We start from the raw sequence: 45333 nt of genomic DNA, 5'->3' as shown, positions 1-45333 counted from the left end.
CTGAAAACCCCCGCCCATCCGCCCTGAAAGGGGCGGGTGGGCGGGGAAGGATCAGCCCGTCCGGCGTTTGAGGACGAGCGCGCCAGCGCGATGGAAGGGCGGGCGGGTGGGGGAATCAGCCGTACGGCGTGTGAGGGGCGCGGCCCCGAGGCCGGTGGGGGCTGGGGCCGCGGGGTGGCCTCAGGACTGTTGCGACCTGGCCTTGAAGGCCGCCTTGCGGGCCTCCTTGGCCACCTTCTTGTCCGGATGCAGCCGCCCCATCGCTTCGAGGACGTCCGCCGTCGCGGGGTGCTCCACCCGCCACGCCGCCGCGAAGAACCCGCTGTGCTGCGCGGCAAGCCCCTCCACGAGGCCCTGCAGCTCCTCGGAGTTGCCCTCGGCGGCGAGCTGCGCCGCGATCGTGTCGATGGTGAGCCAGAAGACCATGCCCTCGGACGGCGCGGGCACATCCGCGGCGCCCTGCTCGGCGAGCCACACCCGCGCGAGCCCGCCGAGCTCCGCGTCGTCGAGGACCTCGCGGAGCGCGGGTTCGGCGGCGCCCCCGACGAGCGACAGCGCCTGCTGACACCGAAGGCGCCGCACCGGCGCGCCCTCGTCGCCGCCGCGCGCCGCGGACAACAGCTCCCGCGCCGCGTCGAGCGGCGCGCGCCGCGCGAGCCACTGCTCGATCTCGGCCTGCGCGGCGGCCTGCGGGAACGTGGCGGTGGCGTCGAGGAGCGTGTCGGCGCCCTTGTCGGCGAGGTCCCCGACGGCGGGCGCGTCGACACCGGCCTCCAGCATCCGCGCCCGGATCCCGTACAGGCCGAGCGGCGTCAGCTTGACCATGCCGTACCGCGTGACGTCCTCGTCGTCGACGGGCGGCAGCGGCTCCTCGCTGTCGATGTCGGCCATCAGCGCCTCGTCGACGGGCTGGTACTCGACGAGCCCGACGGGCTCCAGGAGGCGGAACTGGTCGTCGAGCCGCATCATCGCGTCCGACACCTGCTCCAGGATGTCGTCGGTGGGCTCGCCCATGTCGTCGGGCACGATCATCGACGCGGCGAGCGCGGGCAGCGGCACCGCCCCGTCCTCCGCGGCGCCGTCGCTGACGGTGAGGAGGTACAGGTTCCCGAGGACGCCTTCGAGGAAGTCGGCCTCGGCCTGCGGGTCCCAGCCGAGCTCCGAGAAGTCGATCTCGCCGCCCTCCTGGACGGCGTCCACGAGGTCGTCCAGGTCGGGCACCGTGGCGTCCGCGAAGGCCGTCTCCAGGGCACCCAGCCAGATGCCGAGGACGTCCTGCGGGCTGCCGGACGTGAGCAGCGCCAGGTCCTCGCTCGCCGTCACCGTGCCGTCGGCGTCCTCGTCCTCGCCGTCCTCGACCTCCACGAGCCCCGTGTCGACGGCGACCCGCCAGGCCTCGCTCGCGTACGCCGCCGCGTCCCCGGCCTCCAGGCCATCGGCCCCGTCGACGAGCCCGAGCTCGGCCGCCGCCGCGGGCAGCTGCTCGTCGACGAGCTCGCCGCCCGCGCCGACGCGCGTGTCGGGCCCGGCCCAGCGGGCGAGCCGCACGGCACGGGCGAGCAGGGGTGTGGCGAGCGCGTCCCGCGCGAGCTCCGCTTCGGAGTGCAGCAGCACCGGCGGCAGGGTGGCGGGGCTTTGGGACATCGGCTGGTTCTCCTGACGGGGCACACGGGGGTACGGGTCTGCTGTGTGAAGCCTAGACGGGTTTGACCGGCCGCCGCCCGCCGCTCGGCCCTGGTCGCCGCCGCCCCCGGGCGCTCCGGGCTTGCCCCTCTTTGCCTGAGTTCATGTCCCTGTCAGAAAACGTACAGCCGCGGAACACCGGCACAACCTTGACAACTTCCCTGCTCACACCGGAGATTGACGCGCGTAGAGCGCCACTCCCCCGGGCCGCGAAACCGCCTGTGCTGTCCGCTACCCCTCATCCACCCCTCATCCCCGAATCCCCGGAGCCGTTGATGTCCCCCATATCCCGCGCCCCCAGATCCGCCGCCGTCGGCGCCGCCGTCGCCACGGCTCTCGCGGCCGGACTGCTCGCCGCCACCGCGTCGCCCGCGTCGGCCGACCAGGTGCGCGTCCACGACATCCAGGGCACGACGCGCCTGTCACCGCTGGCGGGCCGGCAGGTCACGGACGTGCCGGGGATCGTGACCGGCGTCCGCGCGTACGGCTCGAAGGGCTTCTGGATCCAGGACCCGCAGGCCGACGACGACCGCGCGACCAGCGAGGGCGTCTTCGTCTACACCGGCTCGGCGCCGACCGTGAAGACGGGCGACGCGGTCCGGGTCTCGGGCACCGTCACCGAGTACGTCCCCGGCGGCGCGAACTCCGGCAACCAGTCGCTGACCCAGCTCACCAAGCCGACGGTCACGGTCGAGTCGTCCGGCAACGCGCTGCCCGCGCCGGTCACGATCAGCGCCAAGTCGGTGCCGTCCGCGTACGCGCCCGCCGGTGACCCGGCAGCCGGGAACAGCGTCAACGCCCTGCCGCTGCGTCCCCGCTCCTACGCCCTGGACCTGTACGAGTCCCTGGAGGGCATGAACGTCGCCGTCGGCACCTCGCGCGTCGTCGGCGCCACCGACCCGTACAACGAGCTCTGGGTGACGGTGAAGCCGCACGAGAACCGGAGCGAGCGCGGGGGCGCGCTGTACCGCTCGTACGCCGCGCAGAACACCGGGCGCCTGCAGATCCAGCAGCTGGCGCCGGTCTCCGAGAGCCCCTTCCCGAAGGCGGACGTCGGGGACGTGCTGTCCGGCACGACCGAGGGCCCCCTCGACTTCAACCAGTTCGGCGGGTACACGCTGACCGCGCGCACACTCGGGAAGGTCGTCCCCAAGGGCCTTCAGCGGGAGCGGACCCGGCCGCAGCGCGAGCGCGAGCTCGCCGTGGCGACGTACAACGTGGAGAACCTCGACCCCGGCGACCCGCAGGAGAAGTTCGACGCGCTCGCGCGCGCCGTCGTCACCCACCTCGCGTCGCCGGACATCGTCGCCCTGGAGGAGATCCAGGACAACAGCGGCGCGAAGAACGACGGCACGGTGGCCGCCGACCAGACCCTGAAGAAGTTCACGGACGCCGTCGCCGCGGCGGGCGGCCCGCGCTACTCCTGGCGGTCCGTCGACCCCGAGAACAACAAGGACGGCGGCGAGCCCGGCGGCAACATCCGCCAGGTGTTCCTCTACAACCCCGAGCGGGTGTCGTTCACCGACCGCGCGGGCGGCGACGCGACCACGCCCACGGACGTCGTGCGCGCGGGCAAGCGGGCCGCGCTCACCCGCTCGCCCGGCCGGATCGACCCGGCGAACGCGGCGTGGACCAACAGCCGCAAGCCCCTCGCGGGCGAGTTCACCTTCCGCGGCAGGACCGTCTTCGTCGTCGCCAACCACTTCGCGTCCAAGGGCGGCGACGAGTCCCTGACCTCGCACCACCAGCCGCCGTCCCGGCCCTCGGAGGTCCAGCGGGTCAAGCAGGCCGAGGCGGTCAACGCCTTCGTACGCAAGATCCGCGCGGCCGAGAAGAATGCGGACGTCGTCGTCGCCGGTGACATCAACGACTTCGAGTTCTCGCCGACGACCAAGGCCCTGGAGGCGGGCGGCGCCCTGCGCGCGGGCGTGAAGTCGCTGCCGCGCGCCGAGCGCTACTCGTACGTCTTCCAGGGCAACTCCCAGGTGCTCGACCAGATCCTGGTCAGCCCCGGTGTCGGCCGGTTCGCGTACGACAGCGTGCATGTGAACGCGGAGTTCGCCGAGCAGAACAGCGACCACGACCCGCAGGTGGTGCGCTTCAAGCCGTAGCGCACCCCCTGCCGGCTCAGCCGTAGAGGCGCGTCAGCCAGTCGCGCCAGGCGAGCTCGGTGCGCTTGGCGTCCGCGTGCGGCGCGAAGTCGTGGACGGTGAGGCCCACGGGCGCGCCGAGCAGGCGGTACAGGGCGTCGTCGGTCCGCAGACCCACGTAGCGCCGCGTGCGGAAGCCGATGACCGCGTCGAGTTCGGCGCCCGGGGCCACGAGCCGGACCCGGGCGCCCTCGCGGGCGTCGGCGGGCAGCCCGAGCGCGCGGGTGAGCCGGGTGAACGCGGCGCCCGCGCCGACCGGGCCGAGGACGGTGCAGACGGCGGGGCGGCCCGCGAAGTACGTCAGGTACTGGCGCAGGGTGTGCAGGCAGAAGTCGGTGTACTCGGTGACCGCCGCGGCCTCCGCCTCGTCCGCCTCCGCCTCGTCCGCGAGGGGTCCTGCGCGCAGATACCGGACCCAGGAGCGGCGGCCGCCGTCGCACGGCTCGATGACGTGGTCGAGCAGGCGCGCGCCCCGGTGCGGAGCGAGGCCGCCGGGGCCCTCCACGGTGAGGCGGCGCGGCGGGTCCCAGCGGGCGACGACACCGCCGCAGGGGGCGGCGCCGCCCTCGCGGGGCTCGTACTCCACGGGGCACAGCCAGCCGCCGGTACCGGTGGTGAGCGCGGCCCACACCACCTCGGGCGGGCGGCCGACCTCGAACTCCCGGACGACCTCGAACGCCTCGCCGTGCCCGCCGCCGCTGCCTGCCATGGAGACTCCTCGGGTGCGCGGGGCCGGTCCCCCACGGCCCCCGCCCCCACGGTCCCACCCCGGCGCCGGCCGGTCAGCGGGGCGCCACTCCGTACGCGAACCGGTACCGCTTCACCTTGGAGTCCTGGACCACGCCGGGGAACTCCCGCACCTTCTGCCACTGCGGGGACGGCGAGCCGACGCCGTCGCCCGGTGCCGCGAGGGCGTCGATGTGGGCCTGCTGGCTCTGCCACTCCGCGTAGTTGACCATCCGTCGGCCGTCGGTGCTGAGGTGGAAGTGCGCCGCGACGAGCCCGGGGGCGGGCACGGGGTCGGACGCGAGTGCCGTCGCGACCGTGTCGACCCAGGCGCGCTGGCGCTCGGCGTCGGGGCCCTCGAAGTCGACCTCGACGGTCACGAAGGCCTCGGGCGTCCCGGTGCCGCCGCCCGCCACGGTCCGGTAGTGGCGGGTCTTCGTCAGGCCGAGGCGTTCGATGCCCGGCACGGCCGCGTCGATCTCGGCGTTCCGCTGGTCCCGGCCGTTGGCGAAGAAGTCCTGGTAGGCCTCGTCGTCCCGCCACTGCGAGTGGTGCATCAGGGTCTGCCCGTCGGAGCCCGTGTACACGTTGTACGAGAGGAGTCCCTCGTGCGGCCACACCCGGCTCTCCCAGGCGTGGGCGATCGCGTCGACCGTGGCCCGCTGCCGCTCCGGGGTGCCGACGTGCCAGGTGCTGAAGAAGGTGAGGCCCACGTCGGAGCGGGTCGGGTCGGCGGGGGTCGTGGTGCGCTGCGGCATGGGGTTCTCCCTGGTCATCGGTGATTCGCGCCGCCCTCTTGGGGCGCCGTGCACGACCTACGTTCCAACGTGAACCTTGGTTCAGGTCAAGCCGCTTCGGACGGCGTCACGGCCGGGTCCGTGCGGGTGGCCGGGGGGCTCGCGGTCAGGCCCGTGCGGGCGGCGTCACGGCCGGGCCCCCTCCGGCAGCGTCACCGCGTCGAGCACCGGCCGCTTCGCGCTCCGTCCGGCGCCGCCCACCACGGGCAGCCGCATCCGGCGCCGCACCCACGGACCCACCGCGCCCGCGAGCCACCGCACTTCCTGCGCCGCCTCGCCGAGCGTCGTCACCGGGGCGAGCGGCGGCAGCGGGCGCGCCCAGTCCGCGTGCCCGGCGATGCCGAGCGCGTCGGCCACGGCCGCGGCGATCCGGGCGTGCCCGACGGGGCTCGCGTGCATCCGGTCCCGGCACCACAGGCGCGGGTCGGCCGTGATCCGCAGCGGGAACAGGTCGAGGACGACGACGCCGTGGCGGTCCGCGGCGGCCCGGACGCGGGCGTTCAGGTCGACGACGCGCGCCTTGGCGCTGCGGGCGAGGGGCGCGATCCTGCCGATGTCGGGGAAGGTCACGGTGACGACGCGGGCGCCCGCCCCGGTGAGCTCGGCGAACATCTCCTCCATGGCGCGGGCGGTGCGGGCCGCGTCGTAGCCGGGGCCCACCAGGTCGTCGACGCCCGCCACGACGGTCACGAGGTCCGGCTTCAGGGCCAGGGCGGGGCCCAGCTGCTCGTCCTTGACCTGCTCCGTGAGGCGGCCGCGCACCGCGAGGTTGGCGTACGCGAAGTCCGGGCGTCCGGCGGCGAGGATCTCCGCGAGGCGGTCGGCCCAGCCGCGGTAGCCGCGCCGTTCGTCGCCGTCGCCGAGCCCTTCGGTCCTGCTGTCTCCGACCGCGACATACCGCGCATACGGATGCGAGCTCATGGCCCGAGGGTCCTGCGCGCGCCAGGGCCCGTCAACGCGGCGGCGTCGGCACGTGCCGGACCGCGGCACCGGGTCCCCCGTCTACCCCGGCCCCCGCAGCCGCCCCAACTCGCTCTGGAACCAGTCGAGTCTGGCCTGCAGGAGCGCCACCTCCGCGGTGAGCTCCGGCAGCCCGAGGCCCCCGGGCACGGAGCCGGGAGCGGCCGGTGCGCCGGACACCGCGGGGGCCGCCGTCACCCGCAGCCCCTCGCCCGCCACGCCGGCGAACCGCCCGAGCGGCACCGCGACGCGCCCGCTCCCCCGCCCGCACCCGCCGCACACCCCTTCCAGGGCGCGCCAGCCCGGCCTGCCCCACCCGGCGTCGGCGAGCCGGGTCGCGGCGGCGCCGCAGCCACAGGGCCCCACGGTCGCCGTCCGCACGCGCTGGCGGGCGTACCGGAAGCCCCGTTCGAAGCGGATGTACGCGCCGAGCACCGCCACTTCGAGGAGCGCCGCCGCCCGGTGCTCCGCGGTGCACAGCAGGCCCTCGGCGTCGGCGCGCGCGTGCACGCAGTGGAAGCCGCAGTCGCAGCGCCGGTGCGGGGCGCGGTGCCGCCGGCCGTAGGCGCAGCGGGCCTCGTCGAGCGCGCCGTACGGCAGGGAGCCGCCGAGCGAGATGCCGGTGAACCCGGCCCGGGTGCCGTCCTGGGACAGCACCGGGTGGGCGACCTTGTACCCCGTCGGCGGCTGCTGCGGGCGCTCCGTGGGAAGCCGGAGCCTCATCGGCCCGCGGGCACCTCGACCGGGGCGGCGGGCGCCAACTCATCGATGTCCGGGGCGACTTCCTGTGCCGCGTCCGCGATCGCCGCGACGGTCGCGTCCTCGCGGGGCTCTTCCTCGGCGATTCCGGTGGCGAGTGCCTTGCCCAGCCTCATGGTGCCTCCTGTACGCGTTGAAGTGTCCACTGCCGCGTTCACCGGCTTCCGCCATGGTGACGTATTCCGGGGCAAGTTGGCACCGGTGCCTCACACCTCGAAGAAGCACTTCGAAGCAGCACTCGGGGGCACACCTCGAAGCAGTACTGCGCAGTACCTCGTAGAAGATTTAAGTGGAGCTTCACAGCCGCCACGCCGAGACTGGCTCTATGATCCAGTTTCCCGCTCCACGCTCCCCCTTCGGCCGCGTTCTGTGCGCGATGGTCACCCCGTTCACGGAGGACGGCGGGCTCGACCTCGACGGTGCGCAGCGGCTCGCCGACCACCTGGTCGCGGAGGGCTGCGAGGGGCTCGTCCTCTCCGGCACCACGGGCGAGTCCCCGACCACGTCCGACGCGGAGAAGTCGGCGCTCGTGCGCGCCGTGCGCGAGGCGGTCGAGGGCCGCGCCAAGGTCGTCGCGGGCGTCGGCAGCAACGACACACGGCACGCGGTCGAGCTCGCCCTCCAGGCCCGGAAGGCGGGCGCGGACGGCCTGCTGACCGTCACGCCGTACTACAGCAAGCCGCCGCAGGACGCGGTCGAGGAGCACTTCCGCGCGGTCGCCGACGCCTGCGGCCTGCCCGTGATGCTGTACGACATCCCGGGCCGCACGGGCACCCGCATCGAGCCGGAGACGATGCTGCGGCTCGCGGAGCACCCGCGGATCGTGGCGGTGAAGGACTGCGCGTACGACATGCTCGGCACCGCGAAGGTGATGGCGGGCACGCACCTCGCGTACTACGCGGGCTGCGACGAGTACGCGCTTCCGCTGTACGCCCTCGGCGGCGCGGGCTGCGTCAGCACGGTCGCGAACGTCGTGCCGCGCCGGTTCCGGGCGATGCTCGACGCGTTCGACGCGGGCGACACCGAGGGGGCCGCCGACGAGCAGCTGCATGTCACGCCGCTCATCGAGCTGATGATGGCCTCCGGCCTGCCCGGCACGGTGACCGCGAAGGCCCTGCTCAACGCGGCCGGGCTGCCCGCGGGCCCGGTCCGCGCACCGCTGCGGCCCGCCGACCGGGAGGCAGTCGACGGGCTGCTCACCGCCTACGACGGGCTCGTGGGCGGCGAGTTCGAGGGCAGCGGGACGGGCGTGCTCAGCGCGCGGTGAGCAGCGGCGTCCAGCGGCGGGGGGAGTCGGCGGACGGCTTGAGATGGCCGCTCAGGGGCACGACCTTGTCGCTGTTCAGGCTGACCAGGATGAGCTGGCTACCGAACTCGCTCTTGCACTTGGTGGCGCAGCCCCAGGCGATCAGCCGCTTGTTGTCGGCCCAGGCGAGCTGCTCCATGCCGGGGACCCTGGCGATCACCCTGCCGGTCTTCGGGTCGAGGATCACCGAACCCTCGGAGTCCTCGTCGGCGGCGATGTGAACGCCGTCGGGCGAGAGCCCGGCCTGGGGCCAGCCCGCAAACTGCCATTCCGCGGGCGTCTTGGTCTTCTTGCCGTCGAGGGTGTACCAGTAGCGGCTCTGGCCGGCCGGCTCCGAGGCGTCCTCCGTGTCCCTGACGTCGCCGTCCGGGACCGCCTTGCCGTCCGTGATGCCGCGTTCCCGGGCGTACGTGACCTCGGTCCCGCCCTCCGCGTCCCCGTCCGTGTAGATCTTCGTGCCGTCAGGGGACCAGTCGAGGTCCTCACGCGAATTTCCTTGGAAGTAGTGCCCCTTCTTGGGCTGCGGCTGCCGCAGGTCGCGGAAGGGGCCGACCTCGCCGGAGCCCGCGTCGATGATGTAGAACCCGGTGCGGCTGCCGTGGTGGAGCGTCGGGCCCTTGGGGTAGTTCTTGGGCGGCGCCAGGAAGCGGTCCGGGTCCTTGCTGTACGCGGTCGCCACGAGCCGCTTGCCGTCGGGTGACCACTCGACGCCCGCCACCGGCTTCTGCACCGTGATCCAGCGCTCCACCTCGCCGGTCATGAGGTCGAGGAGGCCGATGCGCCGGGCGGGCAGTTCGCCCTCCAGGACGGCGGCGGTGCGCATGCCGGGGGCGACGTCGACCCAGGCCCACTTCGCGTCGGCCTTCTCGTACTTCCCGGTCTTCTGGTCCAGGAGCGTGTAGCGGCGCTTGAGGACCTCGTCGCCGTTGGACTGCTTCTCGGTCCTGATCGTGAAGTACCCGGACATCGCGGTGTTTCCGGCGGCGATCAGGTCGCGCGGCGGCGACTGGTCCGGGTGGCCGATGACGTCGCTGGTCAGCGACTCGCTGGCCGGGGTCGCCGTCTCCTGCCCGGCGTCGCCGGGCACGACCACCAGGGCGAGGGCGACCGCGGCGGCCGTCGCCACCGCGCCGCCCGCGAGGGCGCCCACCGTACGGCGCCGCCGCGCGGCGAGGACGCGGTCGGCGAGGTCTGCCCGCGCCGGGCCGCCTTCCGCGGCTTCTTCCTGGAGCGCATCGCGCACCAATTGCTCAACATTCACGGACGTACCTCCACAGGCGAGATGTCACGGGACGGCGGGGCCTCGGCGAAGGCCGGGCCGAGCGCCGCGAGCTCCGGCGCGAGCGCGCGCAGCCGGGCGAGCGAGCGGTGCGTGGTGCTGCGGACCGTGCCGACGGTGCAGCCGAGGATCCGGGCCACGTCGGCCTCGGGAAGATCCTCGAAGTACCGGAGCACGAGCACGGAGCGCTGGCGCGGCGTGAGGCGGGCGAGCGCGCCCCGCATCACGATCCGCAGTTCGGCCCCGCCCACGCCGTCGTCACCGGGCCGCTCGGGCGGCTCGGCGACGGCGACCTCGCGCCGCGGCCACTTCAGCCGCCACCTGCTGACCTGCTGCCGATAGAGCACCTGCCGGACGTACGCCTCCGGGTCCTCGATCCTGCTCCACCGTCCCGCGGCCTTGACCAGGGCGTTCTGCAGCAGGTCCTCGCCCGCGTGCCGGTCTCCGCCGCTGAGCAGGACGGCGGTCCTCAACAGCGCCGACGACCGGCTCTCCACGAACTCCCGGAAGCGTTCCTGGCTCTCGGCATCCATCGTCACCTTCTCTTCTCCGGCGGCCCTGCTGCCCCCTCTGCCGTGGATGACGTGCGTGGACCCGCGTCGCTATGCCTGTGGCGCGACGCGGGTCCTGAGAAAAAATGCGACTGAGGTGATCAGCCCTTGCGGGGGAAGCCGTGGGCCTTGGTCCACTTCAGGCGGTCCGCGTGGTGCTTGAACGTGACCGTCTTCCCGGACGCGGAGATGTCGGCCTTCGTCCAGCCGTCGAAGCCCTTGGTGAGGTGGCGGTCCCACTTGGTCAGGCGCCCGGTGGCGACCGCGGCGATCGACTCCTGCGGGGGCTCGCCGTCGTAGCAGTAGACGCCCCAGTCGGCGATCGCCGCGACGGTGCCGTTCCTGGCCTTGAGCGTGATGCCCTGGCAGACGTCGGTCTTGGTGCGGTAGACGGCCTTGGGCTTGGACCAGCCGCGCGCCTTGGGGCTGTAGTCCTGGACGTAGAGCCCCTTCTTCTTCAGGTAGTGCATGGCCACGCGACGGCCGTCCGCCAGCTTCACCTGGGACTCGTAAGGAGTCGGCGACCCACTCCAGTGGATGTCGGAGTGCTGAAGCTTGTAGTGATGCCCACCCGTCGCCTCACGGGCTTCGGCACCCCCGCCTCCGAACCCCACGAGCAACGCGACGGCCATCGCCCCCACTGCTGCCTTGCGCATGTCACCCTCCCTGATCACTTCTGCGACCCGGGCAGCATACGTGCGCGCCCCGAAGGGGCGCGGGGAACTGCGCGCCCAGCCACAACGGACCCGCAGTTCCACTCCGCACCCCATGAACCACTCAGTTGTGACTGTGCAACACGTCGTTCAGTCCACCCCACACCGCATTGTTCGGCCGCGCCTCAACCGCCCCGGTAACAGAATTACGCCGGAACAGAATGTTCGACGCCCCGGACAGCTCACGCGCCTTGACGATCTGCCCGTCGGGCATCGTCACCCGCGTACCGGCCGTGACGTACAGCCCCGCCTCGACGACGCACTCGTCGCCGAGGGCGATGCCGACACCGGCCTCGGCGCCGATGAGGCAGCGCTCACCGATGACGATGCGGACGTTGCCGCCGCCGGACAGCGTGCCCATGGTGGACGCGCCGCCGCCGATGTCGGAGCCGTCGCCGACGACGACACCGGCGGAGATCCGGCCCTCGACCATCGAGGTGCCCAAGGTGCCGGCGTTGAAGTTCACGAAGCCCTCGTGCATGACGGTCGTGCCCTCGGCGAGGTGCGCGCCGAGGCGCACGCGGTCGGCGTCGCCGATGCGTACGCCCTTGGGGGCGACGTAGTCCGTCATGCGCGGGAACTTGTCGACGGAGGTCACCGCCAGGTGCAGGCCCTCCGCGCGGGCGTTGAGGCGCACCGTCTCCAGGTCGTCGACGGCGACCGGGCCGAGCGAGGTCCAGGCGACGTTGGCGAGGAAGCCGAACATGCCGTCGAGGTTCGCGCCGTGCGGCTTGACCAGGCGGTGGCTGAGCAGGTGCAGGCGCAGGTAGACGTCGTGCGCGTCCAGCGGCTTCTCGTCGAGGGCCGCGATGACCGTGCGGACGGCGACGACCTCCACGCCGCGGCGGGCGTCCGGGCCGATCGCCTTGGCGGCGCCCGCACCGAGCAGCTCCACGGCACGCTCGGCGCTCAGCCGCTCGCTCCCCGAGGGCCCCGGCTCGGCGACGAGCTCGGGCGCGGGGAACCAGGTGTCGAGAACGGTGCCGTCGGCGGCGAGGGTGGCAAGGCCGGAGGCCACGGCTCCGGTGGTGCGGGAAGCAGTCGTATCGGTCATGGGTGAAAACCTAACCGGGGCGGGGGCGCGGAGGCTAACCGGTGGGGGTGGACGTCTCGTGTGCCGGGCGCCGGACCGCCGCCCCGGCACCGGGCTCCCCTGGTCGGGACGCCCGCCCCGCCCCCAGGAGCAGCACCCCGGCCGCGCCCGCGAGCACCGCGCACACCGGCCACAGCGCCCCCGGCGCCACGGTGTACAGCGCACCGCCCAGCGGGGCGGAGAGCACGACGCCGCTCACCGAGACCCCCGAGTACAGGCTCTGGAACCGCCCCTGGGCGTGGGCGGGCGCGCTGTCGGCCACGTACGCCGTGGCAGGCGTCTTGTAGAGCACCTCCCCGGCGGTGAGCAGCAGCATCATGGCGACGGCGGTGCCGAGGCCCGTCCCGAGGGCGAGCACCCCGTACCCGGCCCCGACGAGCAGCACGCCCCCGCCGACGATCCGCAGCGGCGCCCGCCCCCGCAGCGCCACGGTCACCGGCAGTTCGAGCAGCAGGATGAGCCCGCCGTTGATCGCGAGGAGCCAGCCGTAGACGCCGGTGCCGAGGCCGTGCCGGTCGAGGTCCGCGGGCAGCGTCGAGTACTGCTGCCGGTAGACGAGGTCGGTGACGAGGATCGCGGCGAGCAGCAGCACGACGGTGGGCCGCTGCCGCAGGCACGCGAGCACCCCGGGCCCGTCCGGGGCGCCGCCCTCGGTGGTGCGTCCGGCCGCGTGCGCGGGCAGCACGCGCGCGGCGTACGCGGCGAAGACGAGCGTGCCGATCCCGTCGACGACGAACAGGACGCCGTACGAGAAGTGGGCGATGAGCAGCGCGCCCAGGGGCGGGCCCGCGGTGAAGCCCGCGTTGGCCGCGAACCGCATCACCGCGAAGCCCTGGCGCCGGGCCCCGTCCGGCACCGTCACCGCGACGAGCGCGCCGTTGGCGGCGCGCACGCAGCCGCCCGCGTACTGGCTCAGGACCGGCACGACGTACAGCAGCGCGACCGGCAGGACCGGCAGGGCCAGCACGCCCGCCCCGCTGACCAGCGAGCCGATGAGCAGCACGCGGCGGTGGCCAATGGGGCCTCCCCTGCTCGAGCGAAGCCGAGAGCTTGGGGAATTGTCGCCGAACCAGCCGCCCGTGAAGTTCCCCGCGACCTGCCCCGCGCCCCCGATGCCGCTGATCAGCCCCGCCTGCGCGACGGACAGACCGCGCTCGTCCGTCAGGTACACGAAGAAGTACACGAAGGTGAAGGCCACCACCATGTTGAAGAACTGGCCGGCGGCGAGCAGCCGCACGGTCCTCGGTACGTCGCGCAGCCCGCGCAGCATGCCACCCCCGCAAGACCCGGTGAGTTTCCGAGTTCCTGAGTTTCTGATTTCCGAGTGAGTTCCTTTTGGGAACGGACTATGGCAGCATGCGAAGCTCCGGGTCAACGCCCCATCGACCCGGGGAGAGTGTGAGGGACATGCCACGCCGGACGAGCCTCGGCGACGCCCACTGCGCCATCGCGCAGGCCCTGGACGTCGTCGGCGACTGGTGGACCCTGCTGATCGTGCGCGACGCGGCCCGCGGGGTGCACCGCTTCGACGAGCTCCAGCACGAACTCGGCCTGTCCCGGAAGGTGTTGGCGGAGCGCCTGCGCCTCCTCGTGGACGCGGACGTGCTGGCCCGGGTGCCGTACCAGGACCGCCCGCCGCGCCACGAGTACCGGCTCACGGCGCGCGGCCGCGCCCTGCTGCCGGTCCTGATCGCTCTCCAGGACTGGGGGGACACCTGGGTGTTGGGAGACGGAGAGATGACGGCGACGGCGACGACTCAGGCCTCGCGGGAGGCACAGCGGGTCCATGAGCTCCTGGGCACGCGCGTGCCGGAGCTGCGGCTGCTCGCGGACGACGGCACGTCGAGCGACCCGGTGGCGGACGCGGCGTACACGGTCCTGTACTGCTTCCCGGGCGCGTACGCCCGCAAGGACGCCTATCCGCCCGGCTGGGCGACGATCCCGGGCGCACCGGGCTGCACGCTGGAGTCGTGCACGTACCGCGACCGGCTCGCCGAGTTCACCGCGGCGGGCGCGGCCGTGCGCGGCGTGTCCACCCAACGCCCGGACGAGCAGCGGGCGTTCGCCGCCAAGGAGGGGCTCCGCTTCCCGCTCCTGTCGGACGCGGACCTGGCCCTGGCGGCGGCGCTTCGCCTGCCGACGTTCCGCGCGGCGGGCGTGAGCCGGCTCAAGCGGCTGACGCTCGTCGTGGACGCCGAGCGCGTGGTGCGGCACGTGCAGTACCCCGTCACCGACATCACCGCCGCCGTCGACGAGGCCCTGGACGTGGTCGAGCGCCTGTCGGGCGCGGGGAGTTGATCAGCCGCGCGCGGCGTCGACGAGCCGCGCGAACATCTCCCGCGCGTAGTGGGGGTCGTACGCGTCCCCGTGGAGCAGCACCTGCAGGCAGATGCCGTCCATCAGCGCGCTGATCCCGCGCGCGGTGGCGGCGTCGGTGTGCTGACGGAGCAGCGCCATGAGGCCCTCGCACCACTCGGCCGCGACCGGCCGCAGCGCGGGCCTGCGCAGGGCGGCCAGATACAGCTCGTACTCCAGCTCCACGCTCTGGCGCCGCCCGACGAGCCACTCCCCGAGCAGCGCGGCGAGCTCCTCGGCGAGGTCGGCGTCGGGGTCCCGCAGCAGGCCGCTGTCGTCGGCCGACTTCGCGTACGCCTCGTTGGCCTGCCGCAGGGCGGCGATCATCAGCTCGTCGAGGGTCTTGAAGTGGTACGTCATGGACCCGAGCGGCACATCGGCCTCGGCGGCGACGGACCGGTGACTGAGCCCCGCGATGCCCTTCGCGCCCACCACCCGGATCGCCGCGTCGATGATCCGCTGCCGCCGCTCGGGGTCGTACCGCCGCACCATCAGTGGGCCCCGCCCAGATTCAGCACGACGACGCCCGCGATGACGAGCACGATCCCCGAGACCTTGACCAGGCTCGCCGACTCCCCCAGGAACACCATCCCGATGGCGGCCACGGCGGCCGTCCCGATGCCCGCCCAGATCGCGTACGCGGTCCCCACGGACAAGGTCTTGAGCGTCTGCGCGAGCAGCGCGAAGGCCAGCAGATACCCGGTGACGGTGATCAGCGAGGGCCACAGCTTGCTGAACCCGTCGCTGTACTTCATGGCCGTCGTCCCGGCCACCTCCGCCGCGATGGCCGCGGCCAGCAGTCCGTATCCCATACGTACGAGTGTACACATCGTTGCGTACGCGCGTACACAACGAGGGCCCGACGGATTCGGGGCTCAGTCGAGCAGCGTCGGTCTGCGCTAACGGAAGGCGATGAGCGACCTCTTCGGCCGCAGCACGCAGAACTCGTTCCCCTCGGGGTCGGCCAGGACCACCCACCCCGCGTCGGCCCGCTGCCCCACGTCCACGCGGCGCGCCCCGAGCGCGAGCAGCCGCGCCACCTCGGCGTCCTGGTCGTCGGGGGCGAGGTCGAGGTGCAGGCGGTTCTTCACGGTCTTCCCGTCGGGGCTCGGCATGAAGCAGATGCCCGTCGGCGCGAACTCGTCGGTCCCGATGACGACTTCACGCTCGCGCTCGGACAGCACCCGCCAGTCGAGCACCCGGCACCAGAAGCGGGCGAGGCCGGACAGGTCGTGGGCGTCGATGACGATGTGGTGCAGCGAAACGGCCATGCGCGCCAGTGTGCCTGGCGGGCATGGCCGTCGCGACGGAATATGTGTCCCGGAGGTCCCGGAGGTCCCGGGCCGGTCAGAGGCTTCCCGGACCGCTCGGACGTCGGGTCAGACGTTGAACCCGAGCGCCCGCAGCTGCTCCCGGCCGTCGTCCGTGATCTTGTCGGGGCCCCACGGCGGCATCCAGACCCAGTTGATCCGGAGCTCGTTGACGATGCCGTCCGTGGCGGACTTCGCCTGGTCCTCGATGACGTCGGTCAGCGGGCAGGCCGCCGAGGTGAGCGTCATGTCGATCGTGGCGATGTTGGCGTCGTCGATGTGGATGCCGTAGATCAGGCCGAGGTTGACGACGTCGATGCCCAGCTCGGGGTCGACGACGTCGTACAGCGCCTCGCGGACCTCTTCCTCGGACGCGGGCTTCGTCGTCAGGCCCTCTCCAGAAGTCACAGTGTTCTCGCTCATGCCGTCTTCCTTTCCGCGTCGACGTCGGCACCCAGTGCCTGCGCCGTCGCGTCCTTCCACGCCATCCAGCTCAGCAGAGCACACTTCACGCGGGCGGGGTACTTGGAGACACCGGCGAACGCGACCGCGTCCTCCAGGACCTCCTCCATCGCGTCGTCCGGCTCCAGCCTGCCCTTGGACTGCATCAGCTCCAGGAACACGGCCTGGATCTTCTGCGCCTCGGCGAGGTCCTTGCCGACGAGCAGGTCGTTGAGGACGGACGCGCTGGCCTGGCTGATGGAGCAGCCCTGGCCCTCGTAGCTGACGTCCTCGATGCGCGAGCCGTCGTACTTCACGCGCAGCGTGATCTCGTCGCCGCACGTCGGATTGACGTGGTGCACCTCGGCATCGCCGTCGCGCAGACCGCGCCCGTGCGGATGCTTGTAGTGGTCCAGGATCACGTCCTGGTACATCGAATCCAGCTTCACGATTCCCAGCCAGCCCCTCAGCCGAAGAAGTTCCGTACGTGCTCCAGGCCGTCGACGAGGGCGTCGATCTCGCCGGGCGTGGAGTACAGATAGAACGACGCTCGCGTGGTCGCGGGAATTCCGTACCGCAGGCACACGGGGCGGGCGCAGTGGTGGCCCACCCGGACCGCGATGCCCTGCTCGTCGAGGACCTGGCCCACGTCGTGCGGGTGGATGTCGCCGAGCGTGAAGGAGATCGCGGCGCCCCGGTCCTCGGCCGTGGACGGGCCGATGATCTTCAGGTCCGGGACCTCGAGCAGGCGCTTCACCGCGTACTCGGTGATCGCGTGCTCGTGCCGCTCGATCTTGTCCATGCCGATGGCCGTGAGGTAGTCCACGGCCGCGCCGAGGCCGACGGCCTGCGCGATCGGGGGCGTACCCGCCTCGAACTTGTGCGGCGCGGGGGCGTAGGTCGAGGAGTGCATGGACACCGTCTCGATCATCTCGCCGCCGCCGAGGAACGGAGGCAGGTCCTCCAGGAGCTCCTGGCGGCCCCACAGCACGCCGATGCCCGTCGGACCGCACATCTTGTGGCCGGTGAAGGCCACGAAGTCGGCCTGGAGGGCCTGTACGTCCAGCGGCATGTGCGGCGCGGCCTGGGAGGCGTCGATCAGGACGAGCGCGCCGACCTCCTGGGCGCGGCGCACGATCGCCTCGACCGGGTTGACCGTGCCCAGGATGTTGGAGACCAGGACGAAGGAGACGATCTTCGTCTTCTCCGTGATGACCTCTTCGATGTTCGACAGGTCGAGCCGGCCGTCGTCGGTGAGGCCGAACCACTTCAGCTTCGCGCCCGTGCGCTGCGAGAGCAGCTGCCACGGCACGATGTTGGAGTGGTGCTCCATCTCCGTGATGACGATCTCGGTGTCGTGGTCCACGCGGTAGGGCTCGTCGGCCCAGCCGAGCATGTTGGCCACGAGGTTGAGCGACTCCGAGGCGTTCTTGGTGAAGATCACCTCGTCGCGGCTCGGCGCGTTGATGAACGCGGCGACCTTGTCACGGGCGCCCTCGTACAGCGCCGTGGCCTCCTCGGCGAGGACGTGCACGCCGCGGTGGACGTTGGCGTTGTGCTGCTCGTAGTACTCGCTGAGTACGTCGATGACCTGGCGCGGGGTCTGGGACGTGGCCGCGTTGTCCAGATAGACGAGCTTCTTGCCGTCGTGGAGCGAGCGCTCCAGGATCGGGAAGTCCTTGCGGAGCGCCTCGGTGTCGAGGAGGCCCGGCAGCTGTGTCACGCGGACGCGCCTCCCTTCACGTACGCCTCGTAGCCCTCGTTCTCCAGCTTGTCGGCGAGCTCGGGGCCGCCGGACTCGGCGATGCGCCCGTTGGCGAACACGTGGACGAAGTCGGGCTTGATGTAGCGCAGGATGCGCGTGTAGTGCGTGATGAGCAGGGTGCCCACCTCGCCCGTGTCACGGACGCGGTTGACGCCCTCGGAGACGACGCGCAGCGCGTCGACGTCCAGGCCGGAGTCGGTCTCGTCGAGGATCGCGATCTTCGGCTTGAGGAGCTCCATCTGCAGGATCTCGTGGCGCTTCTTCTCACCGCCGGAGAAGCCCTCGTTCACGTTGCGCTCGGCGAAGGACGGGTCCATCTGGAGCCCGGCCATCGACTCCTTGACCTCCTTCACCCACGTGCGCAGCTTGGGGGCCTCGCCGCGGATCGCCGTCGCCGACGTACGCAGGAAGTTGGAGACGGAGACGCCGGGGACCTCGACGGGGTACTGCATGGCGAGGAACATGCCCGCACGGGCACGCTCGTCGACCTCCATCGCCAGGACGTCCTCGCCGTCGAGGGTGACGGTGCCCTGCGTGATCGTGTACTTCGGGTGGCCCGCGATGGAGTAGGCGAGGGTCGACTTGCCGGAGCCGTTCGGGCCCATGATGGCGTGCGTCTCGCCCTGCTTCACGGTCAGGTCGACACCCTTGAGGATTTCCTTGGTGCCGTTCTCGACCTCGACGGTCACGTGCAGGTCGCGGATTTCAAGCGTTGCCATGGGTGCCTCAGGACTCCTGGGAGAGGGAGACGAGCACGTCGTCCCCTTCGATCTTTACGGGGTAAACGGGGACGGGGCGCGTCGCGGGAAGGCCGGACGGCTTGCCGGTGCGGAGGTCGAAGCTGGAGCCGTGCAGCCAGCACTCGATCTGGCAGTCCTCCACCTCGCCCTCGGAGAGGGAGACGTTCGCGTGCGAGCAGATGTCGTAAATCGCGTACACCTCGCCCTCGGTGTGGACGACCGAGACCGGCGTGCCGTCGAGTTCCACCCGCTTCGGGGTGTCCTCCTCCAGCTCGCTCAGCCCACAGGCGCGTACGTACGTCATGCGACGGACGCCTCCAGCTCCTCTTCGATCTTCGCGATGAGCCGCTCCTCGATGTCCGGGACACCGATCTGCTGGACCAGCTCGGCGAAGAAGCCGCGGACCACCAGGCGGCGCGCCTCGTGCTGCGGGATGCCGCGGGCCATCAGGTAGAACAGCTGCTCGTCGTCGAAGCGGCCGGTCGCGGACGCGTGACCGGCGCCGACGATCTCGCCGGTCTCGATCTCCAGGTTCGGCACGGAGTCGACGCGGGCGCCGTCCGTCAGGACCAGGTTGCGGTTCATCTCGTACGTGTCCGTGCCCTCGGCCTTGGCCTCGATGAGGACGTCGCCGATCCACACGGCGTGCGCGGCCTCGCCCTGGAGCGCGCCCTTGTAGACGACGTTGGACTTGCAGTGCGGGACGTTGTGGTCGACCAGGAGGCGGTGCTCCTGGTGCTGGCCCGCGTCCGTGAAGTACAGGCCGAACAGCTCGGCCTCGCCGCCGGTGCCCGCGTACTGCACGCGCGGGTGGATGCGGACGACGTCGCCGCCGAAGGTCACGACGACGGACTTGAACGAGGCGTCCCGGCCGACGAGCGCGTTGTGCTGCGCGACGTGCACGGCCTTGTCGTCCCAGTCCTGGACGGAGACGACGGTCAGCTTGGCGCCGTCACCGAGGACGTAGTCGACGTTGGCGGCCAGGACGGCGTCGCCGGAGTGGTCGATGACGACGACGGCCTCGGCGAACGCGCCCAGCTCGATGACCTGGTGGCCGAAGGCGGTGCCGCCCTCGCCGTGCACGGTGATGCGGATCGGGTCGCTGAGGACCGTCTCCTTGGGGACGGTCACGACCGAGGCCTTCTCGAAGGCGGAGTACGCCTGCGCGGCGACGCGGTCCACCGGGGTGCCCGCCTTGCCGAGCCGCGCGTCGTCACGGCCGACGGTCTCGACGGTGACGCCCTCGGGGGCCTCCACCTGGACCTGCACGCCCTCACCGGTGGCGGCCGCCGTGCCGTCGTGCAGCCCGCGCAGGCGCTCCAGCGGAGTGAACCGCCACTCCTCCTCGCGGCCGTGCGGCACCGGGAAGTCCGCCACGTCGAAGGACGGGGGCGCGCTCATGCGGGTGGCGACGGTGGACTCGGCGGCCACCGCGATGGATCCGGCGGTGGTCGACCCCACCGGGATGTTCTGAGCCTCAGCCATGGCTGTCGTCGTGCTCTCTCTCTGCGTAAGAAGTGGTGGCTGCGGAAGTGGCCCGGCCTTAGCCGACGGCCCCCTCCATCTGCAGCTCGATCAGCCGGTTGAGCTCCAGGGCGTACTCCATGGGCAGCTCCTTGGCGATCGGCTCGACGAAGCCGCGCACGATCATGGCCATCGCCTCGAACTCGGTGAGGCCGCGGCTCATCAGGTAGAAGAGCTGGTCCTCGGAGACCTTGGAGACGGTGGCCTCGTGGCCCATGGACACGTCGTCCTCGCGGACGTCCACGTAGGGGTACGTGTCCGAGCGGGAGATCGTGTCGACGAGCAGGGCGTCACAGAGGACGTTCGACTTCGCGCCCGGGGCGCCCTCGCCGATCTCGATCAGGCCGCGGTACGACGTGCGGCCGCCGCCGCGCGCCACCGACTTGGAGACGATGTTGGAGGACGTGTTGGGCGCCATGTGGACCATCTTGGCGCCGGCGTCCTGGTGCTGGCCCTCGCCCGCGAAGGCGATGGACAGGGTCTCGCCCTTGGCGTGCTCGCCCATCAGGTAGACGGCCGGGTACTTCATCGTCACCTTGGAGCCGATGTTGCCGTCGATCCACTCCATGGTCGCGCCCTCGTAGGCCACGGCGCGCTTGGTGACCAGGTTGTAGACGTTGTTCGACCAGTTCTGGATCGTCGTGTAGCGGCAGCGGCCGCCCTTCTTGACGATGATCTCGACGACGGCGGAGTGCAGCGAGTCCGACTTGTAGATCGGGGCCGTGCAGCCCTCGACGTAGTGGACGTAGGCGTCCTCGTCGACGATGATCAGCGTCCGCTCGAACTGGCCCATGTTCTCCGTGTTGATGCGGAAGTAGGCCTGGAGCGGGATCTCGACGTGCACGCCCTTGGGGACGTAGATGAACGATCCGCCGGACCACACGGCCGTGTTCAGCGCGGCGAACTTGTTGTCGCCGGCCGGGATGACCGTGCCGAAGTACTCCTTGAAGAGCTCCGGGTGCTCCTTCAGGGCCGTGTCGGTGTCCAGGAAGATGACGCCCTGCTCCTCCAGGTCCTCACGGATCTGGTGGTAGACGACCTCGGACTCGTACTGCGCGGCGACGCCGGCGACCAGGCGCTGCTTCTCCGCCTCGGGGATGCCGAGCTTGTCGTACGTGTTCTTGATGTCCTCCGGCAGGTCCTCCCAGGACTCGGCCTGCTTCTCGGTGGACCGCACGAAGTACTTGATGTTGTCGAAGTCGATGCCCGACAGGTCCGAGCCCCAGTTCGGCATGGGCTTCTTCTCGAAGAGCTTCAGGCCCTTCAGGCGGAGCTTGGTCATCCACTCCGGCTCGGACTTCTTGTCCGAGATGTCGCGGACGACGTCCTCGTTCAGACCGCGCTTGGCAGCGGCACCGGCCTCGTCGGAGTCGGCCCAGCCGTACTCGTAGTTGCCCAGGCCCTCGAGCTCAGGGTGGGCAGTCTCCGTGGGGAGAGTCATGCGGGGTTCCTCCCGGCCGTGCTTGCTGATGCGTGGTTGGTGGTCTGTGGGGTGCTGTGCGGGATGTCGCCGCGCGGGATGAACGTCGTGCAGACGCCGTCACCATGGGCGATGGTGGCGAGCCGCTGGACGTGCGTCCCGAGCAGCCTGGAGAAGATCTCCGTCTCCGCCTCGCACAGCTGTGGATACTGCTCGGCGACGTGGGCGACCGGGCAGTGGTGCTGACAGAGCTGCTCGCCCTTGCCGGGGCGGGGCGCGCTGCGCGCCGTAGCAGCGTACCCGTCCGCGGTCAATGCCTTCGCCAGCGCCTGTGTGCGCTGCTCCGGGGGGGCCGCGTCGATCGCCGCGCGGTACGCCTTGGCCTGCTCGGCGATGCGGGCGCGGGCGAATTCGGCGACCGCCTCCTCGCCGTGCCGCTCGGCGATCCAGCGCAGGGCGTCGGCGGCGAGGGCGTCGTACGACTGGTCGAAGGCGTCCCGGCCGCAGTCGGTGAGCGCGAAGACCTTCGCGGGGCGGCCGCGGGAGCGGGCGCCGTAGACGCGCTGCTCGCGCGGCTCGACCACGTTCTCGTGGACCAGGGCGTCCAGGTGGCGGCGGACGGCGGCCTGGGTCAGGCCGAGGCGGCCCGCGAGGTCGGCGACGGTGGACGGGCCGTGGTCCAGGATGGAGCGCGCGACTCGGTTCCGCGTGGAACGCTCACCGGTCGCGAGCTCGTCCTGGGGGGTCCCCGTGGGGGTCTCCCGAGCCTCGCCAACGTTTTTCACAACGCCATTGTTGCGTAATTCTTCAGAGCCTGACAACCCGCATCTGGATCACCGTCCGGTGCCATGCGTCACTTAGGTTCACCTAAGCTGACCTGCGAAAACGATCATCGACCGGGCAAATCAGTGGCATCGCCGAACGCTTTCCTGAACACTTCGCCAGCATGGCGACACCCCCTCTGACCGGTCCTTTATGTACGCGCGCCACGCTCGCGGACGAGCTGCGCGCCCTCGGCGTACCCGGTGAAACGCTCCTGGTCCACACCTCGCTCAGCTCCCTCGGCTGGGTCTGCGGAGGTGCTGAAGCGCTCGTCCTCGCGCTGCTCGACGCGCTGGGGGACGAGGGCACCCTGGTGGTCCCCACGCACTCATCGGACAACTCCGACCCCTCGGAGTGGCAGCACCCTCCCGTGCCCGAGGAGTGGTGGCCCGTCATCCGTGACTCCATGCCGGCGTACGACCCGCGCACCGCACGCATCCGCGGCCTCGGCGTGGTCCCGGAGACGGTGCGCACCTGGCCCGGCGCCGTCCGCAGCGGGCACCCGCAGACGTCGTTCGCGGCCGTCGGCCCGCGGGCGGCGGAGCTGATGGCCAGGCACGCCCTGGACTGCCGGCTCGGCGAGCGCAGCCCGCTGGCCCGCCTGGAGGAGGCGGGCGCGAAGGTGCTGCTCCTGGGGGCGGGCTTCGAGTCCTGCACGGCCTTCCACCTGGCCGAGTACCGCCTGCCCGCGCCCACGGTCGAGAACTCCTTCGCGGTCATGACGGACGAGGGGCGCCGCTGGATGACGGTGCGCGACACCGACATCACCGAGGAGCGCTTCGGCGAGCTCGGCGCCGCCTTCGAGCAGGAGCGCCCGGTGACGCGGGGCTCCGTCGGCGCCGCCACGGCCCGGCTCTTCTCGCTTCCCGAAGCGGTCGCGTACGCCGAGGAGTGGCTCCCCAAGCACCGGCCGCGCACGCCCTGAGCGCGCCCCCGGCCCCGCGGAGCGCTTCGGGGCCGGGGGTCCGGGGCCTTCCCGCCCTCTCTAGACTTCCCGTCATGGGAATTGAGTCCGTCGTCCAGGTCCACGGCCTGGTCAAGCGGTACGGGACGAAGACCGCGGTGGACGGCCTCGACCTGGACGTCCGCGCCGGCACGGTGACCGCCGTGCTCGGCCCGAACGGCGCCGGCAAGACCACCACCATCGAGACCTGCGAGGGCTACCGCAGGCCCGACGCCGGCTCCGTCCGCGTCCTCGGCCTCGACCCGGTCACGCAGGGGGACCGGCTGCGGCCGCGCATCGGCGTGATGCTGCAGTCCGGCGGCGTCTACTCCGGCGCCCGCGCCGACGAGATGCTGCGCCACGTCGCCAAGCTGCACGCGCACCCCCTCGACGTCGACGCCCTCATCGAGCGCCTCGGCCTCGACTCCTGCGGCCGCACCACCTACCGCCGCCTCTCCGGCGGCCAGCAGCAGCGCCTCGCGCTCGCCATGGCCGTGGTCGGCCGCCCCGAACTCGTCTTCCTCGACGAACCCACCGCGGGCCTCGACCCACAGGCCCGCCGCGCCACCTGGAGCCTGGTCCGCGACCTGCGCACCGACGGCGTCTCCGTGATCCTCACGACCCACCACATGGACGAGGCCGAAGAGCTCGCCGACGACGTCGCCATCATCGACGCGGGCAAGGTCATCGCCCAGGACAGCCCCGAAGCGCTGTGCCGCGGCGGCGCCGAGAACACCCTGCGCTTCACCGGCCGCCCCGGACTCGACGTCGGCTCCCTCCTCAAGGCCCTGCCGCCGGACTCCGCCGCCGCCGAGATCACCCCAGGCGCCTACCGCGTCAGCGGCACCGTCGACCCGCAGCTGCTGGCCACCGTCACCTCCTGGTGCGCCCAGCACGGCGTCATGCCGGACCGGATCTCCGTCGAACGGCACACCCTGGAGGACGTCTTCCTCGAGCTCACGGGCAAGGAGCTGCGGTCATGACAAGCACCACCGACACCTCGCGCACGCCGGGGACGTACGCCCCGAAGCCGGGCGCCGCCCCGCTCCCCCGCATGATCGCCGCGCAGGCCGCCCTCGAGACGAAGATGCTGCTGCGCAACGGCGAACAGCTGCTGCTCACCGTCGTCATCCCCACGCTGATCCTCGTCCTGTTCAGCGCCGTCGACATCGTCGACACCGGCGAGGGCGACGCCGTGGACTTCCTCACCCCCGGCGTCCTCGCGCTCGCGGTCATGTCCACGGCCTTCACCGGACAGGCCATCGCCACCGGCTTCGAGCGGCGCTACGGCGTCCTGAAGCGGCTCGGCGCCTCTCCCCTGCCCCGCTGGGGCCTGATGACCGCCAAGACCCTGTCGGTCCTGGTCACCGAGGTCCTGCAGATCGCGCTCCTCACCGCCATCGCCTTCGCGCTCGGCTGGTCGCCGCACGGCAACCCGCTCGCCGTCCTCCTGCTGCTCGTCCTCGGCACGGCGGCCTTCTCAGGGCTCGGCCTGCTCATGGCCGGCACCCTCAAGGCCGAGGCGACCCTGGCCGCGGCGAACCTGGTCTTCCTGCTGCTCCTCGTCGGCGGCGGCGTCATCGTGCCGCTCGACAAGTTCCCCGGCGGCGTCGAGTCGGCGCTCGCCCTGCTGCCCATCTCGGCGCTCTCCGACGGCCTGCGGGACGTCCTCCAGGACGGCGCGTCGATGCCGTGGGGCGACCTCGGGATCCTCGCGGTGTGGTCGGTGCTCGGGCTCGGGGCGGCGGCGCGGTTCTTCCGCTGGGAGTGACCCGCCAGGGGCAACGGGAGTAACCGGCATCACAATTGGAGCGGATACGTCCCCCTCGTGAAGCCGTGCACAAGCGGCCCCCTACGATGGGGCCCGTGCCCAAAGAGACCCGAGCCGACGACGCCTCGTTCGTGCGCAACCCGCTCGCCTTCATCGCCGCACGCTGGACCCCGACACCGCGGACCGTCCAGCGCGCGACCCTCGCCTGCCTCGTGATGGCGGTGGCCATCGTCGTCACCGGCGGCGCGGTCCGCCTGACCGGCTCCGGCCTCGGCTGCCCGACCTGGCCCTCCTGCACGGAGGACTCGCTCACCGCCACCCGCGAGATGGGCCTGCACGGTGTGATCGAGTTCGGCAACCGCATGCTGACGTACGTGCTGTGCGGGGTCATCGGCTGGGCCATCATCGCCGCGCGGTCGTCCAAGCCGCAGCGGCACAGCCTGACCCGGTACGGCTGGGCGCAGTTCTGGATCGTCATGGGCAACGCGGTGCTCGGCGGCATCGTCGTCTGGGCGGGTCTGAACCCGTACACGGTCGCGGCGCACTTCCTGCTCACCACCGCCCTGATCGCGGTCGCCACGGCCATGTGGCAGCGCACCCGCGAGGGCGACGCGGAGCCGCGCCCCCGGGTCGGCAAGGCGGTGCGGCAGCTCGTCTGGTCGCTGGTCGCGGCCACCGTCCTGCTGATCGCGGTCGGCACGGTCGTGACCGGCTCCGGCAAGCACGCGGGCGACTCCAGCGACGTGCCCCGCATGAAGGTGGACGCGATCGGCCTCGACTGGGAGTCCGTCGCCAAGCTGCACGCCGTCGTCGCGTGGATCGTGGTCACGCTGACGTTCGCCCTGTGGTTCGTCCTGAAGGCGGTCGACGCCCCCCGCGGCCCGCTGGCCCGCACCCGCGACCTCTTCCTGATCCTGCTCTCGCAGGGGGTCCTCGGCTACGTCCAGTACTTCACGGACGTGCCCGAGATCCTGGTGGGCGTGCACATGCTCGGCTCGTGCCTGGTGTGGATCGCGGTGCTCCGTGTCGTCCTTTCGCTGCGCGAGCGGCCGACGACCGTGCCGGGAGTGCCGGCGCAGGGCAGCGCGGAGCTGTCCTCGGTCTGAGCAGCGCCGGGTGCTGAACCCTGGCTTACGGATAACGGCTTACAGATTTCACAATCTGTAAGCCGTTATCCGTAAGCCCTCACCCGTCGGCCAGCCCGTAGACCCGCCGCGCGTTCCCCGCCGCGATCATCCCCGCCACCCGCTGCGCGTCCCTCAGCGACCAGGCACCCTCGGCGACCCAGGTCCCGAGGACGCGCCCCAGCGCCTCGCGGAACAGGTGTGCGCCGACCACGTGCAGTTCGGGCAGCCCGTGCGCGCCGCTGGAGAAGAGGAGCTTGCCGAACGGGGCGAGTTCCAGGATCTCCGCGAGGACGGCCGCCGCCCGCGCTCCGGTGCGCACGAGCGCGGGGCCCAGGTCCGCGTACACGTGCGGGAAGACGCCCGCGAGGTGGGCCGCCGCGCGGTGGTGCGGGTAGCCGTGCAGGAGGACCAGGTCGGTGCCGAGTCCGGCCGTGGCGCGCGCGAACGCGCCGAAGGAGCACTGCGGGTCGGCGGCGCCGGTGTGCAGCTGGAGCGGCAGCCCCGAGGCGACGGCGATCCACAGCAGATGCCGCAACAGCAGCGGATCGGCGAGTTCGCCGCCCACCTGACGGCCCGCGAGCCAGCGGCCCGCGGCGCCCCGCACCTCGCCGGGGCCCGGCGGCTCGGGCGGCAGCGGCCGGTCCTGGCGCACGCCCGCGACCGAGGTGAACGCGACGGCTCCGGCCGCGGCCCCGTGCACGGACTCGGCCAGGTTGGCGAGGAACGAGTCGACGGTGCCGGAGGTGTCGGCGACCTGCTCGGCCAGTAACTCCAGGCGGACGATCTCGTGGGCTTCCGCGGCGCCGGTGGTGGCCAGCTCGCCGGGGCCCGTCAGGTCGCCGGGCAGGCCGGTGTCGACGAGGTAGGTGGTGATGCCGGTGCCGCGCAGCAGGCGGCGCCCGGCTTCCAGGACGCCGAGTTCACGGCGGCGGGCGAGGTAGCGGGCGGGCGGGCAGTGCGGTTCGAGCCCGAGCAGCGGCGGGCACCAGCGGCGTACGGCGAAGCCGGTCTGGGTGTCGAAGAAGGTGGTGCCGGGCGCGGGCGGGCCCTCGCCCCGGCCGAGGTGGGCCTCGAAGGTGCCGAGGCCGAGCTCCGTGCGCAGGATGCCGTGGCAGTGCTGGTCCACCAGGGACGGCGTTTCGATCATCCTGGCTCCCCTGGGGTGGACCGTGCTCCTACGGTCCCTAACGGGTGACCCTGGCGTCAGGTGTTGCTCACCTTGTCACTCCGTGCCCGCCCCGCGCGCGAGTCAGTCGTTGCTCGGGCCGCCGATCTGGATGCCGGCCATGCGCGTCCATTCGTACCGCCCGGTCCGCACCTTGGCCGCGAAGTCGCCGTCGAACGCGTCGTGGACGGTGATCCCGGCCTTGTCGACGGCGCTCAGGGCGATCGCGTGGGTCGGCGCGACGAGGTCGCCCCAGCCGCCGTCCTCGCCGACGAGGACGATCCGGGAGCCCCGCTGCCCGATGTAGGCGACCTGGCCCTCGGCGCCGCCGTGGGCCCGCGCGAAGGCGGTGATCTCCTTGGCCAGCCTGGCGGCCTTGCGGTCGGCGCGCGCGGCGTCCTTGGCCGCCTTGGCCGCCGCGGTGTCCTCGGCCGCCGTGGTGTCCTTGACGTCCGCGGTGTCCTTGCCCGTGGCGGCGTCCTGCTCCGTGACCTCATCCGTGTCTGCCATGGCACAGGATGCTACCGACGGGTAGATCGTTCGGCGACGCCAGGGGCGCGTGGTCTCGGCCACGGTGGCGCCGCGCTCCGCGCGGCGGTTCCGCCCTGTCGTGGGGCGTGGTAGGACGAGGCATGCCCGGTCTGCTGGTCGGCGAGGTCCTGCGCTCGGCGGCCCGCGCCGCCCCGCGCCGCGCGGCCGTCCGGCTCGGCGAGCGCGTGCTCACCTTCGCGGAGCTCGACGCCGCGGCCGACCGGGCCGTCGGCGGGCTTGCCGCGCGGGGCGTCCGGCGCGGCGACCGCGTCGTGTGCCTGGCCGGTACCTCGCTCGACGCCCTGGCCCTGTTCGCCGGGGCCGCACGGGCGGGGGTGGTGTTCGTGCCGGTCGCTCCGGGGGCGGCGGCCACCGGGATCGTGCGCGCGGCCCGCCCGCGGCTCCTCGTGACGGACGCGGAGCAGGCGCGGTGCACCGCGGGTCCGGGGGTACGACAGGTCGTACTCCCCGACCTGGCCGACGCCCCTGGGGAGCCGCCGCGGCTCTCGCCCGAGGAACGCGATCCGCACGTCGTGCTCTATCCCACGGCCGGGCGCCCGCGCGGCGTCGTCCTGTCGCATCGCGCGAGCGTGTGGCGTGCCAACGCCGGGTGCCGCCCCGCGCCGCACGGCGTCCTGGTGTGCGGGCTCCCGTCGGGGCACTGGGCGGTCTGGACGACGCTGCTTCGGCAGTGGCGGGCCAGGGGAACCGTGATCCTTCCCGAGCACCCGGACCCGTCGACGATCTGTGCCGCCGTACGGGAGCACCGCGCGGAGCGGCTCGTGTGCGCGCCCGCGACGTGGCAGGCGGTCCTGGACACGGCCCCGCACCACCTGGCCACCCTGCGCCTCGCCGACACCGAGACGGCGGGGCCGACGGTGCCGCCACGGCTCCTGGAGGCCGTCCGCACGGCGACCCCGGGCGCCCGGGTCCGGGCCTTCCTCAGCACGCCCGAGGCGGGTGACATCGCCGTCCTCGACCACGCCGACGTCCGCGCCCGGCCGGGCACCTGCGGCGTGCCCGCTCCCGACGTGGACGTCCGCCTCGCGCCCGGCGAGCTGTGGGTGCGCGGGCCGCAGCTCTTCGACGGGTACTTCCGGGACAAGCGGGCCACGGACGCGGTGCTGCGGGACGGCTGGTTCCGTACGGGGCGCGCGGCCCGGCGCGACGAGGACGGCTATCTGTACCTCGCCGAGCGTTGACGTCGAAGTCGACGTTGGAGGGGGACAGCACGAAGCCCCGCCGCCCTGAGGGCGACGGGGCCTGGGCACCGTATGCGGGCACCGCCGGGGGCTAGCGCAGGAAGGGGTCCACCGCGACGGCCACGAACAGCAGCGAGACGTAGGTGATCGACCAGTGGAAGAGGCGCATCTCCTTGAGCTTGCCGCCCGTCGCCTCCGCCTTGGCGCGGTTCTGCAGCGCGTGCGCCTCCCACAGCCACCAGCCGCCCGCGGCCAGGGCGACCGCGGTGTAGAACCAGCCGGTGTAGCCGAGCGGGGTCAGCAGGAGCGACACCGCGACCATCACCCAGCTGTAGATGACGATCTGCCGCGCGACCACCTTGTTGGAGGCGATGACGGGGAGCATCGGCACGCCCACGCGCGCGTAGTCCTCCTTGACCTTCATGGACAGCGGCCAGTAGTGCGGCGGCGTCCAGAAGAACATCACCAGGAAGAGGATGATCGGCGCCCACGACATGGAGTTGGTGACCGACGACCAGCCGATGAGGACGGGCAGACAGCCCGCGATGCCGCCCCAGACGATGTTCTGCGCGGTGCGGCGCTTGAGGATCATCGTGTAGACGACCACGTAGAAGAGCAGCGCCCCGAGCGAGAGCCAGGCCGAGAGCCAGTTGACGGTCAGGCCGAACAGGAGCGTGGAGATCACCGCGAGCGAGATGCCGAAGGCCAGGCACTCGCGGGGGCTGACCATCCCGGTGACGAGCGGCCGCTGCGACGTGCGCTCCATCAGGGCGTCGATGTCGCGGTCGTACCACATGTTGAGCGCGTTGGCGCCGCCCGCGGAGAGGTAGCCGCCGAGGCAGGTGATGAGCACCAGCTTCAGGTCGGGCACGCCCTGCTCGGCGAGGAACATCACCGGCACCGTGGTGATCAGCAGGAGCTCGATGATCCGCGGCTTGGTCAGCTCCACGAACGCCTTGACACGGGCCCCGAACGGCCGGTGGCTCGGGCTCTGGTCCGTCCCGAGTAGCCCCGCTGGACGGGATTCAACGGCCGTCACGCACACCCCTGACAGAGACATCCCAGCGAGCCCACGTCGGACCTTCAGACATGAAGTTCCGGTAAAGGCTCGCGCGTACCACGCCACTTTAGACGTTGCCCATACCTCGCCCTTCGCGGGGGTGGGTTCGTGTTGGGCGGCCAGACGAGCGGTGTTCTCGCGGCGCTGCGGCAAGCGGGTGGAACAGGGGCGCGCGGGCAGGTGGGGCGGTCGCGGCGGGGCGCGCGCGGCCGTGCGCCGCTCACCGGAAAAGGCGACCAGATGAGCGGCTCCTTATTCACATGGTGAAAGCGGTACGGCCCGTTCAGGAGGCGGATCGTGGCGCGTCCCGGCAGTCTGGAATGACTCGAAAAAATGCACGTTCTTACAGGGGTAGGCTCGACAGCGGCCGGTGCGATCCATACGCCACCGGCATTCGACATGTGGAGAGGAGCCCTGACCCAGGGTGAGCACCAAGCCGACCACCACAGACCTCGAGTGGACCGATCTGGACCAGCGGGCAGTCGACACCGCCCGCGTCCTGGCCATGGATTCCGTACAGAAGGTCGGCAACGGCCATCCGGGTACGGCCATGAGCCTCGCGCCCGCCGCGTACACCTTGTTCCAGAAGGTGATGCGGCACGACCCGGCGGACGCCGACTGGACGGGCCGCGACCGGTTCGTGCTCTCCGCGGGCCACTCGTCCCTGACGCTGTACGTCCAGCTGTACCTGGCCGGTTTCGGCCTTGAGCTCGACGACCTCAAGGCGTTCCGCACCTGGGGCTCGAAGACCCCCGGGCACCCGGAGTACGGCCACACGGTCGGCGTCGAGACGACGACGGGCCCGCTCGGCCAGGGCGTCGCCAACGCCGTGGGCATGGCCATGGCCGCCCGCTACGAGCGCGGCCTCTTCGACCCGGACGCCGCGGCCGGCGAGTCGCCGTTCGACCACTTCATCTACGCGATCGCCGGTGACGGCTGCCTCCAGGAGGGCATCTCCGCCGAGGCGTCCTCCATGGCCGGGCACCAGAAGCTCGGCAATCTGATCCTGCTGTGGGACGACAACCACATCTCGATCGAGGGCGACACGGAGACCGCGGTCTCCGAGGACACGATCAAGCGGTACGAGGCGTACGGCTGGCACGTGCAGCGCGTACAGCCGAAGGAGAACGGCGACCTCGACCCGGCCGCCCTCTACGCCGCGATCCAGGCCGCCAAGGCCGTGACGGACAAGCCGTCCTTCATCGCGATGCGCTCGATCATCGCCTGGCCCGCCCCGAACGCGCAGAACACCGAGGCCGCGCACGGCTCGGCGCTCGGTGACGAGGAGGTCGCGGCCACCAAGCGCGTCCTGGGCTTCGACCCGGAGCAGACCTTCGAGGTCGCCGACGAGGTCCTCGCACACACCCGCGAGGCGCTCGACCGCGGTGCCCAGGCCAAGGCCGAGTGGGAGAAGTCCTTCGCCGCCTGGCGCACCGCGAACGCCGGGCGCGCGGCCGAGTTCGACCGGATCGCCGCCGGTGAGCTGCCCGCGGGCTGGGAGGAGAAGCTCCCGGTCTTCGAGGCGGGCAAGGGCGTCGCGACGCGTGCCGCGTCCGGCAAGGTCCTGCAGGCGCTCGGCGCGGTGATCCCCGAGCTGTGGGGCGGCTCCGCCGACCTCGCGGGCTCGAACAACACCACGATCGACAAGACGTCGTCGTTCCTGCCCGCGGACAACCCGCTGCCCGAGGCGCACCCGTACGGCCGCACGATCCACTACGGCATCCGCGAGCACTCCATGGCCGCGGAGATGAACGGCATCGCGCTGCACGGCAACACCCGCATCTACGGCGGCACCTTCCTGGTGTTCTCCGACTACATGCGCAACGCCGTGCGCCTGTCCGCGCTGATGCACCTGCCGGTGACGTACGTGTGGACGCACGACTCCATCGGCCTCGGCGAGGACGGCCCGACGCACCAGCCGGTCGAGCACCTGGCGTCGCTGCGCGCCATCCCGGGCCTGAACGTGGTCCGCCCCGCGGACGCCAACGAGACCGCGATCGCGTGGCGCGAGATCCTCAAGCGCTACACGAAGGTGTTCGGCAAGGGCGCCCCGCACGGCCTTGCGCTCACCCGCCAGGGCGTGCCGACGTACGAGGCCAACGAGGACGCGGCGAAGGGCGGTTACGTGCTCTTCGAGGCCGAAGGGCCCTCCGGGCAGAACACAGCGCCCGAGGTCGTCCTGATCGGCACCGGCTCCGAGGTGCACCTGGCGGTCGAGGCGCGCGAGCAGCTGCAGGCCGCGGGCGTGCCGACGCGGGTCGTCTCGATGCCGTCGGTGGAGTGGTTCGAGGAGCAGGACCAGGGGTACCGCGACAGCGTGCTGCCGCCCGCCGTGAAGGCGCGCGTGGCCGTCGAGGCGGGCATCGGCCTGACCTGGCACAAGTACGTCGGCGACGCGGGCCGCATCGTGTCCCTTGAGCACTTCGGTGCTTCGGCGGACGGCAAGGTGCTCTTCCGCGAGTTCGGTTTCACCGCCGACGCGATCGCCGCCGCGGCCCGGGCTGTGCTTGATTCAACTACGGGGATCGCCGCAGCTCAGCGCTGACGCCCATATACGACCAAGTAGGAGATGTAATTCCATGACAGACGCACTCAAGCGCCTCTCCGACGAAGGCGTCGCGATCTGGCTGGACGACCTGTCGCGCAAGCGGATCACGTCCGGCAACCTCGCCGAACTGATCGACCAGCAGCACGTCGTGGGCGTCACGACCAACCCGTCGATCTTCCAGAAGGCGATCTCGTCCGGCGACGGCTACGAGCAGCAGCTCGCCGACCTCGCCGCGCGCAAGGTCACCGTCGAAGAGGCGATCCGCATGATCACCACGGCGGACGTCCGGGACGCCGCCGACATCCTGCGTCCGGTGTTCGACGCGACCGAGGGCCAGGACGGCCGGGTGTCCATCGAGGTCGACCCGCGCCTCGCGCACAACACGGCGGCGACGGTCGCCGAGGCCAAGCAGCTGGCGTGGCTGGTGGACCGGCCGAACACGCTGATCAAGATTCCGGCCACCAAGGCGGGCCTCCCGGCGATCACCGAGGTCATCGGCCTCGGCATCAGCGTCAACGTGACGCTGATCTTCTCCCTGGAGCGCTACCGCGAGGTCATGGCGGCGTACCTGGCGGGCCTGGAGAAGGCCAAGGAGCGCGGCCTGGACCTTTCGAAGATCCACTCGGTGGCGTCGTTCTTCGTGTCCCGCGTGGACACCGAGATCGACAAGCGCATCGACAAGCTGGGCACCGACGAGGCCAAGGCCGCGCGCGGCAAGGCCGCCCTGGCCAACGCCCGCCTCGCGTACGAGGCGTACGAGGAGGTCTTCTCCTCGGACCGCTGGGCCGCCCTGGACAAGGCGCACGCCAACAAGCAGCGCCCGCTGTGGGCGTCGACGGGCGTGAAGGACAAGGCGTACAAGGACACGCTGTACGTCGACGACCTGGTCGCCCCGGGCACGGTCAACACCATGCCGGAGGCCACCCTGGAGGCCACCGCCGACCACGGGCAGATCACGGGCAACACGATCGCCGGGACGTACGACCAGTCGCGCGCCGAGATCGAGGCCGTCGAGAAGCTCGGGATCAGCTACGACGAGGTCGTGCAGCTCCTCGAGGACGAGGGCGTCGAGAAGTTCGAGGCGTCCTGGAACGACCTGCTCGAGTCGACCGAGGCGGAGCTGAAGCGCCTCGCCCCTTCGGAGGGCTGAAACCTTGTCAAGCAGCAATCCGCTGCGTGACGCCGCGGACCGACGGCTCCCGCGCATCGCGGGGCCGTCGGGCCTGGTCATCTTTGGCGTCACGGGCGATTTGTCCCGTAAAAAGCTGATGCCCGCCGTGTACGACCTGGCCAACCGCGGGCTCCTCCCGCCGGGCTTCTCGCTCATCGGCTTCGCCCGCCGCGAGTGGCAGGACGAGGACTTCGCGCAGGAGGTGCACGACGCGGTCAAGGAGCACGCGCGCACGCCCTTCCGCGAGGAGGTCTGGCAGCAGCTCATCCAGGGCATGCGCTTCGTCCAGGGCAACTTCGACGACGACGACGCCTTCGAGCAGCTGAAGGCGACCATCCAGGACCTGGACAAGAAGCAGGGCACGGGCGGCAACTTCGCCTTCTACCTCTCCGTGCCGCCGAAGTTCTTCCCGCAGGTCGTGCAGCAGCTGAAGAAGCACGGGCTCGCGGACGCCCCGGACGGCTCCTGGCGCCGGGCGGTCATCGAGAAGCCCTTCGGGCACGACCTGGAGTCGGCCGAGGACCTGAACCGCATCGTCCACGAGGTCTTCTCGCCGGACCAGGTCTTCCGGATCGACCACTACCTGGGCAAGGAGACCGTCCAGAACATCCTGGCGCTCCGCTTCGCCAACCAGATGTTCGAGCCGATCTGGAACCGGTCGTACGTCGACCACGTGCAGATCACCATGGCCGAGGACATCGGCATCGGCGGCCGCGCCGGCTACTACGACGGCATCGGCGCCGCCCGTGACGTGATCCAGAACCACCTGCTCCAGCTGATGGCGCTCACGGCCATGGAGGAGCCCGCCTCCTTCGACGCGGACGCGCTCGTCGCCGAGAAGGCCAAGGTGCTCGGCGCGGTGCGGCTCCCGAAGGACCTGGGCCGCGACACGGTGCGCGGGCAGTACGCGGCCGGGTGGCAGGGCGGCGAGAAGGCCGTCGGCTACCTCCAGGAAGACGGCATCGACCCCAAGTCGAAGACCGACACGTACGCCGCCGTCAAGCTGGAGGTGGACAACCGCCGCTGGGCGGGCGTCCCCTTCTACCTGCGCACCGGCAAGCGCCTCGGCCGCCGCGTCACGGAGATCGCGGTCGTCTTCCAGCGCGCCCCGCACTCCCCCTTCGACCACACGGCGACGGAGGAGCTCGGGCAGAACGCGATCGTGATCCGCGTCCAGCCGGACGAGGGCATCACGGTCCGCTTCGGCTCGAAGGTGCCGGGCACGTCCATGGAGATCAGGGACGTGTCGATGGACTTCGCGTACGGCGAGTCCTTCACCGAGTCCAGCCCGGAGGCGTACGAGCGCCTCATCCTGGACGTCCTGCTCGGCGACGCCAACCTCTTCCCGCGCACGGAGGAGGTCGAGCTGTCCTGGAAGATCCTCGACCCGATCGAGGAGTACTGGGACGCCAACGGCACGCCCGCGCAGTACCCGGCCGGAACGTGGGGCCCGGTCGAGGCGGACGAAATGCTCGCACGAGACGGACGGAGCTGGCGTCGGCCATGAAGATCGACCTTACGGACACCACGGCCAGCAAGATCAACAAGGCGCTCGTGCAGGGCCGCCGCGCGATCGGCACGCCGGCCGTCGGCATGGTCCTCACCCTCGTCATCGTCACCGACGAGGAGAACGCGTACGACGCCCTGCGGGCCGCGAACGAGGCCTCGCGCGAGCACCCCTCGCGCACCCTCGTCGTCATCAAGCGCGTCTCGCGCTCGCCGCGCGACCGCACGTCGTCGCGCCTCGACGCCGAGGTGCGCGTGGGCGCGGACGCGGGCACGGGCGAAACGGTCATCCTGCGCCTGTACGGCGAGGTCCTGAACCACGCCCAGTCGGTGGTCCTGCCGCTGCTCCTCCCGGACGCGCCGGTCGTCGCGTGGTGGCCGGTCAACGCGCCGCTCGACCCCGTGGGCGACCCGCTGGGCGCGCTCGCCCAGCGCCGCGTGACGGACACGTACGCCGCCGAGCAGCCCATCCAGGAGCTCACCGCGCGCGCAGAGTCCTACCACCCGGGCGACACCGACCTGTCCTGGACCCGCATCACGCCGTGGCGCTCCATGCTCGCGGCCGCGCTCGACCAGGTCACGTGCGAGGTCACGGCCGCCGAGGTGGAGGGCGAGGAGTTCAACCCGAGCGTCGAGCTGCTCGCGATGTGGCTCGCCGACCGGCTCGCCGTGCCGGTGAAGCGCACCCTGTCCACGGGCCCGGGCCTGACCGGCGTCCGCATGGAGACGAACTGCGGCCCGATCGTGCTCGACCGGGCGGACGGCTCGCTCGCCACGCTCTCCATCCAGGGCCAGCCGGACCGCGCGGTGGCGCTCAAGCGCCGCGAGACGTCCGAGCTGATCGCGGAGGAGCTGCGGCGCCTCGACCCCGACGACACGTACGCGTCGGCGCTGAAGTTCGGCGTGGACCGGCTCGGCGAGGCGGCGGCGGGACCGATGGCGTCCTCGGACGCGACCGCGCCGGAGTCCACGGCGGGAGCGGCCAAGACCGCCGACGCGAACTCGGACGCGGCCCCGGCAGGAGACGGCCCGGAGTCGAAGAAGCCGGCCGCCGCGAAGAAGGCTCCGGCCAAGAAGGCGGCCGCCAAGTGAGTACGGCTCCGCAGCTCGTCGTCCACCGAGACAAGGAGCTGATGGCGCAGGCCGCCGCGGCCCGTCTGATCACGAAGATCGTCGACGCCCAGGCGGCCCGCGGCTTCGCCTCCGTGGTGCTCACGGGCGGCCGCAACGGCAACGGCCTGCTCGCGGCGCTGAGTTCGGCGCCCGCGCGCGACGCCGTGGACTGGTCGCGGCTCGACCTGTGGTGGGGCGACGAGCGGTTCCTGCCGGAGGGCGACCCGGAGCGCAACCACACGCAGGCCCGCGAGGCGCTCCTCGACTCGGTGCCGCTCGATCCGGCGCGGGTGCATCCGATGCCCGCGTCGGACGGCCCGTACGCGGTGGGCGTCGACGGGGACGGCGCGGACGCGGCAGCGGCGGCGTACGCGGCGGAGCTCGCGGCGGCGGCCGGTCCCGAGGACCATGGCCCCGTGCCGACGTTCGACGTCCTGATGCTGGGCGTCGGCCCGGACACGCACGTCGCGTCGCTGTTCCCGGAGCTGCCCGCGGTGCGGGAGACCGAGCGCATGGTCGTCGGCGTGCACGGCGCGCCGAAGCCGCCGCCCACCCGCATCTCGCTGACCCTTCCGGCGATCCGGTCGGCCCGCGAGGTGTGGCTGCTCGCGGCGGGCGAGGACAAGGCGAAGGCCGCGGCCATCGCCCTCTCGGGCGCGGGCGAGGTCCAGGCCCCGGCAGCGGGCGCCCACGGCCGCTCCCGCACCCTGTGGCTCCTGGACGCGGCGGCGGCGTCCCAGCTGCCGCGGGACCTGTATCCCCCGGCGTCGCCCTGACCGGCTGACGCGCACCGCCGTGTGCGGTGTTCGCCGACGGGCCCCGCTCCTCTCCCGGAGCGGGGCCCGTCGGCATGCTGTCCTCAGAAGCCGTCACAGACGGCGGTGGCGAAGGTCCCGCTGGCCATGGCGGTGCGCGTGGTCCCGTCGGCGGTGGCCTTGCAGTGGACCGTGCCGCCGGAGGCACCCGTGGTGACGACGAGCCTCCCGCCCTTGACGAACCCGTTCGTCGTCAGTTCCTCGTGCCACGGCGGGTCGACGTCACTCACCTGGTTCACCGCGAGAGCGCCGTCGCTGTAGGTCGAGTAGGTGATCGTGAGGCCCTTGGCGTCACCTGTCACCTCGTACGTGACGGTGACCTCGCGCTTCGACTCCTTGTCGACCTCGTACCCGATCGTCACGATCAGCGCCGCGCAACCGCCTGCGAGCAGCAGGGCCACACCCAGGAGCACCCAGGGCCAGACCCGGCGCTTCTTGGGCGGGGGCGGGACAGGCGCGGACCACCCTGGGTACCCGCGCTGCGGCGGGCCCTGTGCGTCGCTCCGGCCCCGACCGCGCCATCCCTGGCCGTCGCCGGGCGGCAGCCGTCCGGGTGAACGTGGGTGCCGGGCGCCCCTTCAGCCCGGGCCTCTGTCACCCCGAGGCATGGCCCCGCAGGTGGGGGTGGGCCAGCAGGCGGATGCCGTGGAAGCGGCGGAGGCGGTGCATTTCGAGGAGGGCGATGCCGGTGACCGTCACGGGCGCGCCCAGGATGAAGATCGCTCCCATGGTCAGGCTCAGGCCGTGCAGATCACCGGTGACGAGGTCGGGCAGGGCCATCAGCCAGGTCGTGACCGTCGCGAGCAGGGGCGGCAGACAGCGGTGGACGGCCGCGGTGCCGAAGAAGTTGCGGTTGATCTGGACGGCGGCGCGGATGACGAAGGCCATGAGCCAGAAGACGACGGGTGCCACGACGAAGATGCCGGGGCCCGTGATGCCGCCGCCCTGGCCGAGCAGCAGCACCGTGCCGATGACGGCCGCGATGAACCCGAGGAGCAGCCGCAGTGACGCGAACAGCGGGCCCCTGAGCGCGGCCAGGGGGCCGCTGCGGCGCCAGACGAACAGCATCGCGCCCACGGTCAGGGGCGTGACGATCAGCAGCACCAGCGAGGCCACGACGAGGTTCTCCAGGGCCTCCGAGACGTCGAAGCCCCCGGCCACGACGGTGTAGACACCACACGCCGCGATCAGGCCCGCGACGACCCGGTACCGCTTGAGGCCCTCCACCAGCGGGTCGACCGGATCGGGCAGCCAGGCCGGGGCGAAGACCCACTGCGCCGCCTCCTTGGGCCACAGCAGCGAACGCTCCCTGTTCACGGTCCCGGTGCGGCTCATGCCGATGCCTCCCCCGATGGCACTGCGAGCAGTCGATGCCGGGATCGTAGGCGACGGCGACCGGCGGGCGCACCGGAATCCTCCGGTCCCTGCGAGGGTCCGTCGGTCACGCTACGGGAATCCCCCGGGCCCTACGTGCGGCCCGGGGGACCCTCGTGCGGGGCTCAACGCCCGAGTGCAGGGCTCAACGCCCGCGCAGCTCCCGGTACTTGGCGACCAGGGCCTGCGTGGACGCGTCGAGCCCCGGCACGTCGGTGCCCTCGGTCAGTGCGGGCTCCACCCGCTTGGCCAGGACCTTACCGAGCTCCACGCCCCACTGGTCGAACGAGTCGATGTTCCATACGGCTCCTTGCACGAACACCTTGTGCTCGTACAGCGCGATCAGCTGGCCGAGGACCGACGGGGTGAGCTCGCGCGCGAGGATCGTCGTCGTCGGGTGGTTGCCCTTGAACGTCTTGTGCGGGACGAGCTCCTCCGCCACGCCCTCAGCGCGCACCTCGTCCGGCGTCTTGCCGAAGGCGAGGGCCTGCGTCTGCGCGAAGAAGTTGGCCATCAGCAGGTCGTGCTGGGCGACCAGGCCCGGCCGCAGGTCCGCGACCGGCTCGGCGAAGCCGATGAAGTCGGCCGGGATCAGCTTCGTGCCCTGGTGGATCAGCTGGTAGTAAGCGTGCTGCCCGTTCGTGCCGGGCGTGCCCCACACGACCGGTCCCGTCTGCCATCCGACCGGATCGCCGTCGCGGTCCACGGACTTGCCGTTGGACTCCATGTCCAGCTGCTGCAGGTACGCGGTGAACTTGGACAGGTAGTGCGAGTACGGAAGCACCGCGTGCGACTGCGCGTCGTGGAAGTTGCCGTACCAGATGCCGAGGAGGCCGAGCAGCAGCGGCACGTTGGCCTCGGCGGGCGCCGTGCGGAAGTGCTCGTCGACGAGGTGGAAGCCGTCGAGCATCTCCCGGAACCGGTCCGGGCCGATGGCGATCATCAGCGAGAGCCCGATCGCCGAGTCGTACGAGTAGCGCCCGCCGACCCAGTCCCAGAACTCGAACATGTTGGCCGTGTCGATGCCGAAGTCCGCCACCTTCTCGGCGTTCGTCGACAGGGCCACGAAGTGCTTGGCGACCGCGCTCTGGTCGGCGCGCAGCTCGGTGAGGAGCCAGTCCCGCGCGGACGTGGCGTTCGTGATCGTCTCGATCGTCGTGAACGTCTTCGAGGCGATGATGAACAGCGTCTCCGCCGCGTCCAGGTCCCGCACCGCCTCGTGCAGGTCGGCGCCGTCGACGTTGGAGACGAAGCGGACGGTCAGGTCGCGGTCCGTGAAGGCGCGCAGCGCCTCGTACGCCATGGCCGGGCCGAGGTCGGAGCCGCCGATGCCGACGTTGACGACGTTCTTGATGCGCTTGCCGGTGTGGCCGGTCCAGGCGCCGGAGCGGATCTGCTCGGCGAAGGCGGACATCTTGTCGAGCACGGCGTGCACGCCCGGCACCACGTTCTCGCCGTCGACCTCGACGGCCGCCTCGCGCGGGGCGCGCAGCGCGGTGTGCAGGACCGCGCGGCCCTCCGTCGTGTTGATCTTCTCGCCGCGGAACATGGCGTCCCGCAGCCCGAAGACGTCCGTCGCCGCGGCGAGGTCGCGGAGCAGCGCCAGGGTCTCGTCGGTCACCAGGTGCTTGGAGTAGTCGACGTGCAGGTCGCCGACCTGGAGGGTGTACCCGGTGCCGCGCGCCGGGTCGGCGGCGAACAGCTCCCGCAGCTGCACCTCCCCCAGCTGCTCCCGGTGCTTGGCCAGAGCGGTCCACTCGGCCATCTGAGTGAGCTTCGTGCGGCCATCTGCATTCATCTGGACTTCAGCCTTCTCTCGTACAACCTGAGTACCGTGCGTACGCCCCGCTGCCCTCCCCAACCTAGTTGATCAGCGTGCGGTTTGAGGCGTCTGTCCGCTGTCGGCCGACTTGGGAATAGGTGTGCCGCCCCGGCGGCGAGGGCGACGTCGAGCGCACCCCCGCCGACCTCGGCGGGCGCGCGGGCGCGGCGATGCGCGGGGATGTGCAGGAGCACCACAACTCCCCCCGCTCGTCGGGCGATTCACGATCCACCCACCACGGTAGGGGGCACCACTGACAGTCACCCGAGAGCGCGGCGCCGTAACGGCTCCGGCCCGGGGGCCGGGGGGGGGCCCGCCGCCCGCCCCCAAGAAAAAGCACCACCACAAAGACTCCGGTGCGGGGGCGCCCGCCCCGGCGCGGGGGGGCACCCGGTGGGCGCCCCCCCGGCCGTCAACTTCTAGATCTCGCCCCGCAGTTTCGCGAGCGCCTCGGCGAGGATCGCCTCGCCGTCCGCGTCGCTGCGCCGCTCGCGGACGTACGCGAGGTGCGTCTTGTACGGCTCGGTGCGCGGCGGGTCCGGCGGGTTGTCCCGGTCCTGGCCTGCCGGAAAGCCGCAGCGGGGGCAGTCCCAGGTGTCGGGGACCTGGGCGTCGCTGGCGAAGCTCGGCTGCGTCTCATGCCCGTTCGAGCACCAGAAGGAGATGCGCAGTCGTGGCGCGGACTCGCCGCGCTCGGCCTCGCCCATCGGCCCCGCCCCGACCCGGCTACCACGGATCGCGTTGCCACTTGCCACGGTCGTAACTCCCTGCGTGATGGTGCTGCCTGTGTCGAACGGCGGCTGCGCCGCGGGGTCGACTGCCGGCTCCGCTGCGGGCGCCTCAGTCTACGTAAGGCCCAACGCGCGTCCAGTGTTGGGAGTTACACCCCACCCCGACACGCAAGCCCCATGATAAGCCGCGCGCGCGGGCGCGTACGGAACATGGGGCTATGAGCGGGACTTCAGGGCGGGACCGCCGTGGCGGGGCGGACGGGCCGCGCCTGCGGTCGGGTGTCTCAGTTGTTCACCTTCATGAGGATGCCGAGCACGACAATGCAGGCGAACCAGAGCAGACCGACCACGACGGTGATGCGGTCGAGGTTGCGCTCGGCGACCGAGGACCCGCCGACCGACGACTGCATTCCGCCACCGAACATGTCGGAAAGTCCGCCGCCCTTGCCCTTGTGCATCAGCACCAGCAGCATCATCAGCAGGCTGAAGACGATCAGGGCGATCGAGAACCCCATAACCACGGCTGGACCAACTTCCTCGGATCTGAATCGACGACGGGGGCCCGATGGCAAGCCACCCGGCCCCCGCAAGGGTACGACGTATCGCCGCTACCGCATACTCACTGCTCGCCGAAGCGAACGATCTTGACGAACTCGTCGGCGTCCAGGGACGCGCCGCCCACCAGGGCGCCGTCGATGTCGGGCTTCGCCATGATCTCGGCGACGTTGCCGGACTTCACGGAGCCGCCGTACTGGATGCGGATCTTGTCGGCCACGTCCTGCGTGTACAGCTCGGCGAGCTTGCCGCGGATGGCCGCGCAGACCTCCTGCGCGTCGTCGGCGCCGCAGACCTTGCCGGTGCCGATGGCCCAGACGGGCTCGTACGCGATCACGATCGACTCGGCCTGCTCGGCCGGGAGGTCCTTGAGGCCGCCCTCGACCTGCGCGAGCGTGTGCGCGACGGCGTTGCCCGCCTCACGGATCTCCAGCTCCTCGCCGACGCACAGGATCGGCGTGATGCCGTGCTTGAAGGCCGCCTTGACCTTGGCGTTGCAGAGCTCGTCGCTCTCGTTGTGGTACTGGCGGCGCTCGGAGTGGCCGACGGCCACGTACGTGCACTTCAGCTTGGAGAGCATCGGGCCCGAGATCTCACCGGTGTACGCGCCGGAGTCGGACGCCGAGATGTCCTGGGCGCCGTACTTGATCTTGAGCTTGTCGCCGTCGACCAGGGTCTGCACGGAGCGCAGGTCGGTGAAGGGCGGCAGGACGGCGACCTCGACGGCCTCGTAGTCCTTGTCGGCGAGCGCGAAGGCGAGCTTCTGGACGTGGGCGATGGCCTCGAGGTGGTTGAGGTTCATCTTCCAGTTGCCCGCCATCAGCGGCGTGCGAGTGGTCTGATTCGTCATGAGGGGGTCAGTTCTCCAGTGCGGCGAGGCCGGGGAGCGTCTTGCCCTCGAGGTACTCGAGGGAGGCGCCGCCACCGGTCGAAATGTGGCCGAAGGCATTCTCGTCGAAGCCGAGCAGGCGCACGGCGGCGGCCGAGTCGCCACCGCCGACGACCGTGAAGGCCGGCGAGTCGAGCAGTGCCTGGGCGACCGCCTTGGTGCCCTCGGCGTAGTCGGGGTGCTCGAAGACACCCATCGGACCGTTCCAGAAGACGGTGGCCGCGTCGGCGAGCTTCGAAGCGTACAGCTTGCGGGTCTCCGGACCGATGTCCAGGCCCTCCTGGTCGGCCGGGATGGCGGTCGCGGCGACCGTGGTGGGGTTGGCCGGGGCCTTGGTCTTCAGGTCCGGGAAGTCGGCCGAGACCAGGACGTCGACGGGGAGGACGAACTCCACGCCGCGCTCCTCGGCGCGCTTCATGTACTCCTTGACCGCCGGGACCTGGTCCTCCTGCAGGAGCGAGATGCCGACCTCGTGCCCCAGGGCCTTGAGGAAGGTGTAGGCCATGCCGCCGCCGATGAGGATGCGGTCGGCCTTCTCCAGGAGGTGGTCGATGACGCCGAGCTTGTCGGAGACCTTGGCGCCGCCGAGCACGACCGCGTAGGGGCGCTTGACGTCCTCGGTGAGCTTCTTGAGGACGCCGACCTCGGTGGCGATCAGGTAGCCGGCGTAGTGCGGCAGCCGGGCCGGCAGGTCGAAGACGGACGCGTGCTTGCGGTGCACGGCGCCGAAGCCGTCGCCCACGTACACGTCGGCGAGCTCGGCGAGCCGGTCGGCGAAGGCGCCGCGCTCGGCGTCGTCCTTGGCCGTCTCACCGGCGTTGAAGCGGAGGTTCTCCACGACGGCGACCTGGCCGTCGGCGAGGCCCGCGACGGTGGCCTTGGCGGAGTCGCCGACCGTGTCGGTGGCGAACGAGACGTCCGCGCCCAGGAGTTCACCGAGGCGGGCGGCGGCCGGGGCGAGCGAGAAGGCGGGGTCCGGGGCGCCCTTGGGGCGGCCCAGGTGCGAGGCGACGACCACGCGGGCGCCCGCGCCGGCGAGGGCCTTGACGGTGGGCACGACGGCGCGGATGCGGCCGTCGTCGGTGATGGTGGTTCCGTCCAGCGGCACGTTCAGGTCGGCGCGGACGAAGACCCGCTTGCCCGCGACACCGCCGGCGAGGAGTTCGTCGATCGTCTTCATGTGGTGGGACTCCTTGAGAAGGGCTCCTGGGAGGGCTGTGACGTGCGGCAGGGTCCGGACTCGCATGGTCCGGACCCTGCCGCGCACATCATGGTGCCTGCTCTACGAGCGCGGACGGCTCAGAGCTGGCCGCCGACGAAGACCGTGAGGTCGACGAGGCGGTTGGAGTAGCCCCACTCGTTGTCGTACCAGCCGAGGATCTTCACCGAGTTGCCCTCCTGGACCATGGTCAGGGAGGAGTCGAAGGTGCAGGACGCCGGGTCGCTGACGATGTCCGAGGACACGATCTCGTCCTCGGTGTAGTACAGGATGCCCTTGAGCTCGCCGTCGGCGGCCTTCTTGAACGCGGCGTTGACCTCGTCCTTGGTGACCTCGCGGGAGAGCTCGACGACCAGGTCCGTGGCGGAGCCGGTGGGGACCGGGACGCGCATGGCGATGCCGTCCAGCTTGCCCTTGAGCTGCGGCAGGACCAGGGCGGTGGCCTTGGCGGCGCCGGTGGTGGTCGGGATGATGTTCTCGGCGGCGGCGCGGGCGCGGCGCAGGTCCTTGTGCGGGAAGTCCAGGATGCGCTGGTCGTTCGTGTACGCGTGGACGGTCGTCATCAGGCCGCGGACGATGCCGAAGTTCTCGTCGAGGACCTTGGCCATCGGCGCCACGCAGTTGGTGGTGCAGGAGGCGTTGGAGATGACGTGGTGGTTCGCCGCGTCGTACTTGTCCTGGTTGACGCCCATCACGATGGTGATGTCCTCGTCCTTGGCCGGAGCCGAGATGAGGACCTTCTTGGCGCCACCGGCGAGGTGCTTGGCGGCGTCCTCGCGCTTGGTGAAGATGCCGGTGGACTCGATCACGATGTCGACGCCCAGCTGGCCCCACGGGATGTCCGCGGGGTTGCGCTCGGAGAGGACCTTGATGGTGTGACCGTCGACCGTGATGGTGTCCTCGGTGTGCGACACCTCGGCCTTGAGGCGGCCCAGGATGGTGTCGTACTTGAGCAGGTGAGCCGTGGTCGCGGTGTCACCCAGGTCGTTGACAGCCACGATCTCGATGTCCGCACCCTGCTCAAGGAGAGCGCGGAAGTAGTTGCGCCCGATGCGACCAAAGCCGTTGATGCCTACGCGGATCGTCACGAACCGATCTCCTCGTTGGTACGCCGGTCTGAGACGCCGGCGAGATGTATTGGGATGTCCCCGACCGCCTCCGACCCTACCTCTCCGAGGGCCGCTGGGTGACATCGAGCGGGCGCCCGGAGGCAATACTGTCCGGTAGTGAGAAACACCACGCTTCACTTTGCGCTCACCCGTTTCACAGGGGTGCACGGGTGAGCGCGGAACCCCCTGTTTTCGGGCGCACGAAGGCCCCGCCGTGCGGATCGGCGGGGCCATCGACAGGTCGGCGGGGCCTTGGCGCGGTGCGGCTCAGACCGCGAGGTTGTCCGC

The 45333-nt window shown here is 71.5% G+C and carries 46 protein-coding genes; 13 read left to right on the top strand and 33 right to left on the bottom strand.

Annotated elements, in window-relative coordinates; genetic code table 11:
- Positions 1-180 precede the first annotated feature (180 nt).
- Positions 181-1644, bottom strand: a complete 1464-nt coding sequence (locus ACFWZ5_RS24460; RefSeq protein WP_384794565.1) for a hypothetical protein — start codon at positions 1642-1644, stop codon at positions 181-183.
- A 314-nt stretch (positions 1645-1958) separates the two neighbouring features.
- On the opposite strand from ACFWZ5_RS24460, the gene ACFWZ5_RS24455 reads away from it, so the two are divergent.
- Complete coding sequence (locus ACFWZ5_RS24455; RefSeq protein ID WP_384794567.1) at positions 1959-3794, top strand: endonuclease/exonuclease/phosphatase family protein; 1836 nt, start codon at positions 1959-1961, stop codon at positions 3792-3794.
- A gap of 16 nt (positions 3795-3810) precedes the next feature.
- Here the strand turns inward: ACFWZ5_RS24455 and ACFWZ5_RS24450 are convergent, their stop codons facing one another.
- The 5 genes from ACFWZ5_RS24450 to ACFWZ5_RS24430 all read right to left on the bottom strand — a co-directional run bounded on the left by ACFWZ5_RS24450 (position 3811) and on the right by ACFWZ5_RS24430 (position 7191).
- The gene (locus ACFWZ5_RS24450) at positions 3811-4542 is read right to left on the bottom strand and encodes an SRPBCC domain-containing protein (RefSeq protein WP_384794569.1); all 732 of its coding nucleotides are present in this window, start codon (positions 4540-4542) and stop codon (positions 3811-3813) included.
- A 73-nt stretch (positions 4543-4615) separates the two neighbouring features.
- The gene (locus ACFWZ5_RS24445; protein WP_384794571.1) at positions 4616-5317 is read right to left on the bottom strand and encodes an antibiotic biosynthesis monooxygenase; all 702 of its coding nucleotides are present in this window, start codon (positions 5315-5317) and stop codon (positions 4616-4618) included.
- A gap of 165 nt (positions 5318-5482) precedes the next feature.
- Positions 5483-6277, bottom strand: coding sequence for an SGNH/GDSL hydrolase family protein (locus tag ACFWZ5_RS24440; protein WP_384794573.1), 795 nt, complete (start codon positions 6275-6277; stop codon positions 5483-5485).
- 81 nt (positions 6278-6358) lie between these two features.
- The gene (locus ACFWZ5_RS24435; RefSeq protein WP_384794575.1) at positions 6359-7039 is read right to left on the bottom strand and encodes a hypothetical protein; all 681 of its coding nucleotides are present in this window, start codon (positions 7037-7039) and stop codon (positions 6359-6361) included.
- Complete coding sequence (locus ACFWZ5_RS24430) at positions 7036-7191, bottom strand: hypothetical protein (protein WP_384794577.1); 156 nt, start codon at positions 7189-7191, stop codon at positions 7036-7038. Before ACFWZ5_RS24430 ends, ACFWZ5_RS24435 begins: the two co-directional genes overlap by 4 nt.
- A 209-nt stretch (positions 7192-7400) precedes the next feature.
- Between ACFWZ5_RS24430 and dapA the strand changes: the two genes are divergently transcribed.
- The gene (gene dapA / locus ACFWZ5_RS24425) at positions 7401-8342 is read left to right on the top strand and encodes a 4-hydroxy-tetrahydrodipicolinate synthase (protein ID WP_384794579.1); all 942 of its coding nucleotides are present in this window, start codon (positions 7401-7403) and stop codon (positions 8340-8342) included.
- Here the strand turns inward: dapA and ACFWZ5_RS24420 are convergent.
- The 5 genes from ACFWZ5_RS24420 to ACFWZ5_RS24400 form a co-directional block, all read right to left on the bottom strand.
- Entirely contained in the window at positions 8329-9642 is a 1314-nt protein-coding gene (locus tag ACFWZ5_RS24420; RefSeq protein ID WP_384794581.1) for a WD40 repeat domain-containing protein, read from the bottom strand. The genes dapA and ACFWZ5_RS24420 overlap by 14 nt on opposite strands.
- On the bottom strand, positions 9639-10193 hold the full coding sequence (locus ACFWZ5_RS24415) for a SigE family RNA polymerase sigma factor (protein ID WP_384794583.1): 555 nt from the start codon (positions 10191-10193) through the stop codon (positions 9639-9641). The genes ACFWZ5_RS24420 and ACFWZ5_RS24415 overlap by 4 nt, the downstream gene beginning before the upstream one ends.
- Before the next feature lie 119 nt (positions 10194-10312).
- Entirely contained in the window at positions 10313-10867 is a 555-nt protein-coding gene (locus tag ACFWZ5_RS24410; RefSeq protein ID WP_384794584.1) for a hypothetical protein, read from the bottom strand.
- 121 nt (positions 10868-10988) lie between these two features.
- Complete coding sequence (gene dapD, locus ACFWZ5_RS24405) at positions 10989-11978, bottom strand: 2,3,4,5-tetrahydropyridine-2,6-dicarboxylate N-succinyltransferase (protein WP_384794586.1); 990 nt, start codon at positions 11976-11978, stop codon at positions 10989-10991.
- A gap of 34 nt (positions 11979-12012) precedes the next feature.
- A complete protein-coding gene (locus ACFWZ5_RS24400) occupies positions 12013-13287 on the bottom strand; it encodes an MFS transporter (RefSeq protein WP_384794588.1) in 1275 nt (424 codons plus the stop codon).
- A 137-nt stretch (positions 13288-13424) separates the two neighbouring features.
- Between ACFWZ5_RS24400 and ACFWZ5_RS24395 the strand changes: the two genes are divergently transcribed.
- Positions 13425-14315 (top strand): winged helix-turn-helix transcriptional regulator, encoded by an 891-nt coding sequence (locus ACFWZ5_RS24395; RefSeq protein ID WP_384794590.1) that lies wholly within the window; start codon positions 13425-13427, stop codon positions 14313-14315.
- On the opposite strand, the gene ACFWZ5_RS24390 is transcribed toward ACFWZ5_RS24395, so the two are convergent.
- From ACFWZ5_RS24390 to ACFWZ5_RS24340, 11 genes are all read right to left on the bottom strand, one after another.
- Positions 14316-14864: a TetR/AcrR family transcriptional regulator gene (locus ACFWZ5_RS24390; protein ID WP_384794592.1), complete on the bottom strand. Its 549-nt coding sequence runs from the start codon at positions 14862-14864 to the stop codon at positions 14316-14318.
- The gene (locus ACFWZ5_RS24385) at positions 14864-15202 is read right to left on the bottom strand and encodes a DMT family transporter (RefSeq protein WP_384794594.1); all 339 of its coding nucleotides are present in this window, start codon (positions 15200-15202) and stop codon (positions 14864-14866) included. The genes ACFWZ5_RS24390 and ACFWZ5_RS24385 overlap by 1 nt, the downstream gene beginning before the upstream one ends.
- A 69-nt stretch (positions 15203-15271) precedes the next feature.
- Positions 15272-15643, bottom strand: a complete 372-nt coding sequence (locus tag ACFWZ5_RS24380; protein WP_384794596.1) for a VOC family protein — start codon at positions 15641-15643, stop codon at positions 15272-15274.
- A gap of 108 nt (positions 15644-15751) precedes the next feature.
- Positions 15752-16105 carry a metal-sulfur cluster assembly factor gene (locus ACFWZ5_RS24375; RefSeq protein ID WP_362070620.1) on the bottom strand — a complete coding sequence of 118 codons (354 nt, stop codon included), beginning with the start codon at positions 16103-16105 and terminating at the stop codon, positions 15752-15754.
- Complete coding sequence (sufU, locus tag ACFWZ5_RS24370; protein ID WP_384794598.1) at positions 16102-16572, bottom strand: Fe-S cluster assembly sulfur transfer protein SufU; 471 nt, start codon at positions 16570-16572, stop codon at positions 16102-16104. The genes ACFWZ5_RS24375 and sufU overlap by 4 nt, the downstream gene beginning before the upstream one ends.
- A 17-nt stretch (positions 16573-16589) precedes the next feature.
- A complete protein-coding gene (locus ACFWZ5_RS24365; RefSeq protein WP_138959065.1) occupies positions 16590-17846 on the bottom strand; it encodes a cysteine desulfurase in 1257 nt (418 codons plus the stop codon).
- Positions 17843-18607, bottom strand: coding sequence for a Fe-S cluster assembly ATPase SufC (gene sufC, locus ACFWZ5_RS24360; RefSeq protein ID WP_030687197.1), 765 nt, complete (start codon positions 18605-18607; stop codon positions 17843-17845). Before sufC ends, ACFWZ5_RS24365 begins: the two co-directional genes overlap by 4 nt.
- Positions 18608-18614: 7 nt before the next feature.
- Positions 18615-18932: a bifunctional 3-phenylpropionate/cinnamic acid dioxygenase ferredoxin subunit gene (locus tag ACFWZ5_RS24355; RefSeq protein WP_384794601.1), complete on the bottom strand. Its 318-nt coding sequence runs from the start codon at positions 18930-18932 to the stop codon at positions 18615-18617.
- Entirely contained in the window at positions 18929-20113 is a 1185-nt protein-coding gene (gene sufD / locus ACFWZ5_RS24350) for a Fe-S cluster assembly protein SufD (RefSeq protein ID WP_384794603.1), read from the bottom strand. Before sufD ends, ACFWZ5_RS24355 begins: the two co-directional genes overlap by 4 nt.
- A gap of 58 nt (positions 20114-20171) precedes the next feature.
- Positions 20172-21593 (bottom strand): Fe-S cluster assembly protein SufB, encoded by a 1422-nt coding sequence (sufB, locus tag ACFWZ5_RS24345; RefSeq protein ID WP_384794605.1) that lies wholly within the window; start codon positions 21591-21593, stop codon positions 20172-20174.
- A complete protein-coding gene (locus ACFWZ5_RS24340; RefSeq protein WP_384794607.1) occupies positions 21590-22357 on the bottom strand; it encodes a helix-turn-helix transcriptional regulator in 768 nt (255 codons plus the stop codon). Before ACFWZ5_RS24340 ends, sufB begins: the two co-directional genes overlap by 4 nt.
- 161 nt (positions 22358-22518) lie before the next feature.
- Here ACFWZ5_RS24340 and ACFWZ5_RS24335 point away from each other — a divergent pair, with 161 nt between their 5' ends.
- From ACFWZ5_RS24335 to ACFWZ5_RS24320, 4 genes are all read left to right on the top strand, one after another.
- Entirely contained in the window at positions 22519-23319 is an 801-nt protein-coding gene (locus ACFWZ5_RS24335) for an aminoglycoside N(3)-acetyltransferase (protein WP_384794609.1), read from the top strand.
- A gap of 74 nt (positions 23320-23393) precedes the next feature.
- Positions 23394-24320 (top strand): ABC transporter ATP-binding protein, encoded by a 927-nt coding sequence (locus tag ACFWZ5_RS24330; protein WP_384794611.1) that lies wholly within the window; start codon positions 23394-23396, stop codon positions 24318-24320.
- Positions 24317-25108: an ABC transporter permease gene (locus ACFWZ5_RS24325; RefSeq protein ID WP_384794613.1), complete on the top strand. Its 792-nt coding sequence runs from the start codon at positions 24317-24319 to the stop codon at positions 25106-25108. The genes ACFWZ5_RS24330 and ACFWZ5_RS24325 overlap by 4 nt, the downstream gene beginning before the upstream one ends.
- 86 nt (positions 25109-25194) lie before the next feature.
- Positions 25195-26214, top strand: coding sequence for a heme A synthase (locus ACFWZ5_RS24320; RefSeq protein ID WP_384794615.1), 1020 nt, complete (start codon positions 25195-25197; stop codon positions 26212-26214).
- Between the two features lie 79 nt (positions 26215-26293).
- On the opposite strand, the gene ACFWZ5_RS24315 is transcribed toward ACFWZ5_RS24320, so the two are convergent.
- Together ACFWZ5_RS24315 and ACFWZ5_RS24310 are read right to left on the bottom strand one after the other, a co-directional pair.
- Positions 26294-27382, bottom strand: coding sequence for an amidohydrolase family protein (locus ACFWZ5_RS24315; RefSeq protein ID WP_384794617.1), 1089 nt, complete (start codon positions 27380-27382; stop codon positions 26294-26296).
- Between the two features lie 102 nt (positions 27383-27484).
- The gene (locus ACFWZ5_RS24310) at positions 27485-27910 is read right to left on the bottom strand and encodes a hypothetical protein (protein ID WP_384794619.1); all 426 of its coding nucleotides are present in this window, start codon (positions 27908-27910) and stop codon (positions 27485-27487) included.
- Between the two features lie 122 nt (positions 27911-28032).
- On the opposite strand from ACFWZ5_RS24310, the gene ACFWZ5_RS24305 reads away from it, so the two are divergent.
- Positions 28033-29133, top strand: coding sequence for a class I adenylate-forming enzyme family protein (locus ACFWZ5_RS24305; RefSeq protein ID WP_384794621.1), 1101 nt, complete (start codon positions 28033-28035; stop codon positions 29131-29133).
- Positions 29134-29224: 91 nt separating this feature from the next.
- Here the strand turns inward: ACFWZ5_RS24305 and ACFWZ5_RS24300 are convergent, their stop codons facing one another.
- Entirely contained in the window at positions 29225-30193 is a 969-nt protein-coding gene (locus tag ACFWZ5_RS24300) for a heme o synthase (protein WP_384794623.1), read from the bottom strand.
- Between the two features lie 424 nt (positions 30194-30617).
- On the opposite strand from ACFWZ5_RS24300, the gene tkt reads away from it, so the two are divergent.
- The 5 genes from tkt to pgl are packed head-to-tail and all read left to right on the top strand — an operon-like array spanning position 30618 to position 37307.
- Positions 30618-32738, top strand: a complete 2121-nt coding sequence (gene tkt / locus ACFWZ5_RS24295; protein ID WP_384794625.1) for a transketolase — start codon at positions 30618-30620, stop codon at positions 32736-32738.
- 34 nt (positions 32739-32772) lie between these two features.
- Positions 32773-33891, top strand: a complete 1119-nt coding sequence (gene tal / locus ACFWZ5_RS24290) for a transaldolase (RefSeq protein WP_384794627.1) — start codon at positions 32773-32775, stop codon at positions 33889-33891.
- 4 nt (positions 33892-33895) lie between these two features.
- A complete protein-coding gene (gene zwf / locus ACFWZ5_RS24285) occupies positions 33896-35419 on the top strand; it encodes a glucose-6-phosphate dehydrogenase (RefSeq protein WP_384794629.1) in 1524 nt (507 codons plus the stop codon).
- Positions 35416-36510, top strand: coding sequence for a glucose-6-phosphate dehydrogenase assembly protein OpcA (gene opcA, locus ACFWZ5_RS24280; RefSeq protein WP_384794631.1), 1095 nt, complete (start codon positions 35416-35418; stop codon positions 36508-36510). Before zwf ends, opcA begins: the two co-directional genes overlap by 4 nt.
- A complete protein-coding gene (gene pgl, locus ACFWZ5_RS24275) occupies positions 36507-37307 on the top strand; it encodes a 6-phosphogluconolactonase (RefSeq protein ID WP_384794633.1) in 801 nt (266 codons plus the stop codon). Before opcA ends, pgl begins: the two co-directional genes overlap by 4 nt.
- A gap of 83 nt (positions 37308-37390) precedes the next feature.
- On the opposite strand, the gene ACFWZ5_RS24270 is transcribed toward pgl, so the two are convergent.
- The 8 genes from ACFWZ5_RS24270 to gap form a co-directional block, all read right to left on the bottom strand.
- Positions 37391-37747 (bottom strand): hypothetical protein, encoded by a 357-nt coding sequence (locus ACFWZ5_RS24270; protein WP_384794635.1) that lies wholly within the window; start codon positions 37745-37747, stop codon positions 37391-37393.
- Between the two features lie 193 nt (positions 37748-37940).
- Positions 37941-38681, bottom strand: a complete 741-nt coding sequence (locus tag ACFWZ5_RS24265) for a hypothetical protein (RefSeq protein WP_384794637.1) — start codon at positions 38679-38681, stop codon at positions 37941-37943.
- Positions 38682-38865: 184 nt separating this feature from the next.
- Positions 38866-40518 (bottom strand): glucose-6-phosphate isomerase, encoded by a 1653-nt coding sequence (gene pgi / locus ACFWZ5_RS24260; protein ID WP_384794639.1) that lies wholly within the window; start codon positions 40516-40518, stop codon positions 38866-38868.
- Positions 40519-40961: 443 nt separating this feature from the next.
- Positions 40962-41297 (bottom strand): RNA polymerase-binding protein RbpA, encoded by a 336-nt coding sequence (locus tag ACFWZ5_RS24255; RefSeq protein WP_003957010.1) that lies wholly within the window; start codon positions 41295-41297, stop codon positions 40962-40964.
- 260 nt (positions 41298-41557) lie between these two features.
- Positions 41558-41788 (bottom strand): preprotein translocase subunit SecG, encoded by a 231-nt coding sequence (gene secG, locus ACFWZ5_RS24250; RefSeq protein ID WP_029181151.1) that lies wholly within the window; start codon positions 41786-41788, stop codon positions 41558-41560.
- Positions 41789-41892: 104 nt separating this feature from the next.
- Positions 41893-42678 carry a triose-phosphate isomerase gene (tpiA, locus tag ACFWZ5_RS24245; protein WP_384797249.1) on the bottom strand — a complete coding sequence of 262 codons (786 nt, stop codon included), beginning with the start codon at positions 42676-42678 and terminating at the stop codon, positions 41893-41895.
- A 7-nt stretch (positions 42679-42685) separates the two neighbouring features.
- Positions 42686-43897 carry a phosphoglycerate kinase gene (locus ACFWZ5_RS24240; RefSeq protein WP_384797252.1) on the bottom strand — a complete coding sequence of 404 codons (1212 nt, stop codon included), beginning with the start codon at positions 43895-43897 and terminating at the stop codon, positions 42686-42688.
- Between the two features lie 119 nt (positions 43898-44016).
- The gene (gene gap / locus ACFWZ5_RS24235; RefSeq protein WP_384797255.1) at positions 44017-45024 is read right to left on the bottom strand and encodes a type I glyceraldehyde-3-phosphate dehydrogenase; all 1008 of its coding nucleotides are present in this window, start codon (positions 45022-45024) and stop codon (positions 44017-44019) included.
- Between the last annotated feature and the right edge of the window lie 309 nt (positions 45025-45333).

The sequence above is a fragment of the Streptomyces sp. NPDC059003 genome (assembly GCF_042740445.1).
Classification (GTDB): domain Bacteria; phylum Actinomycetota; class Actinomycetes; order Streptomycetales; family Streptomycetaceae; genus Streptomyces.
The sequence above is the reverse complement of the archived record's forward strand: the minus strand, read 5'-3'. Positions and strand labels throughout refer to the sequence as shown.

Excerpts from the sequence above, each read along its gene's own strand:
- ACFWZ5_RS24460 (WP_384794565.1), bottom strand. The coding sequence starts at position 1,644 with ATGTCCCAAAGCCCCGCCACCCTGCCGCCGGTGCTGCTGCACTCCGAA.
- ACFWZ5_RS24455 (WP_384794567.1), top strand. The coding sequence starts at position 1,959 with ATGTCCCCCATATCCCGCGCCCCCAGATCCGCCGCCGTCGGCGCCGCC.
- ACFWZ5_RS24450 (WP_384794569.1), bottom strand. The coding sequence starts at position 4,542 with ATGGCAGGCAGCGGCGGCGGGCACGGCGAGGCGTTCGAGGTCGTCCGG.
- ACFWZ5_RS24445 (WP_384794571.1), bottom strand. The coding sequence starts at position 5,317 with ATGCCGCAGCGCACCACGACCCCCGCCGACCCGACCCGCTCCGACGTG.
- ACFWZ5_RS24440 (WP_384794573.1), bottom strand. The coding sequence starts at position 6,277 with ATGAGCTCGCATCCGTATGCGCGGTATGTCGCGGTCGGAGACAGCAGG.
- ACFWZ5_RS24435 (WP_384794575.1), bottom strand. The coding sequence starts at position 7,039 with ATGAGGCTCCGGCTTCCCACGGAGCGCCCGCAGCAGCCGCCGACGGGG.
- ACFWZ5_RS24430 (WP_384794577.1), bottom strand. The coding sequence starts at position 7,191 with ATGAGGCTGGGCAAGGCACTCGCCACCGGAATCGCCGAGGAAGAGCCC.
- dapA (WP_384794579.1), top strand. The coding sequence starts at position 7,401 with ATGATCCAGTTTCCCGCTCCACGCTCCCCCTTCGGCCGCGTTCTGTGC.
- ACFWZ5_RS24415 (WP_384794583.1), bottom strand. The coding sequence starts at position 10,193 with ATGGATGCCGAGAGCCAGGAACGCTTCCGGGAGTTCGTGGAGAGCCGG.
- ACFWZ5_RS24410 (WP_384794584.1), bottom strand. The coding sequence starts at position 10,867 with ATGCGCAAGGCAGCAGTGGGGGCGATGGCCGTCGCGTTGCTCGTGGGG.
- dapD (WP_384794586.1), bottom strand. The coding sequence starts at position 11,978 with ATGACCGATACGACTGCTTCCCGCACCACCGGAGCCGTGGCCTCCGGC.
- ACFWZ5_RS24400 (WP_384794588.1), bottom strand. The coding sequence starts at position 13,287 with ATGCTGCGCGGGCTGCGCGACGTACCGAGGACCGTGCGGCTGCTCGCC.
- ACFWZ5_RS24395 (WP_384794590.1), top strand. The coding sequence starts at position 13,425 with ATGCCACGCCGGACGAGCCTCGGCGACGCCCACTGCGCCATCGCGCAG.
- ACFWZ5_RS24390 (WP_384794592.1), bottom strand. The coding sequence starts at position 14,864 with ATGGTGCGGCGGTACGACCCCGAGCGGCGGCAGCGGATCATCGACGCG.
- ACFWZ5_RS24385 (WP_384794594.1), bottom strand. The coding sequence starts at position 15,202 with ATGTGTACACTCGTACGTATGGGATACGGACTGCTGGCCGCGGCCATC.
- ACFWZ5_RS24380 (WP_384794596.1), bottom strand. The coding sequence starts at position 15,643 with ATGGCCGTTTCGCTGCACCACATCGTCATCGACGCCCACGACCTGTCC.
- ACFWZ5_RS24375 (WP_362070620.1), bottom strand. The coding sequence starts at position 16,105 with ATGAGCGAGAACACTGTGACTTCTGGAGAGGGCCTGACGACGAAGCCC.
- sufC (WP_030687197.1), bottom strand. The coding sequence starts at position 18,607 with ATGGCAACGCTTGAAATCCGCGACCTGCACGTGACCGTCGAGGTCGAG.
- ACFWZ5_RS24355 (WP_384794601.1), bottom strand. The coding sequence starts at position 18,932 with ATGACGTACGTACGCGCCTGTGGGCTGAGCGAGCTGGAGGAGGACACC.
- sufD (WP_384794603.1), bottom strand. The coding sequence starts at position 20,113 with ATGGCTGAGGCTCAGAACATCCCGGTGGGGTCGACCACCGCCGGATCC.
- sufB (WP_384794605.1), bottom strand. The coding sequence starts at position 21,593 with ATGACTCTCCCCACGGAGACTGCCCACCCTGAGCTCGAGGGCCTGGGC.
- ACFWZ5_RS24335 (WP_384794609.1), top strand. The coding sequence starts at position 22,519 with ATGGCGACACCCCCTCTGACCGGTCCTTTATGTACGCGCGCCACGCTC.
- ACFWZ5_RS24330 (WP_384794611.1), top strand. The coding sequence starts at position 23,394 with ATGGGAATTGAGTCCGTCGTCCAGGTCCACGGCCTGGTCAAGCGGTAC.
- ACFWZ5_RS24325 (WP_384794613.1), top strand. The coding sequence starts at position 24,317 with ATGACAAGCACCACCGACACCTCGCGCACGCCGGGGACGTACGCCCCG.
- ACFWZ5_RS24320 (WP_384794615.1), top strand. The coding sequence starts at position 25,195 with ATGGGGCCCGTGCCCAAAGAGACCCGAGCCGACGACGCCTCGTTCGTG.
- ACFWZ5_RS24315 (WP_384794617.1), bottom strand. The coding sequence starts at position 27,382 with ATGATCGAAACGCCGTCCCTGGTGGACCAGCACTGCCACGGCATCCTG.
- ACFWZ5_RS24310 (WP_384794619.1), bottom strand. The coding sequence starts at position 27,910 with ATGGCAGACACGGATGAGGTCACGGAGCAGGACGCCGCCACGGGCAAG.
- ACFWZ5_RS24305 (WP_384794621.1), top strand. The coding sequence starts at position 28,033 with ATGCCCGGTCTGCTGGTCGGCGAGGTCCTGCGCTCGGCGGCCCGCGCC.
- ACFWZ5_RS24300 (WP_384794623.1), bottom strand. The coding sequence starts at position 30,193 with ATGTCTCTGTCAGGGGTGTGCGTGACGGCCGTTGAATCCCGTCCAGCG.
- tal (WP_384794627.1), top strand. The coding sequence starts at position 32,773 with ATGACAGACGCACTCAAGCGCCTCTCCGACGAAGGCGTCGCGATCTGG.
- opcA (WP_384794631.1), top strand. The coding sequence starts at position 35,416 with ATGAAGATCGACCTTACGGACACCACGGCCAGCAAGATCAACAAGGCG.
- ACFWZ5_RS24265 (WP_384794637.1), bottom strand. The coding sequence starts at position 38,681 with ATGAGCCGCACCGGGACCGTGAACAGGGAGCGTTCGCTGCTGTGGCCC.
- pgi (WP_384794639.1), bottom strand. The coding sequence starts at position 40,518 with ATGAATGCAGATGGCCGCACGAAGCTCACTCAGATGGCCGAGTGGACC.
- secG (WP_029181151.1), bottom strand. The coding sequence starts at position 41,788 with ATGGGGTTCTCGATCGCCCTGATCGTCTTCAGCCTGCTGATGATGCTG.
- tpiA (WP_384797249.1), bottom strand. The coding sequence starts at position 42,678 with ATGACGAATCAGACCACTCGCACGCCGCTGATGGCGGGCAACTGGAAG.
- ACFWZ5_RS24240 (WP_384797252.1), bottom strand. The coding sequence starts at position 43,897 with ATGAAGACGATCGACGAACTCCTCGCCGGCGGTGTCGCGGGCAAGCGG.